At 54.9% G+C, this 57529-nt stretch carries 56 protein-coding genes and 1 riboswitch (2 of these 57 cut by a window edge); of the genes, 17 read left to right on the forward strand and 39 right to left on the reverse strand.

Features of this window, described 5'->3' with window-relative positions:
* The 6 genes from C7820_RS22095 to C7820_RS22120 all read right to left on the reverse strand — a co-directional run.
* Positions 1 to 1262, reverse strand: partial view of a response regulator transcription factor gene (locus C7820_RS22095; protein ID WP_147306297.1) — the 5' portion only. It extends 448 nt beyond the left edge of the window; only the first 1262 of its 1710 coding nucleotides appear in the window; the start codon lies at positions 1260 to 1262; its stop codon lies beyond the left edge, outside the window.
* Between the two features lie 274 nt (positions 1263 to 1536).
* Positions 1537 to 2829, reverse strand: coding sequence for a glycoside hydrolase family 125 protein (locus C7820_RS22100; protein ID WP_116232876.1), 1293 nt, complete (start codon positions 2827 to 2829; stop codon positions 1537 to 1539).
* 202 nt (positions 2830 to 3031) lie between these two features.
* Complete coding sequence (locus C7820_RS22105) at positions 3032 to 4213, reverse strand: GntR family transcriptional regulator (RefSeq protein ID WP_258875346.1); 1182 nt, start codon at positions 4211 to 4213, stop codon at positions 3032 to 3034.
* A 218-nt stretch (positions 4214 to 4431) separates the two neighbouring features.
* Entirely contained in the window at positions 4432 to 5175 is a 744-nt protein-coding gene (locus C7820_RS22110; RefSeq protein ID WP_116232877.1) for an ABC transporter permease, read from the reverse strand.
* 2 nt (positions 5176 to 5177) lie between these two features.
* Positions 5178 to 5897, reverse strand: a complete 720-nt coding sequence (locus C7820_RS22115; protein WP_116232878.1) for an ABC transporter permease — start codon at positions 5895 to 5897, stop codon at positions 5178 to 5180.
* Positions 5897 to 6817, reverse strand: coding sequence for an ABC transporter ATP-binding protein (locus C7820_RS22120; protein ID WP_397334216.1), 921 nt, complete (start codon positions 6815 to 6817; stop codon positions 5897 to 5899). The genes C7820_RS22115 and C7820_RS22120 overlap by 1 nt, the downstream gene beginning before the upstream one ends.
* A 148-nt stretch (positions 6818 to 6965) precedes the next feature.
* On the opposite strand from C7820_RS22120, the gene C7820_RS22125 reads away from it, so the two are divergent.
* The gene (locus C7820_RS22125; RefSeq protein ID WP_181909157.1) at positions 6966 to 7415 is read left to right on the forward strand and encodes a GNAT family N-acetyltransferase; all 450 of its coding nucleotides are present in this window, start codon (positions 6966 to 6968) and stop codon (positions 7413 to 7415) included.
* Between the two features lie 109 nt (positions 7416 to 7524).
* Here C7820_RS22125 and C7820_RS22130 read toward each other — a convergent pair whose 3' ends face one another.
* Together C7820_RS22130 and C7820_RS22135 are read right to left on the reverse strand one after the other, a co-directional pair.
* Positions 7525 to 8955 carry a HAMP domain-containing sensor histidine kinase gene (locus tag C7820_RS22130; RefSeq protein WP_116232880.1) on the reverse strand — a complete coding sequence of 477 codons (1431 nt, stop codon included), beginning with the start codon at positions 8953 to 8955 and terminating at the stop codon, positions 7525 to 7527.
* The gene (locus tag C7820_RS22135) at positions 8952 to 9626 is read right to left on the reverse strand and encodes a response regulator transcription factor (protein ID WP_116232881.1); all 675 of its coding nucleotides are present in this window, start codon (positions 9624 to 9626) and stop codon (positions 8952 to 8954) included. The genes C7820_RS22130 and C7820_RS22135 overlap by 4 nt, the downstream gene beginning before the upstream one ends.
* Positions 9627 to 9918: 292 nt before the next feature.
* Between C7820_RS22135 and C7820_RS22140 the strand changes: the two genes are divergently transcribed.
* Positions 9919 to 11664 (forward strand): alpha-glycosidase, encoded by a 1746-nt coding sequence (locus C7820_RS22140; protein WP_116232882.1) that lies wholly within the window; start codon positions 9919 to 9921, stop codon positions 11662 to 11664.
* Positions 11665 to 11724: 60 nt separating this feature from the next.
* On the opposite strand, the gene C7820_RS22145 is transcribed toward C7820_RS22140, so the two are convergent.
* From C7820_RS22145 to C7820_RS22280, 28 genes are all read right to left on the reverse strand, one after another.
* On the reverse strand, positions 11725 to 12876 hold the full coding sequence (locus C7820_RS22145) for an ABC transporter permease (RefSeq protein ID WP_116232883.1): 1152 nt from the start codon (positions 12874 to 12876) through the stop codon (positions 11725 to 11727).
* 1 nt (position 12877) lies between these two features.
* A complete protein-coding gene (locus C7820_RS22150; RefSeq protein ID WP_116232884.1) occupies positions 12878 to 14005 on the reverse strand; it encodes an ABC transporter permease in 1128 nt (375 codons plus the stop codon).
* A gap of 28 nt (positions 14006 to 14033) precedes the next feature.
* The gene (locus C7820_RS22155) at positions 14034 to 14969 is read right to left on the reverse strand and encodes an ABC transporter ATP-binding protein (protein ID WP_116232885.1); all 936 of its coding nucleotides are present in this window, start codon (positions 14967 to 14969) and stop codon (positions 14034 to 14036) included.
* A 190-nt stretch (positions 14970 to 15159) separates the two neighbouring features.
* On the reverse strand, positions 15160 to 16266 hold the full coding sequence (locus C7820_RS22160) for a sensor histidine kinase (RefSeq protein WP_116232886.1): 1107 nt from the start codon (positions 16264 to 16266) through the stop codon (positions 15160 to 15162).
* A gap of 12 nt (positions 16267 to 16278) precedes the next feature.
* Positions 16279 to 17100, reverse strand: a complete 822-nt coding sequence (locus C7820_RS22165; protein ID WP_116232887.1) for a response regulator transcription factor — start codon at positions 17098 to 17100, stop codon at positions 16279 to 16281.
* A 276-nt stretch (positions 17101 to 17376) separates the two neighbouring features.
* The gene (locus C7820_RS22170; RefSeq protein ID WP_181909158.1) at positions 17377 to 18015 is read right to left on the reverse strand and encodes a PIN domain-containing protein; all 639 of its coding nucleotides are present in this window, start codon (positions 18013 to 18015) and stop codon (positions 17377 to 17379) included.
* Positions 18005 to 18475 carry a helix-turn-helix domain-containing protein gene (locus C7820_RS22175; protein WP_116232889.1) on the reverse strand — a complete coding sequence of 157 codons (471 nt, stop codon included), beginning with the start codon at positions 18473 to 18475 and terminating at the stop codon, positions 18005 to 18007. The genes C7820_RS22170 and C7820_RS22175 overlap by 11 nt, the downstream gene beginning before the upstream one ends.
* A gap of 131 nt (positions 18476 to 18606) precedes the next feature.
* The gene (locus C7820_RS22180) at positions 18607 to 19434 is read right to left on the reverse strand and encodes an undecaprenyl-diphosphate phosphatase (protein WP_181909179.1); all 828 of its coding nucleotides are present in this window, start codon (positions 19432 to 19434) and stop codon (positions 18607 to 18609) included.
* A 31-nt stretch (positions 19435 to 19465) separates the two neighbouring features.
* Positions 19466 to 20086 carry a DedA family protein gene (locus C7820_RS22185; RefSeq protein ID WP_089549193.1) on the reverse strand — a complete coding sequence of 207 codons (621 nt, stop codon included), beginning with the start codon at positions 20084 to 20086 and terminating at the stop codon, positions 19466 to 19468.
* Positions 20087 to 20124: 38 nt separating this feature from the next.
* Positions 20125 to 22074 (reverse strand): ABC transporter permease, encoded by a 1950-nt coding sequence (locus C7820_RS22190; RefSeq protein WP_116232891.1) that lies wholly within the window; start codon positions 22072 to 22074, stop codon positions 20125 to 20127.
* On the reverse strand, positions 22049 to 22819 hold the full coding sequence (locus tag C7820_RS22195) for an ABC transporter ATP-binding protein (protein ID WP_116232892.1): 771 nt from the start codon (positions 22817 to 22819) through the stop codon (positions 22049 to 22051). Before C7820_RS22195 ends, C7820_RS22190 begins: the two co-directional genes overlap by 26 nt.
* 91 nt (positions 22820 to 22910) lie before the next feature.
* Positions 22911 to 23900, reverse strand: a complete 990-nt coding sequence (locus C7820_RS34175) for a sensor histidine kinase (RefSeq protein WP_116232893.1) — start codon at positions 23898 to 23900, stop codon at positions 22911 to 22913.
* Positions 23897 to 24598, reverse strand: coding sequence for a response regulator transcription factor (locus C7820_RS22205; RefSeq protein ID WP_116232894.1), 702 nt, complete (start codon positions 24596 to 24598; stop codon positions 23897 to 23899). The genes C7820_RS34175 and C7820_RS22205 overlap by 4 nt, the downstream gene beginning before the upstream one ends.
* 321 nt (positions 24599 to 24919) lie before the next feature.
* Complete coding sequence (gene sda, locus C7820_RS22210; protein WP_105445770.1) at positions 24920 to 25126, reverse strand: sporulation histidine kinase inhibitor Sda; 207 nt, start codon at positions 25124 to 25126, stop codon at positions 24920 to 24922.
* A gap of 231 nt (positions 25127 to 25357) precedes the next feature.
* The gene (locus tag C7820_RS22215; RefSeq protein WP_116233134.1) at positions 25358 to 26572 is read right to left on the reverse strand and encodes a M24 family metallopeptidase; all 1215 of its coding nucleotides are present in this window, start codon (positions 26570 to 26572) and stop codon (positions 25358 to 25360) included.
* Between the two features lie 85 nt (positions 26573 to 26657).
* Entirely contained in the window at positions 26658 to 27410 is a 753-nt protein-coding gene (locus tag C7820_RS22220; RefSeq protein ID WP_116232895.1) for an amino acid ABC transporter ATP-binding protein, read from the reverse strand.
* A 13-nt stretch (positions 27411 to 27423) separates the two neighbouring features.
* Complete coding sequence (locus C7820_RS22225) at positions 27424 to 28068, reverse strand: amino acid ABC transporter permease (RefSeq protein WP_076172728.1); 645 nt, start codon at positions 28066 to 28068, stop codon at positions 27424 to 27426.
* A 35-nt stretch (positions 28069 to 28103) separates the two neighbouring features.
* The gene (locus C7820_RS22230; RefSeq protein ID WP_116232896.1) at positions 28104 to 28967 is read right to left on the reverse strand and encodes a transporter substrate-binding domain-containing protein; all 864 of its coding nucleotides are present in this window, start codon (positions 28965 to 28967) and stop codon (positions 28104 to 28106) included.
* A 33-nt stretch (positions 28968 to 29000) separates the two neighbouring features.
* Positions 29001 to 29627: a TetR/AcrR family transcriptional regulator gene (locus tag C7820_RS22235; protein ID WP_258875371.1), complete on the reverse strand. Its 627-nt coding sequence runs from the start codon at positions 29625 to 29627 to the stop codon at positions 29001 to 29003.
* 172 nt (positions 29628 to 29799) lie between these two features.
* Positions 29800 to 30177 (reverse strand): LytTR family DNA-binding domain-containing protein, encoded by a 378-nt coding sequence (locus C7820_RS22240; protein WP_181909159.1) that lies wholly within the window; start codon positions 30175 to 30177, stop codon positions 29800 to 29802.
* 19 nt (positions 30178 to 30196) lie between these two features.
* The gene (locus C7820_RS22245; RefSeq protein WP_089549203.1) at positions 30197 to 30337 is read right to left on the reverse strand and encodes an AgrD family cyclic lactone autoinducer peptide; all 141 of its coding nucleotides are present in this window, start codon (positions 30335 to 30337) and stop codon (positions 30197 to 30199) included.
* Complete coding sequence (locus tag C7820_RS22250; protein WP_258875347.1) at positions 30315 to 30863, reverse strand: accessory gene regulator ArgB-like protein; 549 nt, start codon at positions 30861 to 30863, stop codon at positions 30315 to 30317. The genes C7820_RS22245 and C7820_RS22250 overlap by 23 nt, the downstream gene beginning before the upstream one ends.
* Positions 30853 to 31482, reverse strand: a complete 630-nt coding sequence (locus tag C7820_RS22255; protein ID WP_089549204.1) for a hypothetical protein — start codon at positions 31480 to 31482, stop codon at positions 30853 to 30855. Before C7820_RS22255 ends, C7820_RS22250 begins: the two co-directional genes overlap by 11 nt.
* Positions 31483 to 31753: 271 nt before the next feature.
* On the reverse strand, positions 31754 to 31960 hold the full coding sequence (locus tag C7820_RS22260) for a hypothetical protein (protein ID WP_105445776.1): 207 nt from the start codon (positions 31958 to 31960) through the stop codon (positions 31754 to 31756).
* Positions 31961 to 32240: 280 nt separating this feature from the next.
* Positions 32241 to 33086 carry a sugar ABC transporter permease gene (locus C7820_RS22265; protein ID WP_076172723.1) on the reverse strand — a complete coding sequence of 282 codons (846 nt, stop codon included), beginning with the start codon at positions 33084 to 33086 and terminating at the stop codon, positions 32241 to 32243.
* Positions 33083 to 34384, reverse strand: a complete 1302-nt coding sequence (locus C7820_RS22270) for a sugar ABC transporter permease (protein WP_076172722.1) — start codon at positions 34382 to 34384, stop codon at positions 33083 to 33085. Before C7820_RS22270 ends, C7820_RS22265 begins: the two co-directional genes overlap by 4 nt.
* Before the next feature lie 230 nt (positions 34385 to 34614).
* Positions 34615 to 35937 (reverse strand): sugar ABC transporter substrate-binding protein, encoded by a 1323-nt coding sequence (locus C7820_RS22275; RefSeq protein ID WP_076172721.1) that lies wholly within the window; start codon positions 35935 to 35937, stop codon positions 34615 to 34617.
* Positions 35938 to 36482: 545 nt separating this feature from the next.
* Positions 36483 to 38240: an alpha-amylase family glycosyl hydrolase gene (locus C7820_RS22280; RefSeq protein ID WP_258875348.1), complete on the reverse strand. Its 1758-nt coding sequence runs from the start codon at positions 38238 to 38240 to the stop codon at positions 36483 to 36485.
* A 459-nt stretch (positions 38241 to 38699) separates the two neighbouring features.
* Here C7820_RS22280 and C7820_RS22290 point away from each other — a divergent pair, with 459 nt between their 5' ends.
* The 5 genes from C7820_RS22290 (at position 38700) to C7820_RS22310 (ending at position 45462) form a co-directional block, all read left to right on the forward strand.
* The gene (locus C7820_RS22290) at positions 38700 to 39737 is read left to right on the forward strand and encodes a LacI family DNA-binding transcriptional regulator (protein WP_116232899.1); all 1038 of its coding nucleotides are present in this window, start codon (positions 38700 to 38702) and stop codon (positions 39735 to 39737) included.
* A 92-nt stretch (positions 39738 to 39829) separates the two neighbouring features.
* Positions 39830 to 40501 carry a beta-phosphoglucomutase gene (gene pgmB, locus C7820_RS22295; protein WP_116232900.1) on the forward strand — a complete coding sequence of 224 codons (672 nt, stop codon included), beginning with the start codon at positions 39830 to 39832 and terminating at the stop codon, positions 40499 to 40501.
* A gap of 142 nt (positions 40502 to 40643) precedes the next feature.
* The gene (locus C7820_RS22300; RefSeq protein WP_116232901.1) at positions 40644 to 42977 is read left to right on the forward strand and encodes a glycoside hydrolase family 65 protein; all 2334 of its coding nucleotides are present in this window, start codon (positions 40644 to 40646) and stop codon (positions 42975 to 42977) included.
* A gap of 252 nt (positions 42978 to 43229) precedes the next feature.
* Positions 43230 to 43820: a TetR/AcrR family transcriptional regulator gene (locus C7820_RS22305; protein WP_116232902.1), complete on the forward strand. Its 591-nt coding sequence runs from the start codon at positions 43230 to 43232 to the stop codon at positions 43818 to 43820.
* 250 nt (positions 43821 to 44070) lie between these two features.
* Positions 44071 to 45462, forward strand: coding sequence for an MFS transporter (locus C7820_RS22310; RefSeq protein WP_116232903.1), 1392 nt, complete (start codon positions 44071 to 44073; stop codon positions 45460 to 45462).
* 171 nt (positions 45463 to 45633) lie between these two features.
* Here C7820_RS22310 and C7820_RS22315 read toward each other — a convergent pair whose 3' ends face one another.
* Both C7820_RS22315 and C7820_RS22320 read right to left on the reverse strand, forming a co-directional pair.
* Positions 45634 to 47898 carry a bifunctional 2',3'-cyclic-nucleotide 2'-phosphodiesterase/3'-nucleotidase gene (locus C7820_RS22315; RefSeq protein ID WP_116232904.1) on the reverse strand — a complete coding sequence of 755 codons (2265 nt, stop codon included), beginning with the start codon at positions 47896 to 47898 and terminating at the stop codon, positions 45634 to 45636.
* Positions 47899 to 48139: 241 nt separating this feature from the next.
* A complete protein-coding gene (locus C7820_RS22320; protein ID WP_258875349.1) occupies positions 48140 to 48598 on the reverse strand; it encodes a pyridoxamine 5'-phosphate oxidase family protein in 459 nt (152 codons plus the stop codon).
* Positions 48599 to 48771: 173 nt separating this feature from the next.
* On the opposite strand from C7820_RS22320, the gene C7820_RS22325 reads away from it, so the two are divergent.
* The 9 genes from C7820_RS22325 (at position 48772) to C7820_RS22365 (ending at position 56378) form a co-directional block, all read left to right on the forward strand.
* Positions 48772 to 50001, forward strand: a complete 1230-nt coding sequence (locus C7820_RS22325; RefSeq protein ID WP_116232905.1) for an MFS transporter — start codon at positions 48772 to 48774, stop codon at positions 49999 to 50001.
* A 149-nt stretch (positions 50002 to 50150) separates the two neighbouring features.
* Entirely contained in the window at positions 50151 to 50891 is a 741-nt protein-coding gene (locus C7820_RS22330; RefSeq protein ID WP_116232906.1) for an MBL fold metallo-hydrolase, read from the forward strand.
* 13 nt (positions 50892 to 50904) lie between these two features.
* Entirely contained in the window at positions 50905 to 51504 is a 600-nt protein-coding gene (locus C7820_RS22335; protein WP_116232907.1) for a CGNR zinc finger domain-containing protein, read from the forward strand.
* Between the two features lie 187 nt (positions 51505 to 51691).
* Complete coding sequence (locus tag C7820_RS22340; protein WP_116232908.1) at positions 51692 to 52078, forward strand: VOC family protein; 387 nt, start codon at positions 51692 to 51694, stop codon at positions 52076 to 52078.
* Between the two features lie 74 nt (positions 52079 to 52152).
* Positions 52153 to 52265: riboswitch (TPP riboswitch) on the forward strand.
* A gap of 215 nt (positions 52266 to 52480) precedes the next feature.
* On the forward strand, positions 52481 to 53533 hold the full coding sequence (locus C7820_RS22345) for an ABC transporter substrate-binding protein (RefSeq protein WP_116232909.1): 1053 nt from the start codon (positions 52481 to 52483) through the stop codon (positions 53531 to 53533).
* Positions 53534 to 53587: 54 nt separating this feature from the next.
* Positions 53588 to 53881, forward strand: a complete 294-nt coding sequence (locus tag C7820_RS22350; RefSeq protein ID WP_076172706.1) for a thiamine-binding protein — start codon at positions 53588 to 53590, stop codon at positions 53879 to 53881.
* Positions 53878 to 54636 carry an ABC transporter permease gene (locus C7820_RS22355; protein ID WP_116232910.1) on the forward strand — a complete coding sequence of 253 codons (759 nt, stop codon included), beginning with the start codon at positions 53878 to 53880 and terminating at the stop codon, positions 54634 to 54636. Before C7820_RS22350 ends, C7820_RS22355 begins: the two co-directional genes overlap by 4 nt.
* 27 nt (positions 54637 to 54663) lie before the next feature.
* Positions 54664 to 55482, forward strand: a complete 819-nt coding sequence (locus C7820_RS22360; protein WP_258875350.1) for an ABC transporter ATP-binding protein — start codon at positions 54664 to 54666, stop codon at positions 55480 to 55482.
* A gap of 41 nt (positions 55483 to 55523) precedes the next feature.
* On the forward strand, positions 55524 to 56378 hold the full coding sequence (locus C7820_RS22365) for a TatD family hydrolase (RefSeq protein ID WP_116233138.1): 855 nt from the start codon (positions 55524 to 55526) through the stop codon (positions 56376 to 56378).
* 77 nt (positions 56379 to 56455) lie between these two features.
* On the opposite strand, the gene C7820_RS22370 is transcribed toward C7820_RS22365, so the two are convergent.
* Positions 56456 to 56971 carry an SRPBCC domain-containing protein gene (locus C7820_RS22370; protein ID WP_116232912.1) on the reverse strand — a complete coding sequence of 172 codons (516 nt, stop codon included), beginning with the start codon at positions 56969 to 56971 and terminating at the stop codon, positions 56456 to 56458.
* 46 nt (positions 56972 to 57017) lie between these two features.
* On the opposite strand from C7820_RS22370, the gene C7820_RS22375 reads away from it, so the two are divergent.
* A protein-coding gene (locus tag C7820_RS22375) for a VOC family protein (RefSeq protein ID WP_258875352.1) crosses the window boundary here: on the forward strand, positions 57018 to 57529 show its 5' portion. It continues 181 nt past the right edge of the window; the window shows 512 of its 693 coding nt (coding positions 1-512); its start codon is at positions 57018 to 57020; its stop codon lies off the right edge, out of view.

Below are 57529 nucleotides of genomic sequence, written 5' to 3' on the forward strand. Positions count from 1 at the left end.
TCCTTTGCCTGGAGCAGCTCCTGCCACTTGGACAAAAGGATGCTGATGTGCATATTCATTTCATACCGCACGGCAATGGCCGGCGTCTGCTGGATGAGCTCTTGAAGCAGCCCGGTTTGTACATCGAGCAGTTCGGACAATCTGCCTGCATCCATCAGCTTCATGGCATGCAGAATCCGATTCGACAATGCCGAGTCAAGGGAGTCCGCTATGTGATCCGTGAGCAGAACGTCCGCCGCCAATTGCCCCATGCATGCCGCCATGCGATAGTCCAGCTGCTCAGCCGGGCGGGGCTTGGATCCATGACCTGCTGAACTGCCGTCCATCGGGGCAGTGTGGACCTGCCCGGGTCCGTGAACCAAATAATTCATACTTATGGTAAGCGCTTCCCTAAAAGAGGATGCAAGCTGCGTCCGCTCTCTTAAGCCGCTGATCCCTATGCTGATTCGAACGCCTAACACTTGAAGCGCATCTTCAATAACGCTCTCCATATAGCGGTACAAGTTCTCGACGCCGAAAGAGGTATCGGGCTCACTTAGCGAAGCAATCAGCGCAATGTCCGCAAAATCATTCCCTTGTAAAGGACAAGACAAGCACCGGATGTCCTTTTGAGACAAGACTTCTTCCACCAAATTCCCAAGCGCGTACCTCATGAGCGAGCATCCGCTTTCGTCCATCTCCCGGTCTCCCCACTCGTGGACGACCATCGCCATAACGATCAGCCGTTTCGGATCGAGGTTGATATGAAGGGCTTCCCATGCGGATTGCATTTCTCGCTCTGTCAAAGATCGGGTTAAACACATCTCCAGGTGCTTCTGTCTGGCGAGCGGCAAGCTTTCCCGGATGCGGCCCGACAATTCCTGCAGGCGGGAGTTCAGCTCCTGCTTCTGTTTAATTTCGCTGATGCAGCGTTCAATAATTTCAAGCAAAATCGGTTCTTCGACCGGTTTAAGAATATAGTCAAACGCTCCTAGCTTGACCGCCTTCTGCGCATACGCAAAGTCGCTGAAGCCGCTAATAAAAATAACCTTTGTATCGATTCCGCGCTTTTTGATTTCTTCCATTAAATCCATACCGTCCATCGTGGGCATCTTGATATCCGAAATGATAATTTCCGGAACATGGGCTTCGATTAATTCCAACGCCTTGCAACCATCCTCGGCGTCACCGATAAATTGGATTCCGTGTGAGCTCCAATCAATGGTCCTTTTCAAGCCTTCCCGAATCCAGTGCTCGTCATCGACTACCATGAGTTTTATCACTGTGTATGCCCTCCTTTTCGATCAGCCCAACACAAACCAGGCTGTGTTACACCAATATTACAGAAGCAGCAAAAGTAATATAATGTTTTTATCTTTGGATTAAGTGTAATATTTTTACTTCACTCTGTCTCCTCACATATGCAACAAGCTCTTGGCCGCCGCCAAGGCGATGAAACAAAAATTCCCCCTACGGAAGTAGGAGGAAAGTAATATCGAGGTGCAGGAAAGCCTTCGTCCAACTCCGCACTTTATTAGATATCTGGGATTATCTCTCTTAGCGCATCACGCGGATGCCGCAGTAATCCATCAGCAGTTCGCAGAACATCATGTTTGCCCACGAGAACCAAGGTCTCGTATACTCCGCCGGATCATCGGCCTTAAAGCTTTCGTGCATCAGCCCGGTTCCCGCGTCCGTTCGGCTCATCACCTGCAGCAGGCGCAGCTTTTCCTCACGGCTGTCCGCGGTCAGCCCTTGCATCGCCAGGGCGATATGCCAAATGTAGCCCTGCGGCGTATGCGGGCTGCCGATGCCCTCAGCCGCAGTTCCTTCATAATAATAAGGATTGTTCCGGCTCAAAATAAACCGCCGTGTATTCTGGTACACCTCATCTGACGCATCCCGGTAACCGAGATACGGAATCGACAGCAGGCTCGGCACGTTGGCGTCGTCCATCAGATTGTGATGGCCCAAGCCATCGGTTTCGTAGGCGTAGATCGGGCCGAATTCCGGATGCTGTACGATGCCGTGCTCCCGGATGCCCTGCTCGATCTCCTGGGCAAGCTTGGCGGCCCTGCCCTGCAGTTCTTCATCCTGCAGCACCTCTCCGGCGACTTCCTGCAAATAGCCGAGCACCACGACGGCGAACATATTGGAAGGAACCAGATAGCCGTATTCGCACGCATCGTCGCTCGGCCGGAATCCGGACCAGGTCATGCCCGTATAGGCCGTCTCTGCGCCTTTGCCGTCCCGCACCAGCGTATCACTCGGCACGCAATCCTTCCGCTGGAACCGGTAAGGCGACCGCTCTTCATGGCGCTGCTCCACCGTCCACAAATCCAATATGGCCTCCGCAGCTTGACGGAAGCTGCCTTGGAATTGCGAGGTTCTGCCCGTGTTCTTCCAGAGCAGATAGCTGAGCTGAAGCGGATAGCAGAGCGAATCGATTTCGTATTTGCGTTCCCATATCCAGGGGGTCATCTCCGTCTCGTCCGCCTGGTGGCCGCGCCCGTTGGCTTCCTCGTTGAAGGCGTTTGCATAAGGGTCCAGCAAAATCGAATCCAGCTGCCGCCGCACTAAACCTTCGATCATGTCGGCAGCTTCCGGATCCTCCTTCGCCAGCACCAGAAACGGCCGCACCTGCGCGGCCGAGTCGCGCAGCCACATCGCCGGAATATCGCCGGTGATGACGAAAGTCGTTCCGTCCTCCATCCGTTTCAGCGTCGTCCCCCAAGTATTCCGTATCGCATTTTGAAAAATGTTCAGCAAACGCGTCTCTCCGGCCAGCTGTTCCGACATTCTCCCGGCCAACCGTTCCAAAGTAACAGGCTCCGTACCCAGTGATTTCATGCGCTTTCCTCCTTGGTTATGGCATCATAAGCGTCGAAAGTTAATGAATATATCAGCTATGCTACCGTATGAATACACAAAAATTATATTTGTTGGTAAGTTAACATGTCAATATACTTTTTATAACATTTTATCGTTAAATATTATATTATTTAAAAGAAAAACGGCATTCCCGCTGAGGCCTGCCGCTTTGGTTCCAACTCTATTCGTGTTTCATGGCAAGCCCGCCGTTCCGGACAGGTCCCGCCGACAAGCCTTCGACGAGCTCGTCATCCAGCAGGATTTTACCGGGAACGCTCTCGCCGTTTCGCAATTTAAGCACGTTTTCAAAGGCGAGCCTCCCCATCTCATTCTGCTTCTGCCGCATATGGGTGAACAAGGAGCCGGCAGCGTCATCCGGACTGTCAAAGCATACGATCGACAGGTCTTCCGGCACACGGATCCCCGACTCCAGCGCCGCCTCATAAGCAAGCCTGGCGATGTTGTATTCCATGGCGAATAGGGCGGTAATCTCCGGATGGGCCGCGAGATGGCGCTTGATGTGTTCCTTCTCCTTCTTCTTGTTTTCCGGTACAAAGGCAGCCGGCAGCGTCGCCGTAATGTTCTCCATCCACAGGCTCCGGTCGGCGGCAATGCCGCTTTCCGCATGGGCCTGAATAAACCCTTCGATCCGCTCCTCGATGGCGGTCGTATCCCGGGGCGGGGTGGTCATAAGGCCGATATGGGTATGCCCGAGTCCGAACAGGTAATGGATCAGCTGCTTGGACGCCGATACGTTGTCTGTGCTGATGGAGCTGGCGGAGACGCCTTTCAGGTGCCGGTCCAGCAGCACGAACGGATACTCACTGATGACCAGCTTCAAAATTTCGGCATTGAAGTATTCGCCCTGCGCCGGGAAAATAATGAGCCCGTCCACCCCGATCTCCAGAAGGCCCTGAATGGCTTCCTGCTCTCTGGCGGTCTCTCCCAGCGACCTGCGGAGAATCAAATAGCTGTCATGCTCGCGGGACGCTTCCTCCATGCCGAAGACGAGGTCCGTTCCATAGCTGTCCCCAAAGTCGGTCATGACCAGTCCGATCAGCAGCTTGCCGCTCTCCCGGCGCCGCTTGGACGCTGCCCCCGCACGGGACGGCGGTGTTCCTCCCCCGCTTTCATAATCCTCGGCCACAAAAGAGCCTCTTCCCGGCTGGCGGACAATGTATCCTTCCTGCGTAAGCATCTCCAGCGCCTTCTTGCTGGTGATCCGGCTGACGCTGTAGGCTTCGCCCAGCTCCTTTTCCGATGGGATCCGCTCCCCCGGCATATATTTTCCGGCTACGATCTGATCGCGCAGTTCTTCAAAGATTTGTTCGTACATCGGCTTCGACGACGATTCATGCGACACGTTGCAACCTCCTCTGTCTCTGGGTCCACAAGTTCAGCTCCGCTGAACCATTCTACAATCATTAAATAATATATCATGTTATATTCGCTTTGTGAATAGCCGCCGGACTGGAAGTCCCGTTGAACGGCATCTTCGCCCTGCACCAGCACAAAAAAAGAGCGCCCCCAGCGGGGACGCCCTTATGATGCTTTACCCTTATTTTCAGCAGCCCAAACCTTCTATACTTCCTTCATCCGGAAGTAGACCCACCCGATCAGGAAAAAGACTACAAAGCTGCCGACGACCGTAATCATCAGACTTTCAAACGGCAGGTTCAGCGCCCCGAATCCGCCTCCCTCCATCGTGCCTGCCGGCAGGGTTGCCAGAAACGGCTGCGCCCAGGGATAGTAAGGACCATAGGTAGCCGAGTTCACCACCAGCATATTCGGGATGGTGAACATCACGTTCAGCGCCAGCGGAGCCGCGAAGCTGCTCCACATAAGCGAGGCGGCCAGCTGCAGCGCCGCGAGCGGCAGGCAGGCGACCCAGCCGCCCAGCAGGCTGCGGCCGATCTCCGTCCACGGAATCGGACCGGGCAGGCCCTTCACGGCGCCGACCAGCAGCAGTGCGCCGAGAAAGAGCACCTGCATGATCAGCAGCAGAGCGATAATGACCGTATACTTTGCCAGGAACACCCCGGACCGGGTCACGGGCAGCACCAGCAGCTGCTTCCACCCGCCCCCTTGATGCTCGTAGCGGCAGATGAAGGCGGCGAAGATTCCCGACATGATCGGCATGAACAGCAGCGCATGCAGCATGCTCAAGGCGCCGAGCAGCACCAGCCATGGCTGCTGCCGGCTGTCGACGTCCGACAGCAGCCCGACCAGGACGGAGACGAGCGGACTGACCAGGATAAGCAGCACGATCAGAGAGCGGGACATCTTCAGCCGTTCTGCTGATAACACCCGAAAGTAACTCAGCATCTCTAGTCCACATCCTTTCCGCGGAATTGCCCCATGCCCACCAAATAAATGATAAATGCCAAAATGATGCCTCCGCCTACCGGCAGGGCCGGAGACGCCTTTCCATAGAACGACAGCAGGGGCCAGGCCAGCGGGAACCATTCCGGGTAATTCCCCGCGAACAGCGAAGCGATGGCGGCGGTAATGCCGAGCATGATCGGCAGCGCCTGATTTTTAAACGTCAGGGACAGCCACAGCTCCAGGGCAAACAGCGGCAGCGACGCCAGGAAAGGCACAAAGCTAAGCTTCAGAATCGTCAAATACGGAATATGGTCCGGACTGAATTTGAGGGCCAGTCCCAGGACGACGGTTCCGCAGGACAAAATCAGGCAGGATACCGCCAGGGCAATGATCCCCAGCAGATATTTGGCCGTAAACACCGAACCCCGCGAAATCGGTAATGCCAGCAGCTGCTTCCAGGAGTTGCTGCCATGCTCGACGTTGGCAATTTGCGAAGCGATCAGCGTCGTGCCCAGGAACAGGGCGATCGGCACGAACGAGAAGATCTCCCCGATCAACCCGGCCCACGGATCATCCTGGTAGCGCTGCAGCAGGTAGTCGTACCGGAGGCCGAAATTCAGCCCCTGCATCGCCAGCAGTCCCACCGAGCCCAGAATAACGAGGAGCCAGATCCCTTTGCGGCGCATTTTCAGAAAATCGGCCGACAGCGCGCGCGCCACCATCATGAGAATCCCCCTTGCTCGATCACCTGCATGAAGATATCCTCCAGCGACCGGCGCTTCTCTTCCACCCGGTAAATCGCATGGTTATTGTCTACGAGGCGCTTGACGAGCAGCGCCACTTCCGGATCGCTCAGCTGGTCCAGCTTGATCGCCCCGTCTTCCATCCGGCCGGTATAGCCTTGGCCGATCAGGTGAACCAGCGCCTCCTGCGGCTCCGATACGACCAGGCGGAATCCGCCTGAGGCTTGCTGCTTCAGGTTGTCGATCGTATCCTGGAACACCATTTCCCCTTCGCGGATAATGCCGACGGTCCCGGCCATTTGCTCGACCTCGGAAAGAAGGTGGCTCGAGACGAGCACGGTAATCCCGTGCTGCTTCGGCATGCTGCGGATCAGCTCGCGTATTTCGTGGATCCCGGCCGGATCCAGCCCGTTGGTCGGCTCGTCCAGAATCAGCAGCTCCGGACTTCCGAGCAGAGCGGCGGCAATGCCCAGCCGCTGCTTCATCCCTAGCGAATACCCTTTGACGGGGCGCTTCGCGTCCTTCGTGAGGGACACGATGTCCAGCACTTCGTGGATGCGCGTCTTCGGCACATCGAGGATGCGCCGGATCGCCTCCAGATTTTGCACGGCCGTCAGATGGCCGTAGTTCGAAGGATATTCGACCAGCGAACCGACCTTGCGCAGGATGTTCATTTTATCCTTCCTCAGGTCCTTGCCGAAAATCTGGATCGAGCCCACGGTCGGGCGAATCAGGCCGAGCAGCATCCGGATCGTCGTCGTCTTCCCGGCCCCGTTCGGTCCGAGAAAACCGTAAATTTCCCCCTTGGCGATTTCCAAATCCAAATTGCGTACGGCATAGCGGCCGCGGTATTTTTTGTTCAAATTTCTCGTCTGTATCACGAGTTCACTCACGATCATCACCTCGATACCCATCTTACCGGGCCAAGGTTAAAAGACAGGCTGCTCCAAGTTTAAATTTCGTTTAAAACTCCATTGCCAAAATCCGCGCCAGCCTCTACCATAAATGAGAGAAACTTGTCATCTCTTGACGATTGGAGGCGTAACATTGACGGATTGCACGGTTAGGCAGATTGAAGCAGCAGATTACCGCGATATTTACGTATTGAATCAGGATTTTAACCCGGATCTGCGGTTGTTTACCGAAGACCGGGTGAAGAAGAGGATTGAAGCCATCACGGCTCAGACGAAGGATGTCATTTTTGTGTGCGAGCAAAATGAAGAAGTCGTCGGATACATTCACGGCAGTCCTTATGAGCTGCTCTTTTCCGACTCCCTGATCAACGTTCTAGGGTTTGTCGTAAAAAAGTCGCACCGGAATCAAGGGGTCGGCAGTATGCTGATCAGCCATCTGGAACAGTGGGGGAGAAGCCACGGGTTTTCCGGAGTCAAGCTGCTGTCCCATCCGAGCCGCGTCCAGGCCCACCGATTCTACGAACGCCGTGGATACGTGTTCACCAAGGATCAGAAAAACTTCATCAAATCCTTTAACTGCTGAAATATTCATCACGTGAAAGTATACAGAAAACCGCTCGGATTAAACTGCACCCCCTTGTTAGGCTTCGGCTAACAAGGGGGTGCAGTTTTCTATGGTCAAAACCAAGGCTTCACTTGATCATCAGCCCCGGTTTCTCCGAGCCCGCAGGGTACAGCAAAACCCTTGTCCCCTGCGAACCGCCCTCGATCAGCATGGACAGCCCCATCTCCCGCGTCAGGAAGCCAACGATCGCTAGGCCGATCCCGGCACCCTTGCCGCCGGAAGACGACTGCATGCCCTGGCCGCGATCGGAAATGACAATGGCCGTCCTGCCCCCGGCTGCCTCCGTAGCGATGCCGATATACAATCCGGAATGAGCGTGCCTCAGCACGTTCTGGAACAGATTGTCCAGAATCCGCCGGAACCACTGGATATCGACAAGCCACCACAGCGGCTCTTCCTGCAGCGAGACATCCACTTCAAAGCCCTCCTTTTCCCACAGCGGATACCAGGCGGCCGCGCTTTCCCTCACGATCCGGAGCACGTCCGCCTGCACCGGCTGCAGGGTGTACCTGCCGCTCGTCAGGAGATTATACGACAGCAGGTTATCGATCAGCGCTCCCAAATCACCGAGCTTGGCTTCGGTCAGCTTCAGCAGCTCCTGTCCCCGATCGGACAAGGGCTCTTTTTGCAGCGTATGGACATGGCCACGGATAACGGTCAGCGGTGTACGCAGGTCATGCGACAGGTTGGCGATCAGCCGCTTGCGCAGCTCCTCCTCTTCCCGTTCGCGCTTTAAACTTCGGCCCAGCTTGGCCACCATCCCGTTAAATGCGTTTTCCAGCTGTCCGATTTCATCCTCCCTTTTGACCTGGATCGGCTCCGGCAGTCCGTTCTGACCCTGCACCGTCATGGCATGCTGCAGGCTCAGCAGCCGCCTTCTCATGTTCACGAAGAACATCCATGAGACGGCGACAAAGGCCAGAAACATAAGTAGAATAAGTACATAAACGAAGTAAAACGTCCGGTCTGACACCGAGTCGCTGCGGGTGCTCTGCACTTCCTTCGGCACCTCGATGACCATAAACCCCTTGCCCAGAGACTCTGCATCCCCGATAAAAGCAACCACCGTAAACTTCCCGTAGGATTCCCGGTACTTCTTCATAAAAGCCATCGCATCCGACGCGCTCCACTGCTTCGGAAGATCCAGCTTGCTGCCCCCCGGCTCCCGGAGCTTGCCCTGTCCGTCGACCCAGAACACGGCCGCCTTGTTATACTCTTGGCTCAGCGTTTTAAGCCTGGCATCGATCTGTGCCGGAGTTTTGTCCTTCAATTTCTTGGCTTCCTGATGCCATGTTCTCTCGAGACGTAAGCCGGTGTATGGATTCTCCTGCTTCGGCTCCGAGGGAAACAGCGGATCGATGATATTCAAGTTGACGAGCTGATATCCGATCAGCGCCGCAGGAAACACCACCGGAATAAAAAGCAGCGCGATGACCATAATTAAAAGGTATCTCGACAGCAGCGAACCGCGGAACTTTCCGCTTCTGCCCGTCTTCATGCCTTGATGCGGTAGCCAACACCGCGGATCGTTTCAATGATTTCGGGCGCGGCCGGGTCACGTTCCAGCTTCTCGCGGAGATAACGGATGTGCACCATCAGCGTTTTGTCTCCGTCGAAATAAGGCTCGCCCCACACGCCCTCATAAATCTGCTCTTTGGTCAGGATCTGGCCCAAATGCCGGAGCATAAACTTGAAAATTTGGTACTGCTTGCCGGTCAGGATGATCTCCTCCCCAGTCTCACGGTTCATGATCCGGTTCTCCCGCTCGTGTACCGTCAAGTGCTTCAGTTCCAGCACATCCGAGGCGACTGATCCCGACCGGCGGAGCAGCACCTCGATGCGGGCCGCCAGCTCATCAGGATGAAAAGGCTTCGTGAGGTAATCGTCGGCAAACTGCAGCCCTTCCAGCTTGTCGTCGATGGACGTCCGCGCGGACAGCATCAGAATCGGCAGCTCCGGGTACGCCTTTTTCAGCCTTTGTCCCACCGTAAATCCATCCAGGCCCGGCAGCATGACATCGAGAATAACCAGCTTGCAGTTGCCCGCAAGCTCCGCGGCCCTTTCGCCGCTGCGCTGCCATTCCACCTGATATCCGCGTTCAGTCAGGTCCCGGCAGACCCATTCGCCGATCTCGGCGTCGTCTTCGATATATAACAATGATACGTTCAATGATATCGTTCCTTTCTGTCTGTTTCAGGCATTAGCATCCAAGGTAATTTCATTGTGATTATACCTTATTTCGCTGGAAGAGGAGGAGCGTTCACTGATCGGCCGCACAATTTTACAGGTTGAAGCCCAGAAGGAATCATGCTATATTTTAGCTACCTGAGCACGGACGTTTCCTTAACCGATGTTCTCAGCATTCCAATTTAAAGGCTATGTTACCCTAAATGAAGGTACAACCTCGGGCTGAAGTATGTGGACCCTGGTTGTGCCTTTTTTGCGTGAGGAGGAAAATGAGATGCTGCTGGAAGCTGTGTACCACCGCCCCAAACTTAACTGGTGTTATGCCTATGACGGACGTACCATCCACCTGAGAATCCGCACCAAACGAGACGACGTGACCTCGGTATCGGCCATGGCCGGCGACAAGTACATTTGGGATGAGTCGATGGAGTATATCCCGATGATCAAGCTGGTTTCCGACGAACTGTTTGATTACTGGGAATGCGAAGTGACGCCTCCCTACCGCCGGCTGAAATACGGATTTCTGCTCGAGGACGGCAAGGAAAAGTACTGGATGACCGAATACGATTTCCTTCCGGAGCCGCCAGAGACGCCGGACCGTTTGTTCGAGTATCCTTTCATCAACCCGGTCGATATTTTCACTGTGCCGGCATGGGTGAAGGACGCGGTCTTTTATCAAATTTTCCCTGAGCGCTTCGCAAACGGCGATCCGTCGCTGGATCCGAAAGGAACGCTGCCCTGGGGCGGCGAGCCTGAGCGGGACAACTTCTTCGGCGGGGATCTGCAGGGGGTGCTTGACCACCTGGATCATTTAAGCGAGCTGGGCATCAATGCAATTTATTTTACGCCGATTTTCAAGGCGACGACCAACCATAAATACGATACCGAAGATTACTTAACGATCGACCCCCAATTCGGGGATATGGAGCTGCTGAAGAAGGTCGTGGCCGCCTGCCACGAGCGGGGCATCCGCGTGCTGCTGGATGCGGTGTTCAACCACTCCGGCCGGACGTTCGCCCCTTTCCTGGACCTTCGGGAAAAAGGAGAGCAGTCGCGCTACAAGGACTGGTTCCACATCCGCAAGTTCCCGATCGGCGTGGAGGACGGCGTACCGAGCTACGACACGTTTGCTTTTGAGCCGCTCATGCCGAAATTGAATACCGAAAACCCTGAAGTGAAGGAGTACCTCCTGAAGGTCGCGGAATACTGGATCAAAGAAGCCGACATCGACGGCTGGCGCCTGGACGTGGCCAACGAGGTTGACCATCAGTTCTGGCGCGAGTTCCGCCAGGTCGTAAAACAGGCTAAACCGGACGCCTATATTCTCGGCGAAATCTGGCACGAGTCCTCACCTTGGCTGCAGGGCGACCAGTTCGACGCCGTCATGAACTACCCGTTCACCAACGCGGCGCTCGATTTCTTTGTCGACGGAATTACGGATGCCGAAGGATTCGCCAATGCGATCGGCAAGCAGCTCTCCCGCTATCCGCGCCAAGCGAACGAAGTGGCGTTCAACCTGCTGGACAGCCATGATACGCCGCGCCTGCTGACCAAATGCAAAGGGAACAAGGATAAAATGAAGCTGGCCGCCCAGTTCCAGTTCACGTTCCCCGGAACCCCGTGCATTTTCTACGGGGATGAGGTCGGCCTCAGCGGCGGTCAGGACCCGGAATGCCGCCAGTGCATGCAGTGGGATGCTGCCAAGCAGGACCAGGACCTGCTGGCGTTCTATAAGGACCTGATCGCTCTGCGCCATCAGTACGGTGCGCTCCGCACCGGAAGACTGACGTTCCTGTCCGCGGAGGAAGGAAGCAAGCAGCTGGCTTACTCCCGCGAGGACGAGAACGACAAGATCGTCATTCTCATGAACAATTCGGCCCAAGAGGACACCCTCTCGGTCGACGTGGAGGAATCAAGCTGGACGGATATCCGCACAGGCCAAACTGCGTCTGCCCGCCAGGGCAAGCTTGAAGTAAAGCTGCCGGCATACGGCTGCGCCATGCTTAAAGCGGATAAATAAGAAGCAAGGGCCCCCAGGTTTCGTACCAGGGGGCCCTTATTTTTCTCCATATGCTTAGTTTTACACAAAGTTACGCGTATCGTTATTTCTGCCGAACTTGTAGGTCGCGATGAGGAAAAATACCACCGCGAAGGCAAACAGGATCGACAGGTTAAACCATACGCCGGCGAAGCCTTCGCCGGACTGCAGCTTCTCGATCGACTGCAGCACCCAGTTCTGGGGCAGGAAGTCGGACACCCGGCGGATTGCATCCGGCATGATGCTGATCGGGAAGAAGCAGCCGGAGAGCAGGCAGGTCGGTGTGACGATCAGGTTCGAAAGTGCGCCGGCCATGGCGGTGCTCTTCGAGAAAGCCACGATCGCCAGGGAGATGCTCACCGATACCAAGGAGAACAGCAGCAGGATGCCGAACATCTGCGCCACCGGCATGCCCGGATCGATCCGGAACACGACGCGCATAAAGAACAGGACAATCACGATCTGCGCCAGCATGACGATCAGATTCATCAAGATGTTGGCCATGACGTACGTCCTGGCGTTAATCGGCGAAGACAGCACCCGGAAGTACGTGCGGTTCTCCCGGTTTTTCAGAATGAGCTCCGACAAGCTCACAGCCGAAGTCATCATAAACATCAGCAGAAAGCCGATGGACTGGTAGGACATCTCCTTCGTGGTCGACGTGTCATTGACAGACTCGGAGGTGACCTTGAAGTCCGCCGAACGGTAGCGGTCATACAGCTGCTGGAACTTCGCGTCGTTCCCGGCTGAAATTCTGCCCATGGCCGCCACGTTGTCGATATATCCGTACAGCATAGATTTCATATACGCCGTTACCTGGGCGCCCTTCACCGACTGAATCGCGATATGGTCCGGGCTGCCGCTCCGAACGCTCTCCGAGTAGCCGGACTCGATGATCAGCCCGCTGTCGAGATCGCTTGCGGCAAGCTGATCCTGCAGCTCCTGCTGCGTCACGTTCACGACCTTGACATGGTCCAGACCTTGAACAAACTGAACCGTATCGGCCGCGATGGTTTGCCCGTCATCCCCGTTGACAACGCCTACCCGAAGCTCCGTTGCTCCCTGCGATCCATAGAGCAGCAAGGAAGCCAAGATGCCGGCGATCGGCAGCCCGAAGTACAGAATCATCGTGCTGCGTTTGCGAAATGTGGCCCGGAGTGTCCGGATCACCAAAAACCAGATATCCTTCCACATGTTACAATCCCTCCCTGCGTCTCATGACGGCGATGGATGCGCCCAGAAACAGTATCGCAAAGCCGATATACAGTCCCACCGCCGGCCAGGCAGCGGATACGTCGTTTCCGTAAATCACTTGGGTCAATCCATGATTTCCCCAGCGGATCGGAGACAAATTCACGAGAAAGCCCATGATGCCTCCCCCGGCTTCGTCACCGATCGGAAAGTACGCTCCCCCAAAGAAGGACATCAGCTGAACGATCAGAGAGATAATGCCCCGCGATGCACTGCCTTTGAGCAGATAACTGAAGGCAAGACCCAGGCTCAGCGCCATGATGACTTCCGACAGCAGCACGATCAGGACGATGCCCATATGCTCTCCCCAATACGCCTTGAAGACGTACTTGCTGAAGACGATAATGACGATCACGAACAGAAAGTTGGTCACGATGCCGCCCAGCACCTTGCCGGCAAATATCTCGCTTTTGCGTACCGGCGCCGTCACCAGCCGCACCGCCGTTCCGCGCCCGATCTCTCTTTGGATCAGCCCCCCGGCCGGCATGGCCGCCCACAGGCCAACCATTACCGTCAGGGCCAGCGCGTAGTAATCAATGGACCCCGGCGTCCGGTTCGCGTTGATCGACAGTTCCTTGATGTAGTCCGACCCGGCTCCGCCCGCAAACACCGCCTGAACCTGTGCAGGCTCGGTCTGCGCAACCGCCGCAGCCGCATTGTACTTATCGGCAAAGGACGTCAGCATCCCCTGCACGATATTGCTCTCAATCGTACTGCGGCTGCTGCCGTAGAGGGAAATCCCCTGCCCGCTCAGCTCCACATAATCCACGTAGCGGTTGTTCTCCACTTCGGTCCGGCCGTTCTTCCCCGCCGGGAGCGTATCAAACGTGATGCCCGATTTTCCGGCCTCCTTGGTAAAGGCAGCAAACGCTTCGGACAGCGGTCCTCCTCCGGTGGTGTCCTTCACGACCACCTTCAGGTCACCGACGCTCAAATCGCCGCTGAATGCGTTCGTCAGAGCCAGACCTAGAATCAGCATCAGAATGATCGGAAAGCCAAGCATAAAAATCAGTGTGCGCCGATCCCGGAAATCCTGTTTGATTTCTTTAAATGCAATCGATAAAATATTCACCTCATGAACCTCCTCCCCGCTTAAGCGATTAATCCCGTAAATTTCTCCCGGTCAAGGTCAGAAACACCGTCTCCAGATTGGGCTCCTTCTCTTCCACCGAGCGGATTTCCATCCCGTCATCCATGAGCTGCTTCAGGATCCGGTTCAGGTTGTCGACCGCCGCGTCGCTGTGAATCCGGATCACGTTCTCTTCCTGCAGCACCGTCCGCACGCCCGGAATCGCTTTGAGCGCCCCTGCCGCCGCAGGCTGCGCCGATTTCACTTCGATGCGGATGTCTTTCACGTCGGTAATCGTTGATTTCAGCTGCTCCTTCGTGCCCTCGGCGATGATTTTGCCATGATCCACAATGGCGATCCGCGAGCAGATTTCCTCGACTTCTTCCATATAGTGACTCGTATAAATAATCGTGCAGCCCGATTCATTCAAATTCCGCACCGAGGTCAGGATATAGTTCCGCGACTGGGGATCGATGCCGACCGTCGGCTCATCCATAATAATAAGCTTCGGCTTATGAGCGATCGCGCAGGCGATGTTCAAGCGCCGCTTCATCCCGCCTGAGAAGTTCTTCGGCAGGCTCTTCGCCTTGTCGCTGAGGCCGACAAATTCGAGCGCTTCCTCCGTCCGTTCTTTGAGCTGGGTGCCGCGCAGACCGTACAATCCGGCAAAGAAGCTCACGTTCTCATAGGCCGTCATATCTTCATAGATCGCCAGATCCTGCGGCACGATGCCCAAGTTCAGCTTGGCGAACCGGCTCTGCTTTGTGATGTCCCGGTCCAAAATCCGGATTTCCCCGCTGCTTGGGCGCAGCAGTGACGATACCATATTGATCGTTGTGCTTTTGCCGGCGCCGTTGGCCCCGAGAAAGCCAAAAATCTCCCCTTCCCTTACCGTCAGCGACATATTGTCCACGGCGACGAATTCGCCGAATTTTTTGGTCAGCCCCCGAATATCGAGCACGTTCATTTCATCCCACTCCGTTTCGTTGTCCTTTTAACAGATCGACAGGGCGGTATGCATCTCGCTCGCTCCATCTGTCTTGATGCTCTTATCTTAATAAAAAAGGATGACCTTATGTCAGTGCATAAGTTCATCCTAGATCCATGAGAAAATTCATGTCTTTGCCGTGGGGGCATGACCTATCATATGAAATTTATCATTCCCTGCCGTACGGAATCAGCGTGGTGACCGTGAAGCCCTGGGAGCCGTCGGCGATGACCGTGCCGTTCACGGATGCCGTCCGCTCTTCCATGCCGATCAGGCCCAGGCCTTTAACGATCTTGGACGAGCCTTGGCCGTTATCGGAGACGACCGCTTTGATGAAGCGGTTCAGCACGCGAATTTCCACATGCACCGACGTAGCCCCGGAATACTTGGCGCTGTTGGTCAGCGCCTCGGTCACATTTTCATAGATGATCTTCCATTGGAGAGGGGTGATGATTTCCATGTTCCCGTCATGAACGACAGAGGTCATCATCCCCGTTTTGCCGCTAAAGGCTTCAACCGCCGTTTTCAGGCGGCTTAGTCCGAGCTGTTCCACAGGGGGTTTGTTGTTCTTCAGTGTGAGGCGGATTTCCTCGATAGCTTCCTTCGAGATGCCGATGGCGTTCTGGAGGAGATTCTCCGCGGTATGGGGGTCGCTGTGCAGCAGCCGCTTGGCGGCCTCCATCTGGATCAGAGCCCCGGTCATGGCATGCCCGATCCCGTCATGAATCTGCTGGGTTAACCGGCTGCGTTCCTCCAGCTTCACCATATATTCCGAGGCCCTGGCGAAGTCCCTGTTTTCGTTCAAGCTCCGCGCCAGCCGGTGCATATCCTTGCGTATCAGCTCGTTTTCGTCTTCCTGGCGGACGATCCTGCCCATATACTGCCGGACCAGCACATAATTGAAATAGCTCAGCGCGGCCACGAACATATACAGAACCATCATCGAATCCCGCAGGAAGATCAGCGGAATGAGGATGACGAGGAGCACGACCCCGTTCTTCCGGGGATAAAACGTGGCCAGCTCATAACATCCGAAGGGCAGCAGCAACGTGAAAAAGGGATGATACACCGCACAGCCGATCAAAAACAGCTCGATGATCACGATGGCGCCCTGCTTCAACCGGCTCCCCTTCACGATATGCAGCACCAGATTCAGCGCCGAGTAAATGAGAAACAGCAGCACGATCCACGGGTCCGGTTGGGCTGCCGTAAAATAGGTGGCGATCACGACAAAGAGCAGTAGTATCGTTTTGTTGCCGACAGTCCACAGTTCCATACAATCCGCCGCCTACCGGACCTTGCCGGTCAAATAATAGATGGCGATCTGAGTGCGGTGCGACAGCGCCGTTTTGTTCAGGATCGATGTAATATAATTGGCCGTCGTCCCTTCCGAAATAAACAGCTCTTTGGATATTTCCTTGTTGGACAGCCCCTGGGCGATCAGGGACATCACTTCCAGCTCGCGCTCGGTGAATACGCTGCGGTCAAACGGGCAATCGGAAGACATGTCTCCTTTAGCCTGCGCCGCCGATGCCGCTGATGCGCCCGATGTTCCCGCTGTTCCCCGGCCAGATGTACTCCCCGTGCTCGCAGACGCTCCTTTCCCGCCAGCCTCCTGCATACCCGCTTGCTGGGCTCCGCCATGTTCCTGATTGGCGCCTGTTTCCGTCCGTCTCCCTTGGGCCGCAGGCAGTCCGTCCATCACCGACTTCAGCTTATCCAGCACCACGTCCTGCAGCACATTATTGCCACTGTGCACGCTCTTGATTGCATCCCGAATACGCTCGGGGTCGTTGTTCTTCAGCAGATACCCTTTGGCGCCGTAACGGATCGCATCCAGAATGTACTCGTCGTCATCGAAAGTCGTCAGGATCAGCGGCTTGGTTCCGGTCTCTTCGGTCAATATTTTGGTCGCTTCCACTCCGTTCATATTCGGCATCCGCACGTCCAGGAGCGCCACGTCCACCTCGTGGGTCCTGCAGTAGTCCACCGCTTCCTGCCCATCGTTCACCGTAGCCAGCACCTCAAACTCCCCGAACGTATTCAGGATGATCTTCATTCCTTCCCGGATAAACGAGTTATCATCCGCAATCAGCACTCTAATTTTCATGCCAGGCCTCCTTGTCGAACCTATTGTACCTGATGGCCGGCCTGGATTGGAAGGAGTTTCTAAGCATCAGCAAAGAACACAATAACTCATATCAAATCTCCCTAGGGATTGAGCTGCGAAGATAGACCGATCAGCACTGTAATCTTGCTGAGAAGGGAGTATTTTACACAGATCAGTTTTTTCGATAATGCCTAAAAAAGGAACCCCTCCTGTTTCATAAGGGGTCCCTTTGCTTTAGCCGACTCATAAAAAAGCTTAGGCCTAGATAAATAAAAGTTACTCTGCTCTTTTCCTTTTTAAACTAAAAGCCATTCTTAAAATTTGGCTTTTGGATTCTTGATTAACCATGTTAAATAAAGTAGAGGCCAGTCTTCGCAGATCATCTTCATGCATTTTCGAGCAGACCTTTTCAAAGGTTTGCTGCAAATTTTTAATAGGTTTTGCCAAGTTGTTTTCCTTCATAAAGAATTCTAATTCTGTGCGATCAATAGGATTTAAAAACTTTAGCCCAAATCGATCTACAGCAAAGCTGAAGTCCTTATCGTTATTGCTCAGGAGCTGCGCATTCATTTCGATTGCTGTTGCTGCAATTACGGCGTCCGGAAGGGGGAGCTTCTTCCCCACCTCCTCAGACCACGTTACGCGGAGATTGGCTGCCGTCTTGGCAATCTCATCGCTAATATCTATGATGAGTCCTTCTTCCTTGGGATAGCGAATAAATTCATGGATGACTTCCTGATATGCCAGGTCTTTATGCGCTCGTGGAATGGACTGCAGCTCCGTTTGAATGACAGTGGGTAGGAGCAATTCCACTTCCGGATCAAAACGCAATTCATTAATCAATTCCAAAGCCGGATTAAATCCCCAGGAAGCATAGATATAAATGTTCGTGTCGCAGATCACCCTATTTAACATCGAGCTCCTCCATATCATCTTCGGCCGTTACCGGGTAAAGATCGGATGGTTCGTCAACGACAGGTTTAACTCGGGCCAAGGCTTCTTTGGTACGTTTTACAGATTCAATCTGCTTTTGATACTTAGGTGATTTGAATTGTTCCTTGGGTATCAGGTACTTTGTCCCACCAGGAGCCGCAAATTGTTCAACATGGATTTTGCCAAGTTTAATCCATTTGTAAACGCTCTGCACACTGATGCCAAACATCTCAGCAACTTCCTCAACAATGTAAAAGTCGCCACTTATAGTCTCCCTTAATTTCTCTACAGAGCTGACCGTTTTCCGAAAATCCTTTTGTATCATGCTCTGAAGAACAGAGATGGTATCTTTGATTGTTTCTCGATCCTGTTCAGGCAGGTATGAATTGTGGCTTATATGCTCTAAACGCTTCACCAGCTCATTTTTTTCAATCATAGACATATTTATCACCCACCATTATTATAACACATCGGTTAAACCTTTAAACTCATTAAACCATTAAACCAAAAGTAAATCCATGTATAATTTCTTATCTCAAAAAAGCCCCTCTGCGAGGGGCTTATAACGAACGGTTACCATATGACGAGAAAAATAATAGCGGCCAGCACGATCCGGTACACGGCGAACGGTACCAGCTTGATGCGGTTGATGAGCTTCAGGAAGAAGCGGATGGCGATCAGCGCCACGATAAACGAGCTGATAAAGCCTGCCAAGAAAAACGGCATCATATCCATCGTAAAATACTCCCAGTTCTTCAGCAGCGACAACCCGCTGGCACCGAGCATAATCGGCACGGCCATAATAAACGTAAAGTCGGAAGCCGCCCGGTAGCTCATGCCCATCAGAACCCCGCCGGAGATGGTGGAACCGGAACGGGAGAAGCCCGGCCACAGGGACAGGCACTGGACCAGTCCGATGCCAAAGGCCTGCCCGTATGTAATCTGGTCCACCGTTTCGGCTTTCGGACGCTTCGGCCGCCATACGTCGGCCGCGATCATCAGGAGCGCCCCGATGACCAGCCCGATCAGCACCGTCCGCGTTGAAAACAGATGCTCGTCAATATAGTCATCAAACAGCAGGCCGAGCACGCCGGCCGGAATCAGGCCTACGATGACCTGGGTCAGCTTCAGGCGTCCCTGCGCCCGGCTGCCCCCTGCCTCCGGCTTTCTTCTCCGCAGGCCGAGCAGGTCGAGAAACCGGCTCCAGAACACGACGACCACCGCCAGGATGGAGCCCAGCTGAATGACGACTTTAAAGGTATTGGCTACGGGCGAAGCCAGAAACTCCCCGGTCTTCAGCCACATATCGTCCACGATAATCATATGCCCGGTCGACGATACCGGGGCGAACTCCGTCAATCCTTCGACGATCCCGAGGATCACCGCTTTAATGATTTCCATCAAATCCAAAACGTTTCACAACTCCTTCAGTTTACTTTTCAACCCGCATTCCCCGCGCGCGGCGGAGGTACAGGAACAGCACGCATACAATAACCAAGCCGATCACGGCGTATGCGGCATGCGAATACACGTCCATATAGTGCAGAATGCTCTCCCAGGAATCTCCCAGGGCCGCCCCCAAGTACACGAGCACCGTGTTCCAAATCAGCGTCCCGACGGTGGTAAAGAGCAGAAACAGACCGAACTTCATCCGGGCCATCCCGGCCGGAATCGAGATCAGGGACCGCACGAGCGGAATCATCCGGCAGAAGAACACCGTAAAGTAGCCGTAACGGCTGAACCACTTTTCCGACTTGGCGATATCGGATGATTTGACCCGCAGGATGCGGCCCCATTTGGCCACAATCCGCTCCAGGCGGTTCACATCCAGCAGCAGGCCGATGCCGTACAGAATGACCGCTCCGATCACGGATCCGACTGTAGCCGCCGCGATGACGCCCGGGATGGCCAGATGCGATTTCGTTGTCATAAAGCCCCCGAACGTAAGGATCAGCTCCGACGGAATCGGGGGAAATATATTTTCAAGGGCAATAATGAGCGCAATACCGACATAACCGAACTGTTCCACGACGCTGGTAATCCACTGCTCCATGGAATTCCCTCCCATACGGTTTATAGTGAAGCCCTGCGTTAAATCAGGGTCTTTCTTACGTTCCGCAAATAGTTGTAACGGATGAAGAAAAAATACGCCACTTGGGCCGTAACGAAGCACGCCAGCACCGCCCCCATTTCCCAAGCGATGGAGAGATAATAGAAGCTTTGCAGCGCCATAAAAGCGAAAATACTGTGCAGAGCGGCTAGTAATATCGGCACGAAAAAGAGCATCGCGAGCTGTCCTGTTACGATCCGGTTCAGCTCCCGGTCCGTCAGTCCCATCTTGGCAATCGTGTCGTATTGGCGCCGGTCGTAGTCCAGGTCCGCATAGAGGCGGAAATACAGGAAGCTGCCCGCCGCGATAAAAAACACCGTCCCCACCAGCAGCGCCGCAAACAGCATCGCCCGGTAAGACGTCATCTGCGTCACATACAGCGTGCCGCTCACCGTCATCGCGTACGGCTGTCCGGCGTCATACCGGACTTCGCCGCGCGGCGCGAGCCGCTCTCCGAGGCCCAGCGTACGCTCGAAATCGTCCACGTATAATCCGGTATACCGGTCCACTGACACGGGAGACGTCAGACGGTCAAACAGGCGGTCACTGACCACGAGGCCGCTGAAGTCGCCCTCCCGCTTCCATTTCATCTCCCGCAGGACATGCTCAGGCACGGGTACCCGCGACGTATACCCGATCTCCCGGATTTGCAGCCTCTCTTCCGCCAGCGTATAGACCTCCATCTCCCGGATCCGGGTGTAGGTGCGGTCGCGCTCGGAACTAATCATCACCAGGGCGTCAATGCCTTCCAGCGGCTTTTCCAGGTCGCTGTCCCCGGCGGCTTCCACCGCCTGCTTGTAGCTGGAATAAGAGATGACCGGAAGCAGCGCGCGGTCCCCTTCTCCGGCTGGCATGCCGACCTGGATGTTTTTGACCGGAAAGCTGACGATCGCCGGACGGAGCCCCTTCGCACGAAGTTCGTCCTCAAGCTGCCGCACATGCTGCGCTTCCAGAGAATTTCCGCCCTTGGACAGATAGCTGACCGCCGCCGGGTAGTCCTCCCGGAACTGGCCGGAGAGCGTATTAATGGAAGCAAACACACCCACCGCACAGAACGAGACGGTCGAAATGATCGTCACCATGAACAGCATGTTCGCGTTGTCTTTGAGCCGGTACGCCAGGTTCGAGACCGTCACGATATTCGTCTTTTTCCAGAAAAAGAGCCTCCGCTTCTGCAGCAGCCGGACGACCCATACGCCAAGCTGGGTATACAGGAAATACGTGCCGGCGATGGTCATGATGACGACCGGAAGCATGCGGATGTAGATCGTATTCACCGTGGTCGTCGCGGCCAGCGCATAGGATGCAAGCAGCAGCACGGCCGCCAGCAGCGACTGGATGCCGGACGTCCGCGGCGGGGTCTTCGGCCTTTGCCCGGACTGAAACAGCTCGATGAGCGTCCGGTTCCGGAGCATGACGGAGGTGCAGACCGAAATCAGCAGGAACAGCAGCACGAATGCGCCCGCCGTCAGCGCCAGCGCCTGCCAGGGCAGGTAAAACGGGATCGGCGCCATCCCGAAGGAACGGGAGCCAATCATCAGAAAGAGCTTGCCTGTGATAAGGCCGGCGGCCATACCGGTCAGGATGGCCCCGAGGCCGATCAGCATGTTCTCCATCAGGACCATCCGGTTCAGCTGTCCCTTGGTCATCCCGTGCATCAGCAGGATTCCGATCTCCCGCTTCCGCGAGGTCAGAAAGGAGCCTACCGAATACAGCACGAAGAAAAAGGAGAACAGATACATGATGCATTCGGCGGTGATCATCGTCTGCATTACGATCGGATAGATCAGCTGCCCGCGGATATAGGGGCTGAACAGGAACAGGGCGCAGATGAAGAAGATCATGACCGAGAAGGCGCTGCTGAGAAAATAAGCCGCATAGGTCCGCTTGCTGCGGGCGACGTTTCTATAAACGAACTGTAGAAAGGACACGGTTGTCTCCCCCCAGCAGCGACAGCATGTCGATGATTTTCTGGAAAAACGCCTGCCGGTTGCTGCCCTGATAGATTTCGTTATAGAATTTGCCGTCCTTGATAAAAATGACCCGGTGGCAGAAGCTTGCCGCGACCGGATCATGGGTCACCATCAGCACCGTCGCCTGCTCCTGCCGGTTCATCTGATCCAGCGTCTCCATAACGTCCTTGGACGCCTTGGAGTCGAGATTGCCCGTCGGCTCATCCGCCAAGATTAGCGAAGGCCGGTGGATCAGCGCCCGTGCGATGGCCGTCCGCTGCATCTGTCCCCCCGAAATCTCGTAGGTGCGCTTGTCCAGAATTCCGCGAATGCCAAGCTTCTCCGCCACTTCCTCCAGCCTGCGCTCCATCTCCCGGACGGGCACCCCGTCCAGCGACAGGGACAGCACGATGTTCTCCCCGACGCTCAACGTATCAAGCAGGTTGAAGTGCTGGAACACGAAGCCCAGCTCGCGCCTGCGGAACAGCGCGGTCTGTTTGCGGCTCAACTGATGCGGGTTGGTCCCGTTAATCCAGACTTCGCCGGCCGTCGGCTCGTCGATGGTCGCAATCACGTTGAGCAGCGTAGTCTTGCCGCTCCCCGAGGGGCCCATCACACCCACGAATTCGCCGGCGGACACCGCGAACTGGATATGGTCGAGCGCCTGCAGCGGTACGCGGCCTTCATAGATTTTTGACAAATGCTTCACTTCCAGAATCGTCACGTGCTCCAGGCTCCTCCGCTTTGATTTCCTGTCATAGGCTTATTATAGGCAGTGCCTGCTTCAGCCTGCCATCGCGCAACATTACACTAGCTTACACATTTGTAAGCTTGAATTTGATCCGGACGGTCGTTCCCCGTCCTTCCTCCGATTCGATCTCGACGCCGTGTCCCATGCGGCTGCAAATCTGCTTGACCAGGTACAGTCCCATCCCGGTCGATTCCTGGTACAACCGGCCGTTCTCGCCGGTAAAATACGGATCGAACACGCGCGGCAGATCCCCCTGCGGAATGCCGATGCCCTCGTCCTGGATGTCCAGGACCGCCTCGCTGCCGCTCTGGTATCCGCGGAACCGGATTTGCCGGTGCTCCTCCCCTGCGGAATACCGGACCGCGTTCGTGACCAGCTGGGTCATGACAAAGGACAGCCACTTCTCATCTGAAGTAATCCGAAGCGGCCGTTCGAACTCGATAACAGGAAAGATGCGGCTCCGTATAAACAGCCGGCGCTGGGAGGACGTCACCGAACGCACCACCTGCTCCAGATCCAGCTCTTCCACATAAAAATCCTTTTCGAATGTGTCGAGCCGGGCGGTGTACAGCACCATATCCAGCCCCTTCCGGAGCCGGTCGAGCTCATCGCCGATCGCGGTGAACTCCGGCTTGTCCTGATGCTGAATGATCAGATGGATGACCGACACGGGCGTCTTCATCTGATGCACCCACTGGTTGATGAATTGAATATGGGAATCGAGCTTGTGCTTATACTGCTGCAGCTCGGTTTGATAGCGGCGGTACTGTCCCTTGATCAGACGGTGCAGGCTCAGGGACAAGGGAGTCTGCTGCTTGTTGTTCAGCAGCTCTTCCGTCGTCGGGGACGGCGCGGACAGCCGCGCATAGAAGGTCCGGTTGCGCCAGTACCGGATCAGGAGGTACCCGGCGAACAGGCAGCTGCTGAGCAGCGCCGCATATAGGCTGACCTCGGCGTTCCGGTACCCGTCGAGCCGGTACACCAGCGTGATGAGAAATAATTGCAGAATATAAAGGGCGATAAGCGGGGCTTGGTCTCTCAGATACAGCTTCATGCTTCGTTCTCCCAGTTTGGTAGCAGCCGGTAACCTTGGCCCCTGACGGTCTGGACGGCATCCTGCACGCCGAGCCCCGACAGTTTTTTGCGGACGCGGGTCACGTAAACGTTCAGAGTGTTGTCATCCACGAACGACTGGTCGTCCCAGATCCGGTCCAGCAGCCGGTCGCGGCTGACAACCTGCTCCTGGCGGGTCAGCAGTTCCTCTAATATTTTAGCTTCGGTATGGCTGAGTTCCACCTTTTGCCCGTTCAAGGTCAGAGAGAGTCGGTCCACGTCCAGCGTAAGCCCTGAGACCGTGACGGACCGCGTCTGCTGGGATGCGGCATACGATCCGTACGCCCGGCGAAGCTGGCTGCTGATTTTGGCCACGGCGATTTCATAATCGAACGGCTTGGTCAAATAATCGTCCGCCCCGTTTTCCAGCGCCATCACCTGGTCCATCTTGCCCTCCCGGGCCGATATGAAAATAATCGGGCATGTCGACAGGCCGCGAATTTGCCGGCACCAATAGTATCCGTCGTATTTCGGCAAATTGATGTCGAGCAGCACCAGGTGAGGATCGTAGCTCCGGAAGTCGCTCAGAACCGCAGCGAAATCTGTCACGGAACGCGTGTCATATTCGAATTTATGCAAATGCTCCTCCAGCAGGCTGACAAGCTTCCTGTCATCTTCGACAATGAAAATTTTAAACATGACGAATAATCTCCTTTGGAAAAGTAAAGGTGTCTTCTCACTCCTTTGGTATTGTACCATGTCCGGCCTGCCGGGCCGAATTCCAGGCTGGAATGCCATAAAAAAGGAGCTGCAGCCCCAAAGGGCGCAGCTCCTTGTCTCAAACGATCCAATTGCATACATTCACTGAAAGCAGACCGCTTGCAGCGAAAATCTTGTTACCGAATATGGAATGGTCCAGCATCGCTGAGGCCTTTATTCTCTTCAGTCAGGTGCTCAACCGGTGAGCCCGAAGCAAGTGCTGCAACGGCGCTCTCATGGGTCTCATGACGACTCTCCCGATCATGCAAAGTACATTTCGGCTGCATCGAGCTCGCGGCTTCCGGATACCTGATAATTCTCCTGATGGAGAACACCGTCCTCATCCTGCAGCTCGATTCCCCGGCGCTGCAGCTCCGACATCAACAGGGCCAGAAATTCCCGATCCAGTTCCAACTGCTTGGCCAGCATCACGCATTCCAGCAGCTGTTCATCAGACAAGATTTGCATTTCAATCCCCCCGATCTTCCAAGGTTCCCTAAGAATCCTGGAGATCTTCCAGGAAGAAAGGAACCCTTAATGATGAGTAACCGATTTTGCGAGGAAAATGGGCTTACCCTATTTAAAACCAAGTCAGCCGGTTTGTAAACGCACTTTCATCGGGATGAATGTTTTCCAGAAAAATATTAATTCGTCAAATTAATCCCTAATCAGACAAAACTTTACTTCCATTACGCTTAATTACAAAGATACCAAATCCGTGCTTAAACGATTCAGCCGCTCCACGCCGTTCTCCGTAATCAGAAGCATATCCTCAATCATGATGGCTCCAATCCCGTAGCCGTAGTAAGGCGTCTCGATGCAGACGACCATGTTCGGCTCAAAAACCGCCGTCTCGGACGGGCTGATGAACGGCCCTTCCTCCGCGGCAAGGCTCAGCCCTGCGCTATGCCCCAGATGGCCCCGGTTGTACTGGCTCAGCCCCGCCGCACGGATGACGCTCATCCCCTCTTGGAATGCCGCCTTCATCGGCATCCCGGGCTCGATCGTCTGCAGCAGGCGGTCATGCCCGCGCCGGAGGGCCTCATAGATCCGCTTCGTGACATCCGCAGGCTCGCCCAGCACGAAGGTGCGGGCGATGTCCGAGCCGTAGCCGGCTACCTCGACGCCTACGTCAAACTTGATCACGTCCCCCGGCTGGCTTGGCCGGGTATCAAACACTTGTACAGGGGCAAAGTGGTCCCCGACCGAAATCATATGGAACCGCGGCGTCGAACCGTCCGGATTCCGCATCAGCGATCTCCGGAACGCATCCACGATCCCTGCGGCAGAAACGCCCGGCTCGATTTCGCGGACCGCGTACTCGACGCCTGCTTCCGCATAAGCGCATGCCCTGCGCAGCTGCTGAATTTCCCACGGCGTCTTGATCGCCCGAAGCCGCGTGAAGATCGGCCCCGCCTCGGCCAGCTCGGAAATGTCCGGGCACGCCTTGCGCAGCGCCATCACGGAAGAATGCCGCATCAATTCCAGCTCGGCCGCCATTCGCCCCCGGGAGATGCCGTACTCCTCCAGCACCTGCTGAAGGACGCCGAACATCTCCTCCGCCTGTGGGGACACCGGCCGCTTCCCTTGATAGCTGCCGCCTTTCAAATGAAGCGGATCATCCACGTCCACCCAAGTAGGATAGGTGCGAACCTCATACCGCTCAGAATCCCCGGCAAACCCGGCGGCTTCGAAATCGTTCATGATGACGACGGCCTTCCGCCCGGGATCGCGGAAATGAACCGCCAGCCCAACCTCGCTCATGCGCAGGGTATACATAAAGGCACTCTGATGCCCTGAGAGATAATAAAAATTTTCACTGCTGGTCGCGACCAGCGCGTCGATATTTTCACTGTCCATGATCCGCCGTACCCGCTCCGAAATCATGTCCAGATGCTGATGATGATCATTCATGCTGCGCTTCAACTCCTTCGGATCAGGCTGTCCTGTCTCCGTATTTCCGTTCTTAAGTCCGTGTATCATCGTTTATATTCCAGCCTTAGACCGGCTCCTGCGCCATCTGGCGAAGGAACTTGCGCGCCCGTTCCGTCTTCGGTCCGGCGAAGAAATGCTCCGGCGCCCCTTCTTCCTGAATGATGCCTTCGCTCATAAACACGATCCGATTCGCCACTTCCTGCGCGAATTTCATCTCATGCGTAACGACGACCATCGTCATTCCTTCTTCCGCCAGCTGCCGCATCACCTGCAGCACCTCGCCGGTCAGCTCCGGATCCAGCGCCGATGTCGGCTCGTCGAACAGCATGATCTTCGGCTCCATCGCCAAAGCGCGGGCGATCGCCACCCGCTGCTGCTGCCCGCCGGACAGCCGCGAAGGATACTCGTCCCTCTTCTCCGCCAGACCGACTTTGCCAAGCAGCTTTTCGGCAATGTCAACCGCCTGCTCCTTCGGCATATTTTTCACCGTCATCGGGGCCATGATCACATTGTCCAGGACGGTGAGGTGAGGGAACAGATTGAACGACTGAAACACCATGCCTGTCAGGCTGCGCAGCTCGTGGATCGCCTTTTTTCGCTCTTTGGCGCGCATCGTGGCCTCAATATTAACGCTGTCGATGCGGACCGAGCCGGCATCAGCCTGTTCCAGGCCGTTCAGGCACCGGAGCAAGGTACTCTTGCCCGAGCCGCTGGGACCCAGGAGCACCACGATTTCGCCCTGCCGAATGTTCAGGCTCACATCCTTCAGAACCGATAACGATCCGAAGCTCTTGCTTAAATGGCTGACTTCGATCATGCCTTCTCCCTCCTTAATAAGCCTTGGACAGCTTCCGCTCAATGACGTTCAAAATCGCCGAAAAGCCTGTGCTCATCACCCAGTACATGACGGCGATAGCAAGGTAGAAAGGCATCGCCACGTAATACTGCGCAATAAGCAGCTGTGCCGATCGCAGCAGCTCTGTAACCGTGACGATGGACACGAGCGACGTTTCCTTTAAGATGCCGATAAACGTGTTGCCCATCGGCGGAATCGCCGCCCGGGCCGCCTGGGGCAGAACGACCTTGCGCATCGTCTGCCATGGTGTCAGCCCCAGAGTCAGCGCCGCTTCGGTCTGCCCTTTATCCACGGACAGAATCGCACCGCGGAAAGTTTCAGACAAATAAGCGCCGATATTGATGCTAAGCGCAATATATGCTGCCGTCAGGGGCCCCAGGGTAATCCCATAGTCGGGCAAGCCGAAATAAATGATGAAGATTTGCACGATAATCGGGGTTCCGCGGATGATGGACACATATACCCTGGCGATGCCGGCGATCAGCCGGTTTCCTTTTAACCGGGCGATGGCTGTGAACAGTCCGATAAACAGCCCAAAAAACATGGAGACGATCGTGATGAGCAGGGTGTAGTAGGCTCCCGTAAACAGAAAACCCAAATTATCCATTACCAATTTCATTTAAAACGGCCTCCCACAGCTGTAAGACTCAAAACTTAAAAGCTTGGATCGACGCCAAACCATTTTTGGTGGATTTCCTTCAGCGTTCCGTCGGTCTTCATTTCGTCCAGCGCTTTGTTGATTGCATCCAGCAGTTCCGGGTTGTTCTTGCGCATCGCGACACCGGCATAATCGTCCTTGATGGAATCGCCGACCGCTTTGATCTTCAGATGGTTCTGGTCGATAAGAGGCTTCAGGGCGAACATGTTGTTGATCGTTGCGTCAATCCGGCCCGTGTTCAAATCCATCAGAGACGAAATGACGTCGTTGTATGTCGCGATTTCGAACTTGCCGACTTTCGGCATCGCTTCGTCGCGCAGGTATTTCTCGTCATTGGTGCCAAGTCCGACACCGATCTTTTTGCCTTTGAAGTCGTCGATCGACTTGATCGTATCGTTGTCGCTCTTCACGACCACATTTACGGAGTTCTTGATGTAAGGCTCCGAGAAGTCCATCGTTTTCTTCCGGTCATCCGTGATCGTCACCTGGCTGATCAGCACATCGTATTTCCCCTGCTGCAGCCCTTCGATCAGGCCCGAAAATTCGCCGGTAATGAACTCAGCCTCAACCCCGAGCTTCTTGGCGATCGCTTTGGCGATGTCGGCGTCGTACCCGTCTACTTCCTTCTTGTCATTCAAGAAGTTATACGGGGCATACGTACCCATCAAACCTACCTTGATTTTTCCGTTCTTCTTGACCTGCTCAAGCAGATTGCCAGCCGACGAAGACGCCTGATTGCCGCTTCCTCCGGAAGCATTGCTGCCCGATGACGCCTGATCTTTGCCGCAGCCGGCCAATACCAGAGCGATAACGGCGATCAGCGACAGCGACATAAATAGTGATTTGACTCGAAACTTCATTTCTATAATCCCCCTTATAATAGGTTGTAATATTTAACCCAGCAGCCCGCGGAACTCGAACCGGGCCGTTTCTTCGGCAATCTGCGATGCGGTGTACACCGGCTCGTAGTCAACGTCATGCAGCGGACCGAACAACCATTTGGTCAAAACGCCCGTGATGAGCGACACGAGAATGTTCACGCGCAGCGAAACGTCCGTAAACTGCGGCAGCATGCCCAACTCTATAGCGCGGAGCACATTTTTCTTAAAGGCCTCTTCAAACGCGATCCACACTTCCGATACCGCCGAGCGGACCTTGGGATCAGCGCCCTGCCCCTTGATCAGCAGAAAAGCCATCAAATTCCGGTTTTCATTGGCAAACTCGAACAGGTTGGTCAGCAGGTTGGCTGAGGAATTCACCATGTCGTCTACAGATCCCGCATGCTTGCGGTATCCCTGTTCAATGACCTCGACCAGCTTGTCCCGACCGTTCTCCACCAAACGGATGGCCATCTGCTCCTTCCCGTCAAAATACCAGTAGAACGTCCCCTGCGAGACGCCGGCCGCCTTCACCACTTCCGATATCTTTGTATTATGGTAACCTTTGCGTGCAAACAGCTCGAGGGCGGCCTGCCTCAGCTCCTGCTCGCGCTGCGGTTCCTCATTAGTTTGCGATGGCAGAATCAAGACCCCTTTCATCACTTGACTGACGAGTCAGTTAATTTAATTCCGATGGGTTTACTATAGTATATGAAGCCTTTGGGGTCAAGCGTAATTTCTTCCTCGCCAGCAGCTCTGCGCCTATTGAGAAGCGTTGAAGAAGCAAAAAAAGAGCTGCTTAGCGCAGCTCCTTTCAGACGATCAATATTCCCGGGTTATAGGCTAATAGCTCCTCTTTAATCTTGTTGTACCTTTTAAACGCCATGGTGCAGCATTTGGAGCCTTTTTGGATTTCCGGCTCAAAATACGCCTTCTTGTACACGCTGTCGATCAGCATAATCCTGTCCACGTTGACGAGGTTCCGGTCCACATTGCGGAACGTATACCCGCTCGCGCTCAGCATGCCGGACCAGTATTTGAGCGTGCCGTTCATATAAAACTGCTCTTCCATCGTATGAACGACAACCCGGTCTGCCGGAATGCTGAATTCCATGAACAAAATATCGTGTACCCGAAGATTGACGATGCCTGATTCCCCTTCAATATCTCGTGAAACCGTAAGATATTGCATCTGAATCAGCTCCTCCATTTCACTTCAGCAGTTCCTCTGGCGTCTCACCGCTGTAAATATACACAGGACTGGCAACACTTACGAGATACACAGCTACCAGCGTTAATGCCGAAGCAATGGCTGTGAATGTGCTGTGCTTAACTTTGCTGATCAGTGACATGGCGTTTCACCTCCTTTCGGTGGATCAGGCTGAGGGCTTGGACGAAGAAGACGACGGCAAGCGTCTGCGACTGGATCAGGACGTTGGCCAGTACAATGAGGACTCCGATCACCCGCAGCTTGGAGTAATGCCTGCGAGGTATTCTGGATTGTTTTTCGATTTTGCACGGAGCAAATACAGCCACAAGCACCATGCTGAGAACGTTCAGTACTTGAACATAGAAGGCGGACAGCTCGATGAACGACACCAGGGTGAACAAGGCGGTGGTGACAAGCACGCACCATTCACCGGTTTTCAGATGAATACCGCCCGTGAATTGGCGCAGCAGCGCAAATCCGATCAGCGCTATCGCCGCGCGGGCCATATGCCCTGTGAAGAACGCGATCAGCAGCGTGAGGGCGATAATCAACACCACGTTCAGAATGACGGCAATCGCATGTTTGAGGATGTTCACCGAGGATTTATGATCCGGAACCTGCCGCTTGATCCCTTCAGCGATTCGTACGGCGGCCGTTTCAATCAGCATGGATATCCTCCTCCTCCTTGCGGATGGTGTAATACAAAAAGAGGCCGAACGTGCAGGCGAAAAACAGAACGTTGATCCATACCTTGTTGTAATAGAAAATAAATTCCACCGAGACGAGCGTGACCATAATCAGCAGCACCAGCACGATGTGCTCTTTCTTGAAGCGCAGCCTTTCAAAGTCAAAGGCGAACCCGATGCCAAACTTGTACATGAGCCACGATACCCCAAGTCCCGTTAACGCCGAGACAACCTGCAAGCTGTAAGAGTTAACGTCCGTGGCGCTGGCTTCCTGAACCGATCCGAACAACCAGAGCACATAGACGGTCTGAATGAGCGCATACAGCGCATAACCCAGAATCGTGCAGATGGCCGACCAGGCCAGAGGGATTTTCATCACGGTCGTATACAGCAGAATGTAAATCAGAATCGTGATTAACGGTGCTGAAAACGACAGCGACAGCTCGTCCCTCATAACATAGCTCTGCACATTCGCCAGCAGCGTGACACACAGAGCCTGCCACAAGTAATCCGAGGTTTTGAACCTAAACAGCGACATCGTCAGCGAATAGATCGCAAATGTCTCCAGCGTTGAAAAAAACATGAAGCCGAGAGCTTCCACCTAACTTCCTCCTACTACCGTACCATTCCTATGTTTGACTATTCTTCCGTTATTCTCACGGTTCACAGGCGGCGGCCAGCATCCATACGCCGAGGGACTCCCCCGGTGCATTTCGCTTCCCTAATATATTTTATAAATTGGAATTTTCTACTTACTATAAACATACGACGTTGTCGATAAAAACGAAAGATGGAATTTTATGTTTTAGCGAATTTTTTTACGACATGTTCCCGGTTAAATCGACACAAACCCTTTTTATTTGAATGCGCTTTCAAAAAGGGTGGTAGCTCGCCGCTCTGGAGGCCGTCTCATCCGGCAGCAAATCCACGTAATGCGCTCCGCACTCATCGCATCCCGCCGCCAGCCGGTGAGTGTGCATATAGTATCCGGTCTTCAGCACCTGTCTGGCCTCGTGCTCCTTCACGAGCTTGCCGCATCCCATACAGTAAATCCGGTCTTCGAAACATGATTGATTCATATAGGTAAACTCCCTTCGATCTATTTCTTTTCACCTCTATAACATATACTTCATGCGAATGCGAATCCCTCCCCATCCGGTACTTTTTATCCAAGGGAAACCTTTCCTGATTGTACGTGAATTGGGCCCGGTGCACTCTGAAGCTACAGCCAGCCTCCAGATAAAAAAGGCACAGCCTGCATGCTTGATGCGAAAGCTGTGCCCTTCTGTTTTTCTTTTGTTCAAAAAAACCAACCCGTCAGGGCAGAGCGCCCGTGGGGAAGAAGCCCCCACGCCCTGCTTACCCTTTGCTCGCTCCCGATGTTAAACCGTCTACCAGCAGGCGCTGCAGGAAAATAAAGAGGATCGTGATCGGCACCGCGATCAGAACCGCCCCTGCGGCGAAGGTAGTAAAGTTCGTATTCTGATTTGTGCTGACCATGTCGAACAATCCGACCGCCAGCGTCCAATTTTCTTTCGTCCGCAGCACGAGGCGGGCAAAGATGTAGTCCACCCATGGGCCGACGAACTGCGTCAGCGCCATGTAGGTCAGCATCGGCCGGGACAGCGGCAGAATAATGCGGCTGAAAATCGTCCAGTTGCTCGCTCCGTCGATCTTTGCCGCCTCGTCCAGCGTCCGCGGGATCGTGTCAAGAAAGCCCTTGGCGATAAAGGTGCCGCCTAGCGGGGCTCCCGCCGCATACACGATAATTAAGGCAAGATGCGTATCCAGCAAATGCCACTCCTTCAGCAGCAGGTAAATGGCGATCATGCTCATGAATCCCGGGAACATGCCGAGGATGAGCACGGTCGACAAAGCCGTCTTGCGCCACTTGAAGCGGAAACGCGACACCGCATAGCTCGTGAGCAGGGTCAGGAAGACGCCGATGATCATCGAGCACACGGCTATTTTCAGGGTGTTCATGTACCACTGTCCGAACAAAATGCTGCTGGACGTAAACAGCTCCCGATAATGGTCCAGCGTGAACGCTTCCGGAAGAAGCGTCTTGCTGTAGAGCGATTTTCCCGGGCGGAAGGAGCCGAGGATGACCCAGAGGGCCGGATAGATCGAGCCGATGGCCATGATGATGAGAATGATGTAGCTGACCGTTAGCCGAACTGCTTTTCTGCCTTGACGTCCGCTCATTGGATCATATCCTCCTCTTTAAATGATTTGGTCCGCCGGTAATTGTAAATGGAGAATATGGCGATAATCAGGAAGATAATGATGCCGACGGCCGACGCCATATTGTATTTGTTCTGATCCAGCGTCAGTTTGTACAGCCAGGTCACGAGAAGGTCCGTCGCTCCCGCGTACTGATAGTCTCCGACCACCGGGTTCCCGTTTGTCAGCAGGAAAATCATGTTGAAGTTGTTGATGTTTCCGGCAAACTGCATGATCAGTGTCGGTGCCGTCGAGAAGAGGATCATCGGCAGCGTAACGATGCGAAACTTCTGATACGCGCTTGCCCCGTCGACTTCAGCCGCTTCGTACATGTCCTTCGGAATGGTCGTGAGCACGCCCATGATCAGGATCATCGAGACCGGAATGCCCACCCACATGTTGACGAGAATAACCGTCACCTTGGCCCAGAACGGATCGGTCAGCCAAGGAAGGCCGCCGAGCCCGAAATAGCCGAGGTACTGGTTGATCGGCCCGAACTGGCCGTTAAACATATTCCTCATGACGAGCAGCGAAATCAGCTGCGGAATGGCATAAGGGATAACCAGGATCGTCCGCCACATGCCCTTGAATTTGATGCCCTGCTGGTTGATCAAAAGCGCAACGAGCAGGCCGCCCAAATACGTGGTCGCCGTGGACAGAACCGCCCAGATAATGGTCCAAGTTAATACGCCGAAAAACGTATGGCTCCAGGTTTTCAGCGACACCAGATCTTTGAAGGTCTGGAATCCGACCCAGTCCACCAGCTTCGCCGGAGGGATATGGTTCGGTGCGGAATAGTTCGTAAAAGCCAGCATGATCATAAACAGGATCGGCATGATCGTAAAGAACAAGATGCCGAGCGCCGGCAGCGTCAAAAAGGCTTGGGCGAATTTATAATCCATCACAAATTTAATGGATTTGGCGAAACTGTTCGGGACTTGCCCGTTTTCCCGCTTGATCGCCGTATGATACGCGTCTCTGACGTTCATGACATATACGACGATAAAGATCAGCAGAAACAGCAGCGTGATCAAGCTTTGAATCATGATAAAGATGGAATGGTCGCCATCGATCCACTTGCCTTTCACGAGCAGACGCGGCGTATCCCCGAGTGACGTAATCCCCCAAAGCGCTCTTCCCAAATTGTTGATGAAGTAGTAAATGCCAAAAGCCTCGATCAGGAGGAACAAGATGCCTTTGATCCATTGGCGGTTATAGATTTGTCCCAATCCCATGCTGATAATCGACAGTAAAGCGGCTTTGCCGCGGAGCCTGTTCATCGTATCCTCTTCTCCTCTCCCCGGGTCAACGGAAGCACCCCCGGAGGGTACTGCTTCCAAGAAGACAGGCCGCGCTTTCCCGGCCCTGTTCCTTGGCGATACCGGCAGCCAAAGCGTGCGCGCTTTCCAGCGGTACCGGTATGTCAGGGAATGACCCGCCGCGGTTGATGGCGGCGGGTCATACTTCCATTCATAACGTTTGCCTTACCTGGCAGCGGTGCGCCGATGCCTTACTTGGTTGCGCCGTTGTTCAGATCTTTGATTTGCTGTGCCGCTTTATCCATCGCTGCCTTCGGATCCGCGTTGTTGTCCCAAATTTCAGGCAGCGCGGCGTTCACCGGACTCCATACGTTGCCCATTTCCGGGATGGAAGGCATCGGCTGGGAGTTTTTCGTCTGCTCCGCAAAAGCCGAAATGTACGGATCGTTTTTGATTTGATCGGATTCCAATGCTTCTTTGTTCGTCGGGATGGAACCAACCTTCGTATTCAGCAGCAGCTGAGCGTCCTTGCTGGAGGCGAAGTTCGCGAACAGTTGAGCTGCATTCGGATACTGCGTAAAGGAGTTGACGTACCAGGCTTTGATGCCGGAGAACGAGATTGCCGCTTTGCCGCCAATCGTAGGGATCGGAGCTACGCCAAGGTTGTCGCCGAGCGCCTGCTTGTAGCCGGCAAGCTCCCACGGACCGTTGATGTCCATCGCCACGTCACCCGCGTTGAACAAGCTGCGCTTGATGTCCGGCGAAATGTCGCCGCTCTTCACCGGAAGGATTTCCTTCAGCTGCACATAGGTTTTCAGGCCTTCGACCGCGCCTTCGCTGTTGAGGCCGATATCGTCTTTATCCGTACCATCTTTACCGAAAATGTATCCGCCGGTCGTTGCGATAAACGGATAGTTGAAGTACATGTTGCCCGTTTCCCACATGATGCCGTATTTCTTCTTGGCTTTGTCGGTGAAGGTTTTGCCGAACGCAATGACGTCATCGAACGTCTTTGGCGCTTCCTTCACAAGGCTCTTGTTGTAATACAGGGCGTACGTTTCGGCCGCTCTCGGGTAGCCGTACAGCACGCCGTCATAGGTAACGCCTTGAATCGAGGCCTCCGTGTTGTTTTTCACCGTTTCGTCCTTGAACGCATCGTTGGCGAGCAGCAGTCCCGCTGCCGCGGCTCTGCCCAGGTTATCGTGAGGGAACATCACGATGTCGGCTGCAAGCCCCGACGGACCGTCCTGGGACAGCTTCGTTACCTGATCCGTTGCGGCTACCTCTTCAATCTTGACAGGTACGTTGTACTTTTCAGTAAACTGCTTGGCGATTTCGTCGGTAAAAGAGCGCTCCTCTTTGGACTCCCATACGACGAGGGAAGCCCCTTCTTCCGGCTGGAGGCTGTCGCCCGAAGCCGCTGTGTTATCCGACTGGCCGTCTGTAGCCGCCGTTTCGGTTGTTGTCGTGGATGGAGTTTGCTCCTCTGCCTTGCTGCCGGAGCTGCCGCACGCCGTAATCGAGAATGCCATGGTCAACGTTGCGACCAGCGCCATAACCTTTTTCATCTTCATTCCAAAATGAACCCCTCTCTGATCATTTACTCGTAACACTACTGACTTGTTGACTCCCTGTAATACCTGCTACTTTGCTGACTCCCTTGACTTACTGACTCCCTGTAATACCTGCTACTTTGCTGACTCCCCTTCATGCCTGATACCCCGTCGATTCCAATGAATACCTGATGCCCTGCCGACTCTCCTTGAGGATCTGCATACTTGCGCAAACGATTTCATAAACATGCCTAACTTCCCATTTGCAAGCGCCTTTCTCGGCACGTCATGATTGCATGCATGTTATGAAGCCCTTCCCGGACAATGATCGACTACGCAATCACATGGCAAGATCAGCGTAAATCCGCAGTTTTTTCAAGAATCATCGGTATTTCCTTTTTCGGAAGTTACCAAGTAAGCGCTTTAAACATGCGTTTATCATACACAACGTCTATATTTTTGTAAAAACGTTTGCACAATGTGTTTTTGCCCATTTATAGAATATAAACGGCAGTTTTCTTTATTATTCTTTCCATATCGCATTATATCTTTAAATTACATCGATTTTATTCCAGAACCACACTGGAATATGGAGGGAGGCGAAGCAAGTTTTGCTCTAAAACCGTGGATTTACTGCTGTTTTTAAGCACTTTTTCGATTCCTCCTCCCTGCCCTGCTTCGAGCTGGACTTGCTGCTCCTTGCCTGACAAGTTGTGCAACACTAGCACAGTTTGTTGTGCACTCCGGCGCATAAAGGACACCACAGCCGGATTGCCGGAGTCATAGCTCTGGATGTCGCCATCCCGCAATGCGGGAACGTCCTCTCTCCAGCGGATCAGGTCCCGATAGGTGGACAGCAGCGAGTCCGGGTCGGCCGATTCCGACTGGACGCTGATTCCTTTCGCTGCTTCTCCGGCGAGAAGCGGCTGTTCCCACGACGTCTGGCCGGGCTGAGGAGACAGATCGCTCCATACCATCGGTTCCCGGATCCGCTCGTCGGGCTTCACGCCGCGCATGCCGATTTCCTCGCCGTAATAAATAAACGGATTGCCCGGCAGCGTCAGCAGCAGCGCCGCGGCCATCCTCGCATGGTTCGGATTTCCGTCCAGCCGGCTCATTACCCGGTCCTGGTCGTGATTCGACAGAAAAATGGCGTCGGTGAACCGCCCTTGCGATTGTTTGCCGTAGAACTGCTGTGTCCGCTGCAGCGTAAAGGCAAGGTTGTTGTCCCTCTCGTCCTTCACCGCGTTCAGGATACTCTCCGCCAAGCTGAAATTAAACCCCGAATCAAAAGCCTGATCCAGATACGGCGAGATGGCAGCGGCCGAATTCTCCCATACCTCACCCACGATATAGGCATCCTTGTTCACCGGATTCATGCCGGTCCGGAATTCCTGCCACCACGCCGTGTTTTTGGCTGTGGCCGCCTGGCCCCGGTCACTCTGCAGGTTCTCGTAAATGTGTTTGGCGCCGTCCACCCGGAATCCATCCATACCGAGCTTCAGCCAATACTGCCCGATCCGGACGGCTTCCGCCCGCACCTCGGGATTATCGTAATTCAGATCCGGCATCCCTTCCCAGAACGTGGCCAGATAGTGGCTTCCGTTCAAGGCATGCCACGGACTGCCGCTGCCGGCCGCACTGACCCCGGTGGGACTGAGCTTCTGGTCTTCCGCCCACACGTACCAGTCCCTATATTTGCTGCCCGGATCCTTCGCAGCGCTGACAAACCAGGGGTGCTGCGTGCTGGTGTGGTTCAACACCAGATCCATGATAACCTTGATCCCGCGCTTGTGCGCCTCGGCGATCAGCTCCTGCAGATCTTCCAGCGTCCCGTAATCGGGATGAATGCCCTCGTAGTCGGTAATGTCATACCCATGGTAGCTGGGCGACGGCTGGATCGGCATCAGCCAGATGCCGCCGACACCGAGATCGTCCGTCGTATCCGGATTGCCGTCGTTCAGGTAATCCAGCTTTTGTGTCAGCCCCTTCAAATCGCCGATACCGTCCCCGTTGGAATCATAGAACGAGCGGACGAACACCTCATAGAACACGGTCGATGGCTGCTCGTCAACGGCCGTGGCGGCAGATCCGCCACGCTGTTCCCCTGCTGTGGTTCCCGTTCCCGGCTGCCCCTGTTGTTCTGCGGTCTGGCTGCCAGCTCCTGCATCAGGCCGGCCTTGAGCCCCGTTGTCATTCGCAGCATGGTTCCCTGTGCTGCTGCATCCCGACAGCAGGGCAACCGCCATCAATACCGCCGTTACGCTTGCTGCCAGCCTCCGCAGTTGTTGTCCTGCCGGCATGCCCCATTTGTTTGTTTTCATGACATCCTCCTTTGCTTGATCCGGCATCCTTTGAGCAGAATGCTGCCGATCAGCCCCGTCAATCACCTGAAAGAAAGCGGATACAATTGCTGGCGAACTGGACTGACCCTGGGCAGCTTTCGGACGACACCGGTCTGTATGGAGAATACGACGGCTTAATTTCTATGAAAAGCTGGATTTATACCCGATTTTTCGTAATTTATAGCGATACATACTGTATTATCTTTCATTTTCTTGACTATTCTATCTATATCATGGTTTTTTTATAATATAGCCGCCCATTCCTGCTTGTAAAAAGTGCCTCAAGCCAGATCCCACCTGCTTCTTTCGCCGCTTCAGGTTGGATATTTACAAGCTCAGGGCTTTCGGCTAAGATAGCAATTGTAAAATAGCCAGCGTCTATGAGACGGCCGTTTCTCATTTACGATATAGTGCAAACGGTTCCACAGGAGGTAACAAATGTCTGTAACGATTAAAGATGTCGCCAAACGAGCGGGCGTTTCCCCCTCCACCGTCTCCCGAGTGCTGTCGAATAACTCCAGAATCAGCCGTGAAACGTCGCAGAAGGTACGGGATGTCATGGAGGAGCTCGGATACCACCCCAACATGACGGCCAAAAGTCTGGTTTCCAAGACGACAAGCAGCATTTGCGTCATTTTGCCCAAGCCCGCCGAAGAGCTGTTCCTGAATCTGTTCTTCATGGAATTGATCCGCGGTATCGTCACCCAAGCCAACCGCTCGGGATACGATGTGCTGATCAGTTCCGGAGGCAGTGAGAAGGAGGAGGTCGAGGCCGTCTCCCGGCTGCTGAACGGCAAGCGCGTTGACGGGGCGATCCTGCTCTATTCACGCAAAGAGGATCCGGTGGTCGATTTTCTGCGGCAGAACGGCCATCCGTTCGTGCTCATCGGACGCAGCGAGAAGTACCCGGACATCCTGTCCGTGGACAATGACAACGTTCAGGCCGCTTACGATGCGACCAAGCACCTGGTATCCCTCGGCCACCAGCGGATTGGTTTTGTCAGCGGGCCTCCGAATCACATCGTCTCGCGCGACCGGCTGAAAGGTTACACGAACGCTCTGAAAGAGACGGGTCTCGAGATGCGCAAGGACTGGATCGTCGAAGGCGAGTTTCTCCAGGAGAGCGGCTACCGGGCGATGTCGTTTTTCATGAATCTGCCGGAGCGTCCCACTGCCCTCGTGGTCATGGACGATCTTGTCTCGCTTGGCGTCCTGCGCGGACTTCACGAGCTTGGTTACCGTGTTCCGGACGACCTGTGCATCGTCAGCTTCAACAACATTTCCATCGCCGAACTGTCCACGCCGCCCATCAGCAGCATGGATATCGGCATCTATAACTTGGGCTACACCGCAGCCCAGGCGCTGATTCAGTCCATTCAGCACGACGGGGACCGGCAGTTCCAGAAGCGCCACATTATTCCCCACCGGCTGGTGGTACGGGAGTCGTCCATTTTTACGCCGCCTAAACCATCGTAAACGTATCAAAACCCTATGGAGCATCCCGGTGCTTCATTTCTTTTCACCTGTTTGTTCAAACGTTTGCGCAACTACATAAGGAGGAATGACAAATGACAGCTGCAGCTCCCATTAAAGCTTGCCTGTTCGATCTGGACGGGGTCCTGGTCGACACAGCCAAATACCACTATCTTGCATGGAAACGCCTGGCTGAAGAGCTCGGCTTTGTATTTACGCCGGAGGATAACGAGCGCCTCAAGGGTGTCAGCCGAATGGCGTCGCTGGACATTTTGCTTGAAGTCGGCGGGCTTGAGCTGGACGATGCGACCAAACCCGCGCTGGCCGACAAGAAAAACCGCTGGTATGTCGAGTATATTTCGCATATGGATGAACAAGAGATCCTTCCGGGAGCGCTCGCCTTCCTGCGGGAGCTGCGGGAGAACGGAATCCTCATCGCCCTGGGATCGGCCAGCAAAAATGCGATGACCATCCTGAACAACACCGGCCTTGTTCCGTATTTCGACGCGATCATCGACGGAACCAAAACGGCCAGCGCCAAACCCGATCCGGAGGTGTTCCTGCTCGGTGCCCGGGAGCTTGGCGCACAGCCGCAGGAATGCGTCGTGTTCGAGGATGCCGAGGCCGGCATTGAAGCGGCCAAGCGGGCCGGGATGCGCAGCATCGGCATCGGCTCGCCGGAAGTACTGGGCGCGGCGGATGCCGTGGTGCCTTCGCTGCAGGACATGACGACAGTCCGCCTGCTAGAGCTCGTTTCTCACCGCTAGGTTCCCCGAACCAGGCGGCGTTCGTGCAGCAAGGGGGCCTGCAAAGACCAAAATCAGGCCCCCCCTTGTCTTTCGCAGCACAATGGATATACGTCTCATAACAAGGGATTAATAATACTTTTTTCGAAGGAGCCAATTCATTATGAAGCAATATCTAACGTTGGACCCATGGAATATTATCGAGGAGCAGTACGATCCCCAGCAGCAGGAAATATCCGAGAGCGTCTTCAGCATCGGCAACGGATATATGGGCCAGCGCGCCAACTTTGAGGAGGCTTACAGCGGTCCGTCTCTGCAGGGAAGCTACATGGCCGGTGTCTACTATCCCGACAAAACACGGGTGGGCTGGTGGAAAAATGGATATCCCGAGTATTTTGCCAAGGTGCTGAACAGCACCAACTGGATCGGCATCGGCATCTCGGTTGATGGCACCGAGCTTGATCTCGCAGCCTGTCAGGTCAAGGCTTTCAGACGCGTGCTGAACATGAAGGAAGGTACGCTGTCGCGCAGCTTTACCGCCGCCCTGCCGAATGGGAAGGAGATTCGCGTCGAGGCGGTCCGTTTCGTCAGCCTGGCTCGGCATGAGATCGGAGCGATCCGTTATGCGGTGACGCCGCTGAACTTTAGCGGAACGCTGACCGTCACGCAGTACTTGGACGGCGATGTGCAGAACAAAGACTCAAACTATGACGAGAAATTCTGGGTCGAAGTGCACAAGGAAGTGACCGCGGACAACGCCGCACTAACGGTCCGGACCAAAAAGCTCGATTTTCACGTCACCTCGGTCATGACGTTTGAAATCCATCAGAACGGCGCCAAGCTGGCGCTGGAACCGGAGCAGATCGAGCAGGAGAAGTACGCCGGCTACCGCGTACAGGTGGAAGCCAAGCAGCATGAGGAGACCGTCATCTACAAATACGTAGCGAACGTGACCTCGCGCGACTACGGGTACGCCCAGCTGCTGGACGCCGGACGATCGGCGCTTCAGGAAGCTGCTGCTGCCGGTTTCGGGCATCTCTATGAGGAGCAGGTGCAGGCTTGGGCGGCCAAATGGCGCGAGAGCGACATCGTGATCGAAGGGGACGTGGCGGCGCAGCAGGCGATCCGGTTTAACATTTTTCAGCTGAACCAGACGTACACCGGCGAGGACGACCGGCTGAACATCGGGCCCAAAGGCTTTACCGGTGAAAAATACGGTGGCAGCACATACTGGGACACCGAAGCCTATTGCCTGCCTTTCTATCTGAGCACGGCGGATGCTGCAATCGCCCGCAACCTGCTGATCTACCGCTATAAGCACCTCGAGAAGGCGCGCGAGAACGCCCGTAAACTCGGCTTTGCCAAAGGCGCACTCTACCCGATGGTGACGATGAACGGCGAAGAGTGCCATAACGAGTGGGAGATTACATTTGAGGAAATCCACCGTAACGGAGCGATCGCCTACGCCATTTACAACTACGTCAACTACACCGGCGATGACAGCTACCTCGCCCAATACGGCGTGGAGGTGCTCGTTGAAATTTCCCGCTTCTGGGAAGAACGGGTAAACTACGTCCCAGCCAAGGACCAGTACATGATTCTGGGCGTGACCGGGCCGAACGAATACGAAAACAACGTCAACAACAACTGGTACACCAATCGGATCGCCTGCTGGACGATGGAATACACGCTGCAGGTGCTGTCCGACCTTCAGGCAAGCGACCCGGCACACTACGAGGAGCTGGTGGCCAAGCTGGCGCTGGCCCCCGAAGAAACGGCCAAATGGGGCGACATCCTTGCGAAAATGTATTATCCGGTTGATGCGGAGCGCGGTATTTTCCTTCAGCAGGACGGCTTCCTCGACAAGGATCTGACGCCGGTCAAGGACCTGGCCCCGTCGAACCTGCCGTTGAACCAGAACTGGTCCTGGGACCGGATCCTCCGCTCGGCGTACATCAAGCAGGCTGACGTGCTGCAGGGGCTGTTTTTCCTGGGGGACCGATATGACCTCGATACGAAAAAGCGGAACTTCGACTTTTACGAACCGCTGACCGTGCACGAGTCCTCCCTCTCCCCTTGCGTTCACTCGATCATCGCCTGTGAGCTGGGCTACCGGGAGAAGGCGTACGAAATGTATCTGCGCACATCGCGCCTAGATCTGGACAATTACAACAACGACACCGAGGACGGCTGCCACATCACCAGCATGGCCGGCACCTGGATGTCCGTCGTGCACGGGTTCGGCGGGCTGCGCGTCAAGGATGGAGTGCTGCACCTGAATCCGTTCAATCCGGGACATTGGAGCGCCTTCTCCTTCAAAGTAATGTTCCGCGGCGCGCGTCTCCAAGTAACGGTCGGCGAGCAGGATGTGACCGTGACCAATGAGACCGAAAATCCGGTCAGTATCAGCGTCTACGGGCGCGGCTATCAGCTCGGCGGGCTGGGTCATGTCCAGGTAGGCATCGCCAATCCGAGCAGCAGCGTAATTGTAGGCTGACATGGACAGTGCAGCGTAGGTGACATTGAGCAGTACAGAGTAACTGACATTGAACAGTGCAGATGTAAACTACATTGAGCATACTGTCTTGGACTAATATCAACTCCACCGCCGAAAAGCGGCCTGGCTTTATGAAGCCGGGCTGCTTTTTCCTATGCAAAGAGCGGGCGTTTGCCCTTGACAAGGGCAAACCCGAAGACTATGATGACAGTAAGTACTGACAGTCAGAACATGGAAAGTGGGCAGAGTCACATGAACGAAAACAACCAGTTATGCACCCAGGATAAGCTGATGCAGGCGGCAATCGATCTCATCTCCGCCAAAGGCTATGACGGGGTGTCCACACGTGAAATCGCCGCTGAAGCCGGGCTGAGCGAGAAGACGCTCTTCCGTCATTTCGGCAGCAAACAGAACCTGCTGGAGAAGGCGTATGACCGTTATTTGTACGCAGCTGAGATGCAGAAAATCTTCAAGGAAAATCTCACGGGAAATTTGCACGAAGACCTGCTTATGATCAGCCGGACCTATCATAAAATTATGAACCGTAACCGGAAGCTGGTTATGATCAGCATGCAGGTCGGAGATCATTTGCCAGGCTTTAGGAATAACACCCAGAACCACCCCCGACAACTTCATGAAATTTTGACGAATTACTTCAAGCACATGTCCGATCAAGGCAAGCTGTTCACGAAGGATCCGTCCCTGACGGCGGTTTCCTTTATGTGGATGAACCTCGGGGCCTTCCTCAATACGACCCATGCGGTCCAAACGTTTACGGATATCGAGATGGACGCCTTTATTGAGGAAAGCGTCCGGCTGTTCACCAGGGCGTTAACGCCTTAACTTTTATGAAAGAGTACCCCGGCGTGGCGTTGAACCCGCTGCTCGACCGCCAATAAGTGCATCTATTTCTTCAAATCGGGCGTATACCTTGGATATTAATGCCCTTTTGCAGTCAATAAAAGGCTTTGGGCTAAAAAAAGCGCATATTGCAGCGCTTTTCCGCACTATATGTCAGTAAGTGCTGACAGACATTTTCTCCGCCGCCGAATGGCTCCTCAGCTAATCACTTATCCGAAAGAAGGGAATAACGATGAAACCTACGCCCGAGTCCGTCCATCAAGGCAACAAACTGATCCAGATTCTCATGTTCACGCTGGTTATTTCGGTCATGAACGTTTCCATGTTCAATATCGCGCTGCCAGGCATCCGGGCGGAGTTTCACCTGAGCGCCGCCCAGGTCAGCTGGGTGTCCTCCGCCTACATGCTCGTCTATGCGGTCGGCTCCGTGACCTACGGAAAGTTGGCGGACAAATACGCCCTGAAAAAACTGATCACCATCGGGCTGATCGTGTTCGTGCTCGGCTCCGTCTTCGGGCTCGCCGCCGGCGCCTACTGGATGATCGTCATCGGCCGGGTATTTCAGGCGGCCGGATCGTCGGTGATCCCGGCGGCCGCCATGATCATCCCCGTCCGCTATTTCCCGCCGGAGACCCGGGGCCGCGCCCTCGGCAAGTCGGCGATCGGCCTCGCCGTCGGCAATACGCTCGCCCCCGTGGTCTCCGGGCTCATTATGGGCTACGCCGGGTGGCGCTGGCTCTTCTGCTTCTCGGTCCTCGTCCTGCTCACCCTGCCCTTTTACCGGAAATACCTTGACGATGCCAAGGAAAGCAGTGGGCGCATGGACGTTCTGGGCGGCGGACTGCTCGCCGCCTCGACCGGTCTGATCCTGTTCGCCTTGACCGGTGGAGGCTGGATTCCGGCAGCCGCCGGAGCGCTGCTGCTTATCCTGTTCGTCATCCGTATCCGCAAAGCAGCCGATCCGTTCGTGCAGCCCCGGCTGTTCCGGAATCTAAACTATACTTTTGGGATCGGCATTGCCTTTGTCATTTCCTGTATCGCTTTCTCGATCCCGTTCCTGATCCCGCAGCTGCTAACCCAGTCGAATCATCTGGACGCCAGTATCATCGGATTGATCATGATTCCGGGTGCCGCGGCTTCCGCGCTGCTTGGCTTCGCGGGAGGAAAGTTCGCCGACCTGAAGGGCAACCTCTTCGTCGTCTGCATCGCAGCCCTTCTTCAAATGATCGGTTTCTTTCTCCTCTCCGCCTTTGCCGGCATCAATGCCTGGATCATCGCCGTCGTGCTGATCTTCAGCAATGTCGGTCAGACCTTCATGCAGGTCGCGCTCTCGAACACCGTCTCCCGAACGCTGGCCAAGGAAGAGACCGGTGTCGGCATGGGGCTGCTCAGCATGCTGAACTTCATTGGCGCAGCGGTTGCCACCTCTGTGTACAGCAGCATTCTCGACACCGGCTCATCTGCCCATTGGAACCCGCTGAACACGTATCCGGGCAGCTATCTGTACAGCAGTATTTTCCTTGTGCTGTCCGTCATGATGATCATCGTTGCCGCCATCTACCTGCTCCGCTTTGGACGCAGCGCGGCACCGCAGCAGAACACCCGCGCCGGTATCGGCTCATAATTCGCCCCGCTGCTTGGCTCCGCCGCAAACCCCCATGCCGATCCGGGTACCTTGCGGGATCTCCTGGACATTCATAAATTTTCTATTAAACAAAAAAAGACGAAAGGCAGAAACTTCTCTGCTCTTTCGTCTTTTCCCTTTATATCCCGAATGGCATCTATAGATTGAAGCTTACGGAATCATAATTTGCTGTCCGACCTTCAATCCATGCACGTTCGTAATGCCGTTGACATGGGCGATAGTCTTCCAGTCCACACCGAACTTGATGCCGATGCGGTACAGGTTGTCACCCTTCTTGATGACGTATACTTTGCCGGTAGGCTTCGTTTCCGGTGCCGGAGCCGGTTTGGACGGCGTGGACGGTTTCGAAGGCTGCGCCGGCGTCGATGGCTCGGACGGCTTCGAAGGCTTCTCCGGTGTGGTTGCCGGAGGCGTCACTGGTGCCGTACCTGCCGTGCTGACCGACAAATCGAGTCCGTACTTGGCAAAGCCGTCCTCGGCCGCGGCGATGTATTTCATGTTTTTGCTGCTGGCCGCAAGGTCCTTCGCATCCGGAGAAGAGGTAAAGGTCACGTTCAGATTGGCATCCACCGGCGCAAAAGTCCAGTTGCCGTCAGCGGACGGGTTGATGGTTCCGTTGTCGCGGATGTAGTCGATGATGACCTGACGGTTTTCGTCCGGAGCGGCCATGATGATCCGCTTGCCGTCCGGGTTGGCGAGCTTCGAGGACGAAGCGCGGTAGTTGTTGGTCGCCACAACAAACTTCTGTTTCAGATCGATCGGCTTACCGTCGAACTGCAAATTTTTGATACGGTTTGCCGAAGGATTCACTACCGTGCCCTTTGCATCGTATTTGTTCGGCTGGGTCACATCGATTTGATACGTTACGCCGTCGATGACATCGTAATTGTATGTCGGGAAGTCCATGTTCACGAGCGGCTGCTCGGTCGTCTTGGAAGGATCGATCTGGTTAAACTGGCCTGCGGACCACTCCAGCCATTCCTTCACTTCGGCTCCCGTAACGACAACGGCATGCACGGTGTTCGGGTACACATAGAGGTCGGAGACATTCTTGATCGCGATTGTTCCGGCCGGAATGTTCGTATAATACGAAGCGCCGTTACGTCCGCCTGCCTTGAAAGGAGCCCCTGCCGACAGCACCGGAAGGTTTTCGTATTCGGTCCCCTTCAGGTTTTTCTCGACGTACCATTTCTGGGCGTTGGTGACGATTTGAATGGACGGATCGTCCTGTACGAGTGCAAAATAGCTATTGATCGGCGCACTGGTTTTGCCTACCGGTCCGCGTACATAATCGATTGTTGCATCATGCTCCGTTTTAACTGCGTTCACGATTTCCTGATCGGCGTCAACGAGCGCCTTTTTGTTCGCCGTATCGTAGATCGGGCGCGCTTCGGTTTTCGAGTCAACCACTTTCCACTTGCCGTCTACGTTCTCCAGGTTCAGGTCGATGATGCCGAGGTGATCGCCCCAGAATCCAGGTTCGACCGAAGGAACGCCGTTAATCGTTCCTTTCTCCAGGTCGACGCCGGTTTTGCCTTTAAATTCTGCGCTCGGGAACGTTTTATGGGCATGTCCGAACAGGATGGCGTCAATACCTTCCACCTTGCTCAGATACAGAACGGTATTCTCCATCAAAGGCGTCTCCGGAATATCCTCAAAGCCGGAGTGAGGAATGGCGACGATGACGTCGGCTCCTTCCTTCTTCATCTGCGGAATGAACTTTTTGGCGGTCTCAACCATGTCCTTCACGATGACTTTGCCTTCCAGGTTGGCTTTATCCCATTGGGAAATTTGCGGAGGAACGAATGCGATCACACCGACCTTGATCGTCTGCTCCTTGCCGTTCTCGTCCGTTACCTTTTTGTCCAAAATCGTATAAGGGGTAAAATAGTTCACGTCGTTGCTGTCATCCTTGTCCCCGTCGTCCTTGTAGACGTTGGCGTTGACAATCGGGAAGTTGGCTCCTTTTTCCGACAGCTTCAGGAAGTCCAGGCCATAGTTGAATTCATGGTTGCCGACGCCGCCGGCATCGTAATCCATCAGGTCCATCGCTTTGTAAACCGGGTGCACTTCGCCCTCTTTAAGCGGTTTCACTTTGGCCACGTAGTCGCCAAGCGGATTCCCTTGGATCAAGTCCCCGTTATCGAACAGCAGGCTGTTCTTCGCTTCGTTTCTGGCTGCCTTGATCAGGCTGGCCGTCTTGGCAAACCCGTATTCGTCAGTGGGCTTGTCCGCATAGTAGTCATAGTTGACCATGTTCACGTGCAAATCGGATGTTTCCATGATCCGCAGCTTCACCTTGGATCCGTTGCTGCTGCTGTCCGCAAATGCAGGCACCATTGGAACGGCGAGCACGTTGATCGCAACGGCTGCGGCGGTGATGCCTTTGAGGACTTTTTTACGGGACTTCGACATGTTACCCCTCCTAATAGATGTACATCGAGTACGGTGGGCAGAACAAATTTAACCCCTTTATTTAACTAACCATTGTTAAATTAAGTTCTGTCTACAAGAGTAGTTTATATCGATGTAACCTATGAAATAAAGACAAATACATCCAATTCCCAAAAAATAATGCCCGAGAACAAGGTCTCGAGCATCAGGGCGTATCACGGATCTATGAAAATGGTTCCAATTGCTTATGGACACAGTAAATCTACTCGATCCATTCGTGCTTTTCCCCGTCTTTTCCCGTATATTCTACACGGACGGGCGTAATTTCAAGCAGGACGTAATCCGGATCATCGGGACCGGTAAACTGCTTCTTGAATTCTTCCTTCCAGATCTGCTTGCGCAGGGAGTCCTCAGCCGTTACTCTGCAGGTTCCTTCAATCTCCACCACCTCCCGCGATCCCCCGATTTCATAGCCAAGCAGCAGGGAAACGTGAGGGTTTCCCTCCAGTTCCTCGACTTTATGCGTCTTGCGGTCGGTGACCAGATGGATGCTGAGGCCCTGATTATATAAAGCCATATACCGCTGCTTCGGCCGGTTGCCTTCCACTGTGGCAAATGAGCAAAACTGGTTGTGATCCAGTATTTTGGCCAGATTTTGTTCCAGGATGATTTTCGCTTCCATCTCTAGATGATCCGCTCCTTTCTGCTTCGTGTTGTCCATGGGCGCAGCCCGTATCCATAGTGTACCCTGTCCGGTATAGGATGAACCTTGGAACACGTCAGCTTTTATCCAAGAATAGGCATGACGTGCCCTGAATACCTTGTTATGATGGAGATACCGGCCGTTATCCGGCTTGTCCGCACCAAGAATTTAATACTGTAAAGGAGTTCCTCATGAAACGACTCATTTGGATAGGATGTCTATCCTATTTTCTGATCGGCCTGGCGCATGTCGTGCTGGGATCGGTCCTTCCCGTGCTGCTGGAGCATTATCACCGCGAATACAGCGAAGGCGGGACGCTGATCTTCACCCAGTTCGCCGGTTTTCTGGCCGGTGTGCTCGTATCGCCGTGGCTGAACCGCCGTTTTGGTAAAAGGGGCGGTCTGCTGATCGCCATCGGCCTGCTTACGGCCGCCGAGCTGGTCTATACCCTGCTGCCGCCTTGGGAATGGCTGTACGCCATTGCCGTGTGCGCAGGCTTTGGTTTCGGCATGATCGAAGCGGTGATCGGGACCATTATTATTGCGGCGATTACCGATAAAACCGCTGTGGCGATGAGCCGCCTGGAGGTCTTTTTCGGGGTCGGGGCCATGGTCATGCCGCTGATCGCAAGCGGCTTCATTACGGAGGGCTGGTGGAGGTTTTCGTTCCTCGTCATTTCGCTGATCGCCCTCGTCACGCTGCTGTTCTGGTCGAAGGCCTCCTTCGGTGAAATCGATGCCGTGCTGAGCGCCAAAGGGCCTGCCGCTTCTGTATCGGGTCAAGAGCAATCTTCGGCCAAACGCTTCCCTTATCAAGGCGGAGCCTTCGGTATTCTCGTCCTCTTTATCGTATTCTTCTTTCTGTACGTCGGCACCGAGATGAGCCTGGCCAACTTTATGCCCGCCATCCTGATTGAGAAAATGGGCATGAAGGAAGCCGCCGCGGCGCTCAGTGTCACCTGCTTCTGGATCGCGATGTCCGTCGGCCGGATCTTTGCCGGCGTCGTCGCCGAAAAGATTCATTACCGGGTCTACGTGCTGTTCAGCTGCCTCATCACCCTGGTGCTGCTGATCGTGTTCCCGCTGATGGGCCAGGTATGGTCGGCTTTCGCGGTCATCCTGCTGCTTGGGCTGTTCATGTCGGGGATCTTTTCGATTGCGCTCGTATTTGCGAGCAAGCTGCTGCAGGGCAGCGAAGAATCGACACCCAGCATTTTGATCGCCTCCGGCGGCGTCGGCGGAGCCATCCTGCCGCTTATCATGGGCTGGAGCCTGGACCATCTGGAAGTAAACCAGTCGGCTTGGATGCTCGCGGTGTTCACCGCCGGCATGGTCGTGCTCAGCTTTGCGGCTTTCCAGCTGCAGCGGCGGAAGCTGGTTCACCAGAGCGGACTGCAAGGGTCGTCAGGTGCAGGAAAATAAGCTATTCAATTAAAAGTGGGCCAGCCGGTCCGCTTTTTTTATTTTTGTATAACCCCTAAAAATATATTTACAGGTTATAAAAATGCAGTTATACTCCAGTTATAACTTGTAATAAAAATTTTAGTGGTTATACAAAGGAGATGGATGACATGGAACTTCAAAAGCTTCCTTGGGCAGGCATTCGAGTGACGGCAGGAGCCACATCGGTGGTCATTGACCCGCTTTATCATTTTCCGGAAAGATACGGCCAGTCTCACGAAGCGCTCTTCCCGCTTAAAGAATACGGCCCGGCAGATGCGGTGCTGATCACCCATGAGCATACGGATCACTTTGATCCACAGGCCATCATCGATGCCTATGGGGTTGACATTCCCGTGTACCTCCCGCAGGAGAGCGTCCTCCTTGCCGAAAATAGCGGCCTCAACCGCGTAATCGGTGCTTCCGTCGGCGATGCCTTCCAAATCGGTGCGCTGGGCGCAACCGCCACGTACTCCGTCGACGGGGTCGGAGACGTGCAGATCGCCTGGGCGTTGAGCGACGGCGAGCACCGCCTGCTCCACTGCGGAGATACGCTGTGGCACGGCTACTGGTGGAAAATTGCCGCGGCTCATGGCCCATTCGATGCGGTATGCCTGCCGGTGAACGGTGCCGTTCTGGAACGTCCTGATCGTCAGCCGCCCAGCGGCATGCCGATCACGCTGCTTCCGGAACAAGCGGCCGCGGCCGCACGCGTTCTCGGGGCCAAACGGCTGGTGCCGATCCACCATACCGCCATCCACCATCCGCCTGTATACCTGCAGACTCCCGATTGGCAAAATCGCCTGCGGGCTGCAGTTGGTGATACAATGGACATAGCATTCCTGAACACAAAGGAAACGATTACTCTATAAAGGATGACGCATCATGGATAAATCCCCTTCCCGCAACGTGCTGGGGGGCGCCCTGTGGATCAATCTCGCCAATACGGTGCGCATGCGGGAGCACCGGGTCACGGATATGCTGGAGGAGCCGGGATATTTGGACGAATGGCTCCACGATAATGAATTGCACGGCTTGAACAATACCCCAGGGGCAGCTTCAGCTGTGACGCGGGAAGACCTGCTGCCCGAACTGCTCCGTCTGCGCGGCGTGTGCCGGCTCGTTCTAGAAGACCTGGACCATGGTGGTACCTTGTCGGATAAGGCATTCGCCGCCATGGAGGCCGAAGCTTCGCGGTTAGATGTGGCGCTCCGGGCTGAGCGGGATGCCCAAGGCCTCCCCCATCTCATCACCTACGGACAAACCGCCGTCCAAGGCGTGCTGTACCCCATCGTCCGCTCCCTGTTCGAGACGCTGGCAAGCGTATCTTCGGACCGCATCCGGATCTGCGAGCATGACGACTGTATCCTGCACTTTGTGGACACCTCCAAGAGCGGCAAGCGGCGCTGGTGCAGCATGGACACTTGCGGCAACCGCCATAAGGCGGCCGAATTTTATGCGAAGAAGAAGCAGCGCGGGAACTAAAATAAGCCTGGGATCGTCTGATAGACAGCCCGGGCTTTTTTTAGTGGTTCTATTTCGTTGCTGACTGCCCTTCATTGATATGGCGGACTTTCCATCCCCCACTGTACAACTCGGATTTAAATGCTATAATGGCCTTAATTTAGGGCAACCCATTACTTATAAGTACTATGAAAAGGAGCTTATACATATGGCTAATAAACGTTTGGATCATGTCGGCATCGTCGTACGGGATTTGGAGTCAACCATCCGATTTTATACCGAGATCGTGGGCCTGGAGCTGAAAGGCCGGCTGACGCACACCAACGGCGTGTTCCAGCTGGCGTTTCTCGGCTTCGGGGACAGTAACGAGACAGAAATCGAGCTCATTCAAGGCTACAGCTACGACCTGCCGGCCGAAGGCACAGTGCACCATTTTGCGATCCATGTCGACGACATTCAGAAGGAATTTGAGCGGATTCAGGCGCTCGACGGCGTGGAGCTGATCGATCAGGAAATCGTGACCCTGCCCAACGGATACCAATATTTCTTTATCTATGGTCCGGAAAAAGAATGGATCGAATTTTTCCAGAGATAATCTGGAATCGGGCGGATGTCTGGACACCCCCATGGGGATGGACTATAATATGGGAGGAAAACAACCCGAAAACCTTATAGAATCCGGGGTGCTGGAATTGGCCGGCTGAGATTGTATCCCTTCAAGATACTGACCCTTTTAACCTGATCTGGGTAATGCCAGCGTAGGAAACCGTTTGTCACGGCATACAATCCGTGCTGATCTTGCGCATATGAAGCGTCCCGTTTACGGGGCGCTTTTTTCATTCATACTAGTGAAAAACGGGATCACGCCTTGCGAATGCTTCGATGATTCAGTCACTCAGATCGGCTTACGATTCTAAATATAACGGGGAGAGGGGATCACCGGTCGTTGCTTACAGAGAGAATAAGAACGGCCGGACATCAAAGGAGAGAGAAAGCCATGAAGAACAAATCCATCGGCCTGCTGATGCTGGTCTGCATGCTCGTACTGACGCTTGCCGGATGCGGCGGCAGCCAGAACAATGCGGGCAGCGGAGAAGGTACATCCGCTTCCGACAGCACGGCAGGCCAGGACGACACTGCAGCGAAGCCGCTGAAGGACGTCAAAGTCGTCCTCGACTGGACGCCCAACACGAACCATACCGGGCTCTATGTCGCCAAAGACTTGGGCTACTATAAAAAAGAAGGCTTGAACGTCGAAATCGTGCAGCCGGGCTCCACCGGCGCGGACGCCATGGTCGCTTCCGGCAAAGCACCCTTCGGCGTTAGCTATCAGGAGAGCGTGACCCAGGCCCGCACGCAGGGCGTTCCGCTCGTCTCGATTGCCGCGGTCATCCAGCACAATACGTCGGGCTTTGCCGCACCGGTGGACCGGGGCATCAAGACGCCGAAGGATTTTGAAGGCAAAACGTACGGCGGCTGGGGCTCCCCTGTGGAGGAAGCCGTCATGGGCTCCATCATGGAGATCGACAAGGCGGACGTGAAGAAGGTGAAAATCGTCAACATGGGCGACGCCGATTATTTTACCGCCGTGAAGCGGGACATCGATTTCGCCTGGATCTTCTACGGCTGGACCGGTATCGAGGCGAAGCTGCGCGGCGAGCCGCTGGACATGCTGTATGTCAAAGATTATTCCGAGAAGCTGGACTACTACACACCGGTTCTCGTAACGAACGAGAAGCAGATCAAGGACGACCCTGAGCTGGTTAAAGCGTTTATGCGCGCGACCGCCAAAGGTTATCAGTACGCGATCGACAAGCCGGAAGAAGCTGCCAACCTGCTGCTGAAGGACGTGCCCGACCTCGATAAGCAGCTGGTGATCGAAAGCCAGAAATGGTTAAGTCCTAAATATCAGGACGACGCAGCCCGCTGGGGCGAGCAGAAGGAACAAATCTGGAAGGGCTATTCCGACTGGATGTACGAGCACAAGCTGCTGGACAAGCCGCTGGACGTAAAGAGCGCGTACACGAACGACTTTTTGCCGGAACAGTAAGCCGCATCTAACCTAAAATACATGTAATCTTATCAAGAGAGGAAGTAGATTCGCATGGCCAATACGCTGTTAAGCATTCAGGTAATCCCGAAGACGCCGGGCAACGAAGACTCTTACGCTTACGTCGACCGCGCCATTGAGGTCATTCAGCAGTCCGGCGTGAAGCATGAGGTGCACCCGCTGGAAACGACGATGGAGGGCGAGCTGGAGGAGCTGCTGGACGTCGTGCGCAAAATGCACGAAGCTCTGGTGGCCGCAGGCAGCCCGAGTATCATCTCCCAGGTCAAAATCGCCCATAATCCCGGCGGAATCAGCATGGACAAGCTGACGGAGAAGTACCGTCCATGAGAAGCTGGTGGAAAAACGTATGGCCGCCCCTCGTGGCGGTCATCTTCTTTTTGCTCGTGTGGCAGCTGCTGACCTCCCTGTTCCATATTGAACAATGGATTTTGCCTGCGCCGAGCGACATCGCCCGGGAAGCTGCGGCCGCTTCCGGGGGCTTGTGGGAGCATGTATGGGCCACGCTGAAGCTGACCGTGTTCGGCTTCGCCATCGGAACCGCCATTGGGCTGGTCATCGCACTGATTCTGCATTTGATTCCGTTTTTAAAACAGGCGCTGTATCCGCTGCTCATTCTAAGCCAAAATATCCCGACTATCGCCCTCGCCCCCCTGCTGATGATCTGGTTCGGCTTCGGCCTCCTGCCCAAGATCATCGTCATCACGCTCGTCTGTTTTTTCCCTGTAGCGGTCGCCGCCCTGGGCGGCTTGAAGCAGACCGATCCCGTCATGATGAACTACATGCGCATGATCGGGGCGGGCAAAGGCCAAATCTTCGCCAAGCTGGAGCTGCCCCACGCGCTCCCTTCCATCTTCTCCGGCATTAAAATCGCCGCCACCTACAGTGTCATGGGAGCGATTATTGCCGAGTGGCTGGGGGCCGACAAGGGCATCGGCTATTATATGATGCTGCAAAAATCGGGCTACCGCACCGACCGCATGTTCGTCGCGATCATGATTATCGTCGTGCTGAGCCTGCTGATGTTCGGGCTGATTGCGCTGCTCGAAAAATGGTTCGTCCGCTGGAAGCCAAAGCAGGGCTAGCGGGCCTGACCGGAAAGGAGAATTGCCGTGATAAATCAAGAAACTACGCCTGCAGCACTGGAGATCGTCTCCGTCAGCAAAAGCTTCACAGAGAAGCGCCGGACGCTGCCGGTACTCAACGACATCTCGCTGACCGTGGGCCAAGGTGAATTCGTGTCCATCATCGGACCGTCGGGAAGCGGCAAGAGCACGCTGCTGCACGTGATCGGCGGGCTGACCCGCCCGGATGCCGGCACCGTCCGGATGAACGGCGCCGAGGTGACCGGGCAGCAGGGGCATATCAGCTACATGCCGCAGCAGCCCGCCCTGTTCCCTTGGCGGACGATCGAGGACAATGTGCTGCTGGCCCAGGAGGTGCACGGCCCCGTCAGCCGGGAGGCCCGTGACGACGCGCGGCGCTGGCTCGCCAAAGTCGGCCTGGCCGGCTTTGAGAAGGCGCATCCGCATACGCTGTCGGGCGGCATGCAGCAGCGGGCGGCCTTTCTCCGCGCGCTGCTCAGCCCGCAGGAGCTGATGTGCCTGGACGAGCCGTTCAGCGCGCTCGATGCGCTGACCCGCAGCGACATGCAGCGCTGGCTGCTCGACATTTGGGAAGAGAACCGCCGCTCGGTTCTCTTCATTACGCACAACATCGAGGAGGCGCTGCTGCTCTCGAGCCGTATTTACGTCTTCTCGAGCCGGCCGGCCGCGGTGCTGCACGCCATTGACGTGCCGTTTCCGCGCCCGCGGCGCGAGGAAGTGACGGAGGCTCCCGAGTTTCTGCAGCTGAAGCGTCAGCTGAGCGAATGGATGCGAGAGGAGCAGCGAAAAATGCAGGCTGCACAGCAAGGAGGTTCACGCCTATGAGCGGCAACCACAGCGAAGTAAACCCCGCAAACGGCCAAGAGATGATCCTTGACCGGGCAGCGGCGGCATCCGCATCGCCGGCGGAGGCGAACCGGTCGCCGCTCGCGCCCTTGATCGATGCCCATATTCATCTCGATACTTATAAGGAGCACGAGACACAGACGCTGCTCGGGAGTCTGAAAGATGCCGGCGTCGAAGCCGTCATCGGCGTGTCCATGGATTTGGCATCGAGCCAGGCCAATCTGAGGCTTGCCCAGACTTGGCCCGGGCAGGTCTATCCCGCCTTCGGCTTCCATCCCGAGCAGCCGCTCCCTGCTGACCGCGAGATCGACGCGCTCTTCGGCTGGATGGCGGAGCATGCGGATGACATGGTCGCCGTCGGCGAAGTCGGCCTGCCGTACTACTCGCGGCTGGAGGCTGCCGAAGCCGGGCTTCCTTGGGATAACGGACCGTACGAGGCGCTGCTTGAGCGCTTCGTACGTTTTGCCCGGGACCATGACAAGCCGATCGTGCTGCATGCCGTGTACGAGGATGCGGATATCGCCTGCGATCTGCTGGAAAAGTACGGCGTCTCCCGCGCCCATTTCCACTGGTTCAAAGGATCGGCGGACACCGTGCGGCGCATGGCGGATAGCGGATATTACGTCTCGTTTACGCCGGATATCGCCTACGAGGCGGAAATCCAGGAGCTCGCGCGCCGGTATCCCGCCTCCCAGGTGATGACGGAGACCGACGGGCCATGGCCGTTCGAAGGGCCGTTCGCCGGTCAGATGACCCATCCCCGCATGACCGCAGAGGTGGCCTTGGTATGGAGCAGCATTCGTGGCGTCCCCCTGCCGGAAGCCAGGGCGCTGCTGCATGCCAATGCCTGCCGTTTTTACGGCCTTCCGCGCTAAATCAAAAGGGGTCTGCCCGCTACGGACAGGCCTTTTTCTTTTCCCTCTCCAAATTCAATTTCACCTATCTTCGGGTGTTATCCGCCAACGAGCGTCTCTCCGGTTTCAAGCAGCGTCTTTAAGCCTGAAAGCACGATCGGAAATCCCCTTTCAACAATTTTTGCGGTTTCAGCGGCTTGGTCCAGTTCATCATGCACAACGGTGACGAGGGTTACGCCCATAAGGTCTTCATGTGAACCGATCTCCCACGTAATGCGTATCGGGGGCTCGTGTTTCGCCCCCGGAAACGCAACATACCGCCAACTCATAACGAGTTTACTCGGAGGATCAATGTCGAGAATGATTCCTTCCGCCCTCTTCTCTTCCCCGTTCCATAGTTCGAATGGGGACTCGATTTGCCAATCGGAACGGAAGGCGCAATGGTGCCAAAATTTTGACGTCTTGGCCGGATCCGTAATCGCTTGCCAAACCTGCTCGGGGGTTGCCTTAATCGCGATCCGACTTACATGACGGGGGTTGTTTTCCATTTTCATTTCACGCTCCAGTTCAAAAAAATGTTTTGTTTCGCTTGACACGTTACTTTTTGGTAACATATGATGAGGGTATCATAAGTGACTTTATAGTCACATGATAGCGCAAATGGATTTGTTTGTCAGCCGGCGGCATGCAAATCGCATAAAAAATGAATGGGAGCTGATCTTCTATATGACTGAACAGATGATGGACACTCCACAACATGAGGCAGACCGCCTTGATGAGGCAGGGATTCCGCCTATGCAGCTGCACCACATTGGGTTTAAAACGGCAAGGTTTCTGGAGATGCGGGCGTTTTATCGCACCTTCCTCGGGGTCACACCGTCCCTGGAAGTGGAGGGTATCGGTGGTTTTTACACCTTCGATCTGGCTCACCATCGCCTGGTTCTCTTTCATGATCCCGCATGTATCGAACAGGTACCCGCAAGCGCGGGCATGCATCATGTAGCATTCATCTACAGCATTGACGATCTCATGCGGACGTACCAACGTCTGAAACACAAGGGGCTGCTGCCGTACATGGCGATGAACCATGGTCCAAATACGTCATTCTATTACCGCGATCCTGACAACAATGCCCTGGAACTCCAAGTCGACAACTACGGACCTGACTTGCT

This window comes from Paenibacillus sp. VMFN-D1, assembly GCF_003386155.1.
In the GTDB taxonomy this organism is placed as follows: domain Bacteria; phylum Bacillota; class Bacilli; order Paenibacillales; family Paenibacillaceae; genus Paenibacillus_AQ; species Paenibacillus_AQ favisporus.

What these genes read in the sequence shown, in the direction of transcription:
- C7820_RS22115 (WP_116232878.1), bottom strand. Translation starts at nt 5,897, where the DNA reads ATGGTGGCGCGCGCGCTGTCGGCCGATTTTCTGAAAATGCGCCGCAAA.
- C7820_RS22350 (WP_076172706.1), top strand. Translation starts at nt 53,588, where the DNA reads ATGGCCAATACGCTGTTAAGCATTCAGGTAATCCCGAAGACGCCGGGC.
- C7820_RS22110 (WP_116232877.1), bottom strand. Translation starts at nt 5,175, where the DNA reads ATGCTGAGTTACTTTCGGGTGTTATCAGCAGAACGGCTGAAGATGTCC.
- C7820_RS22310 (WP_116232903.1), top strand. Translation starts at nt 44,071, where the DNA reads ATGAAACCTACGCCCGAGTCCGTCCATCAAGGCAACAAACTGATCCAG.
- pgmB (WP_116232900.1), top strand. Translation starts at nt 39,830, where the DNA reads ATGACAGCTGCAGCTCCCATTAAAGCTTGCCTGTTCGATCTGGACGGG.
- C7820_RS22120 (WP_397334216.1), bottom strand. Translation starts at nt 6,817, where the DNA reads ATGATCGTGAGTGAACTCGTGATACAGACGAGAAATTTGAACAAAAAA.
- C7820_RS22355 (WP_116232910.1), top strand. Translation starts at nt 53,878, where the DNA reads ATGAGAAGCTGGTGGAAAAACGTATGGCCGCCCCTCGTGGCGGTCATC.
- C7820_RS22270 (WP_076172722.1), bottom strand. Translation starts at nt 34,384, where the DNA reads ATGAACAGGCTCCGCGGCAAAGCCGCTTTACTGTCGATTATCAGCATG.
- C7820_RS22160 (WP_116232886.1), bottom strand. Translation starts at nt 16,266, where the DNA reads ATGGAACTGTGGACTGTCGGCAACAAAACGATACTACTGCTCTTTGTC.
- C7820_RS22140 (WP_116232882.1), top strand. Translation starts at nt 9,919, where the DNA reads ATGCTGCTGGAAGCTGTGTACCACCGCCCCAAACTTAACTGGTGTTAT.
- C7820_RS22175 (WP_116232889.1), bottom strand. Translation starts at nt 18,475, where the DNA reads ATGTCTATGATTGAAAAAAATGAGCTGGTGAAGCGTTTAGAGCATATA.
- C7820_RS22165 (WP_116232887.1), bottom strand. Translation starts at nt 17,100, where the DNA reads ATGAAAATTAGAGTGCTGATTGCGGATGATAACTCGTTTATCCGGGAA.
- C7820_RS22130 (WP_116232880.1), bottom strand. Translation starts at nt 8,955, where the DNA reads ATGAAGACGGGCAGAAGCGGAAAGTTCCGCGGTTCGCTGCTGTCGAGA.
- C7820_RS22300 (WP_116232901.1), top strand. Translation starts at nt 40,644, where the DNA reads ATGAAGCAATATCTAACGTTGGACCCATGGAATATTATCGAGGAGCAG.
- C7820_RS22180 (WP_181909179.1), bottom strand. Translation starts at nt 19,434, where the DNA reads ATGGAAATCATTAAAGCGGTGATCCTCGGGATCGTCGAAGGATTGACG.
- C7820_RS22145 (WP_116232883.1), bottom strand. Translation starts at nt 12,876, where the DNA reads ATGTGGAAGGATATCTGGTTTTTGGTGATCCGGACACTCCGGGCCACA.
- C7820_RS22260 (WP_105445776.1), bottom strand. Translation starts at nt 31,960, where the DNA reads ATGAATCAATCATGTTTCGAAGACCGGATTTACTGTATGGGATGCGGC.
- C7820_RS22250 (WP_258875347.1), bottom strand. Translation starts at nt 30,863, where the DNA reads ATGCTGATTGAAACGGCCGCCGTACGAATCGCTGAAGGGATCAAGCGG.
- C7820_RS22170 (WP_181909158.1), bottom strand. Translation starts at nt 18,015, where the DNA reads ATGTTAAATAGGGTGATCTGCGACACGAACATTTATATCTATGCTTCC.
- C7820_RS22365 (WP_116233138.1), top strand. Translation starts at nt 55,524, where the DNA reads ATGATCCTTGACCGGGCAGCGGCGGCATCCGCATCGCCGGCGGAGGCG.
- C7820_RS22265 (WP_076172723.1), bottom strand. Translation starts at nt 33,086, where the DNA reads ATGAGCGGACGTCAAGGCAGAAAAGCAGTTCGGCTAACGGTCAGCTAC.
- C7820_RS22340 (WP_116232908.1), top strand. Translation starts at nt 51,692, where the DNA reads ATGGCTAATAAACGTTTGGATCATGTCGGCATCGTCGTACGGGATTTG.
- C7820_RS34175 (WP_116232893.1), bottom strand. Translation starts at nt 23,900, where the DNA reads ATGAAGCTGTATCTGAGAGACCAAGCCCCGCTTATCGCCCTTTATATT.
- C7820_RS22320 (WP_258875349.1), bottom strand. Translation starts at nt 48,598, where the DNA reads ATGGACAACACGAAGCAGAAAGGAGCGGATCATCTAGAGATGGAAGCG.
- C7820_RS22330 (WP_116232906.1), top strand. Translation starts at nt 50,151, where the DNA reads ATGGAACTTCAAAAGCTTCCTTGGGCAGGCATTCGAGTGACGGCAGGA.
- C7820_RS22225 (WP_076172728.1), bottom strand. Translation starts at nt 28,068, where the DNA reads ATGAAATTGGTAATGGATAATTTGGGTTTTCTGTTTACGGGAGCCTAC.
- C7820_RS22275 (WP_076172721.1), bottom strand. Translation starts at nt 35,937, where the DNA reads ATGAAGATGAAAAAGGTTATGGCGCTGGTCGCAACGTTGACCATGGCA.
- C7820_RS22280 (WP_258875348.1), bottom strand. Translation starts at nt 38,240, where the DNA reads ATGAAAACAAACAAATGGGGCATGCCGGCAGGACAACAACTGCGGAGG.
- C7820_RS22245 (WP_089549203.1), bottom strand. Translation starts at nt 30,337, where the DNA reads ATGTCACTGATCAGCAAAGTTAAGCACAGCACATTCACAGCCATTGCT.
- C7820_RS22185 (WP_089549193.1), bottom strand. Translation starts at nt 20,086, where the DNA reads ATGGAGCAGTGGATTACCAGCGTCGTGGAACAGTTCGGTTATGTCGGT.
- C7820_RS22325 (WP_116232905.1), top strand. Translation starts at nt 48,772, where the DNA reads ATGAAACGACTCATTTGGATAGGATGTCTATCCTATTTTCTGATCGGC.
- C7820_RS22315 (WP_116232904.1), bottom strand. Translation starts at nt 47,898, where the DNA reads ATGTCGAAGTCCCGTAAAAAAGTCCTCAAAGGCATCACCGCCGCAGCC.
- C7820_RS22230 (WP_116232896.1), bottom strand. Translation starts at nt 28,967, where the DNA reads ATGAAGTTTCGAGTCAAATCACTATTTATGTCGCTGTCGCTGATCGCC.
- C7820_RS22100 (WP_116232876.1), bottom strand. Translation starts at nt 2,829, where the DNA reads ATGAAATCACTGGGTACGGAGCCTGTTACTTTGGAACGGTTGGCCGGG.
- C7820_RS22240 (WP_181909159.1), bottom strand. Translation starts at nt 30,177, where the DNA reads ATGCAATATCTTACGGTTTCACGAGATATTGAAGGGGAATCAGGCATC.
- C7820_RS22335 (WP_116232907.1), top strand. Translation starts at nt 50,905, where the DNA reads ATGGATAAATCCCCTTCCCGCAACGTGCTGGGGGGCGCCCTGTGGATC.
- C7820_RS22205 (WP_116232894.1), bottom strand. Translation starts at nt 24,598, where the DNA reads ATGTTTAAAATTTTCATTGTCGAAGATGACAGGAAGCTTGTCAGCCTG.
- C7820_RS22370 (WP_116232912.1), bottom strand. Translation starts at nt 56,971, where the DNA reads ATGTTACCAAAAAGTAACGTGTCAAGCGAAACAAAACATTTTTTTGAA.
- C7820_RS22290 (WP_116232899.1), top strand. Translation starts at nt 38,700, where the DNA reads ATGTCTGTAACGATTAAAGATGTCGCCAAACGAGCGGGCGTTTCCCCC.
- C7820_RS22155 (WP_116232885.1), bottom strand. Translation starts at nt 14,969, where the DNA reads ATGAACGTGCTCGATATTCGGGGGCTGACCAAAAAATTCGGCGAATTC.
- C7820_RS22215 (WP_116233134.1), bottom strand. Translation starts at nt 26,572, where the DNA reads ATGAATGATCATCATCAGCATCTGGACATGATTTCGGAGCGGGTACGG.
- C7820_RS22220 (WP_116232895.1), bottom strand. Translation starts at nt 27,410, where the DNA reads ATGATCGAAGTCAGCCATTTAAGCAAGAGCTTCGGATCGTTATCGGTT.
- C7820_RS22305 (WP_116232902.1), top strand. Translation starts at nt 43,230, where the DNA reads ATGAACGAAAACAACCAGTTATGCACCCAGGATAAGCTGATGCAGGCG.
- C7820_RS22345 (WP_116232909.1), top strand. Translation starts at nt 52,481, where the DNA reads ATGAAGAACAAATCCATCGGCCTGCTGATGCTGGTCTGCATGCTCGTA.
- sda (WP_105445770.1), bottom strand. Translation starts at nt 25,126, where the DNA reads ATGCAAATCTTGTCTGATGAACAGCTGCTGGAATGCGTGATGCTGGCC.